We start from the raw sequence: 43,957 nt of genomic DNA, 5'->3' as shown, positions 1-43,957 counted from the left end.
ACAGGAGCAACCGGAGCCGATGGAGCAACAGGAGCAACGGGAGCCGACGGGGCAACAGGTGCAACGGGAGCCGACGGAGCCACAGGTGCGACCGGACCGACTGGAGCCACGGGCGCCGACGGCGCAGCGGGAACCGGCCTCACTTCGTTTGCCAGCCGGAGAAATACGGGAGGGACATCGGTCACCGCAGGGGGACTGGTTCCGTTCAACACGGCCGGCGTCCAATACGGCACGGCTATTACGTTCAGTCCGGCTGAGCCGACGACGACTTTTCTGATCAACGAACCGGGCTATTACCGGGTAAGTTTTCTCATCTATACGGGAACGCTCAGCCTGCTGTCTTCGGTGGCCGCAAGTTTCAGCGGGACGGCAGTGCCGCAGCCGAGTGCCACGGTATTTTCACTGGCATTGGCGGGAGGCGTATTGACAGGCGATCTGCTCTTCCAGGCGGTAACGACGGGAAGCCTTACGGTTTCCGTGTCCGGTTTGACGTTAACGCTCAGTGGTACGGGAACGAACGCCCAGATCACGGTAGAAAAATTGGATTAACCCGCGTTCGCTTTCTTTTCCAGGCTCTCTGTCTTGCGGCAGAGAGTTTTTTTTCAGCTCAAAAACCCTCGCAGGGAGAATTGGCTCGCCGCCTTTTCTCCCTCTGAGGGTTCTGTTTTTACAGATAGACTTAGGGGTTTATACGGATATCTTTTTACTTATATTCCCCGATCAAATAGTTGTAAAAAGGTTCGTCGACCCAAAACCGGTAAGACTCAACCTTGGTAGCCGGGCTGATTTTGCGGATGCCCTCCGCAATGGCTTCAGGCTTGTCGGCCAGGGAAAAGGTTTGGGCATAGTAGTGGCCCTTAGTGATTTTATTGTTGGCAATGACTTTGTAATCCGGCAGCTCGGTCCGAGAATAATACAGCGGCTGCCACCAAGAATGAGCAATAAGGCCGCTCTGGTCTTCACTGTTCTTCTTGGCGTATTTCAGGACGATTTCCTGGAACCGGTCTTTTTGCCCGGCTGTCGCGAACTCGAATGAAAGGTCATATTCCTTGGCATAGGCTATGTAGTTCCCGTTGTCGATCTTCACAACTTTGTAATCGTCGGTTTGAACGGGCTCGCCCCATTCTTTCAAATAAATAAAAGCAGAGGTTTTCGGCTCCAGTTGGACGCGGGCATCGATATTTTCACTGCGGAGCAGTCCGATTAGCTGAAGGGCGTGATCAATTTCGCTGTGTCCGTATGTAAGGGAGCGCTCTCTGTCAAAGTGAGGCGTATACCGGTCGTCTTTTACGTTGTAGCCGGTAATCAGATCGGCTTGCAGCGCTTTGTCCACGATGGTTTGCAGATCGGGCTGCTGGATCAGGTTTTGCACATTCCATGCGTCGCGTACCTTGCGGAGTATGTCGGGATCGGAGACCCGGCCCAGCTCATGCTTGTACAGGCCCTGCAGTTCCAGCACGCGTCCGAGCAAAATTTCCGCGTAAGAGACGGAGGCAGGCTCGTTACGCTGAAAAGCGTCATGCAGTCCGGCGGGCAGAAGCTCCGTATCCGCGGCTGCGGCAAGTTCCTGGGCGGCCTGCGGCGTCAACTGCGGGATTTCATCGTCCGCATGAAGCTTGGCGAGCGAACGTGCCGCTTTCTCGGCGGGATAGGTGTAGGCGAGTTCTTTTAAGCCGGCTGCTTTCACGGCCATGTACACGGCAGTGCTCTGGGTAAGGGGCTGATCGCCATCAAGCCGGTCTTGGGTGAGGATTCCTTTTTCGTACAATGCAAGAGCGGATTTGTAATAGGGACTGCTTTCCTTAATGTCCTGAAAAGGATTCGGTTTGTCTGACGGCTCCAGGTTAAGAACAGCGGCCAGAGCCTTAACAAAGTCGCCCTTTGTCGGTGAGGACGGCAATGTATAGCCGAACTGGTCTTTCAAGAACTGCCGGTATTCCTCGGATAAAAGGGTGGTTTGCTCCGCCGTCCGGAGAGCGGCAGCTGCCGGAACACTCGCTTCTTGTCCGTAAGCCGGGCCTGACCACACCGTTAGAAGCAGAGCGCCTGCGGCAAGGAGAGAGCCGAACCGGGTCGCGTTAAGCCGTATAGATGCGTTCATGGAATGAACCCCTTTCTTAAATTTATTTATTCCAATAAGAAAACTAGGAATTTATCAGGATAGTATCACCCTTTAAATAAGCTGTCAATACAAGGAAAGAACTTTGCCCGCTCCCGGCTTGACTTCGCCGTTTTCATTCGGGTAAGCTAAATTTATTAACGGCAGTCAAAAGTGAGGCGGTAATAACGTGAGCGAAGTAAAATCCGGATTGTTATACTCCAAAGAACACGAATGGGTCGAAGTGCTTTCCGATACGAAAATCCGTGTAGGCATGACCCCTTTTGCACAAGAGCAGCTTGGCGACATTGTATTCGTCGAACTGCCGAAAACGGGCGCTTCCGTCAAAGCCGACGACATGCTGGGCAGTGTGGAATCGGTCAAAACGGTCTCCGACCTGATTAGTCCCGTTATCGGAACGGTCGCCCGAATCAACGACACTCTGGAAGAATCTCCGGAGCTGGTGAATACGGACCCTTACGGCGCAGGCTGGGTGGCCGAAATCGACATTTCCGGCAAAGAAGCCTTGGACGGGCTTATGACCGCCGATCAGTATCAGGCTTATATCGTTTCGGAGCAGTAATCTTTTTGCCGCTCCGAGCTGCGGCACCTTGACGGAAATTTCCGGCAGGGTGCTTTTTTGCAAGACGAGTGAATTCACCTCTCAAAAAAAGACGTTCCCGGGTCGGAAGCGAACCGGGAACGTCTTTTTTTGCTGCTGCACGAGGTGTTTTCGCCGGGCGCTGTTGGAAGCACGCCACTGATCCGCATCTCCCGCGCTGCTCCTGCACGCGCCCTCCGCTTCCACGCACCGTCCCGGCCTCAACGCCGCCGTCCCGAGGCGATCGTCTTCTCGATGGCTCTTTTCATCGCGTGTCCGGCACGCGCCCATGTCCACCGGCTCATATCCCTGCGTCCCCGGAGTCCCTTCCGCCTGCACAGCTCGGGATGCTCGTAAGCGTGTCTCATCTGTTTTTTCAGAGAGCCGAGATCAGGCTCCGCCCAAAGCTGCCCCTTCTGGGCAAACAAGTGGCGGAAGGAGCGGGAGATCGCTTTCTTCATACCGGCTGCGGGCGGTTTCAGCTTATATGGGACGAGAAAGGAATTGGCCCTTGTCACAAAGTCCATGTGACCGCCCCAGCCTGTCGCGATGACCGGAGTTCCGCTGGCCAGCGATTCCAGGAACGGCAGGCCGACGCCTTCTCCGCGCGTGGGAAGTACGAACGCATCGCCTGCGGTATAGACTCCCCGCACCGTACGGGGGTTGGTCGAGCCGGTCAGGAGATGAAGGGGGGCCGTCTTGTGCCGGATTCCCAGCTTTTTTTTGTAGGCCGCGATGCGGCCGCGGATCCATGCGCCCGATTCTTTCGAGCTGAATCCGCTCGTTTTGATCAGCAGCGCCGCGCGGTCCCTGGCGGAAAATTCCTCCCAGAAAGCCCTGAGCAGGGTTTCGGGATTTTTGCGGTGCTGGAAGGTGAAGACGGAGACGAACAGGAAGGCGCCCTTTTTTGTCACGGCCAGCTTCTTGTTCCGGGGATTAAACGCGCGGGAATCCACTCCGTGCGGAACGATGTATACGGGGACGCGGACCCCGCTTCTTCTCATGGCGATTCTGTTCTGCACGGACGGCACGCAAACGGCGTCGAACCGGTTGATGTTCGGGAGCCAGTTCCGGGGGATTTTCGTCGTCTCCCAGACCGCATTCAAGATGAGATAGTCGTACTTTTTTCTCGCTTGCGCGATATTCAGAGTATGCGGCAGGCGATGGTAAACCAGCACTTTCGGCTTCTTCGGGGCCAGAGGCCTGCGGGCCAAGGCAAGCATGAGCCTTTTGGATGGGGTGGAGAGGGACGAACGCCTGCGCGCGGGAGTTACTTTGACATGAACGCCCAACCGGTGCAGCGCAAGCACATATTCACGGCCGGCAGTTCCGATTCCGTTGTCGCCCAGCACGGGCCCGTTCCATATGACTTGATAATGACTCACCGTTATCCATCCTTTTTCACAAATTGGCAAAAAATTTCTTTATATGTTCGCTCTTTCTATAGAGGAGCTCCGCTTCGCTGTCACACCTGAAAAACATTACTTTAGTTTACGGAAGCCGTTCAGGCTTTGAAACGGATAAGAAACTATTTTGCCCTATCACTTGAAGGCTCTTTCCCGATCTTTGAAAAATAGGGTCGGCTGCACAGCGGCCGCTAGAACAGACGCCTTTTCCATCCGGTACCCACTCTCATATATATAAAGGAGCGGTCTATGAAAGAAAGTCTATCCGGATCGGAAAGGTGGCCGAAAGCATGGCGGTTCGCGCGAGGTTTAACAAGTGGTCCAAATACAAGTTTATGAGAAATGCCGCCGGGCTTGTCCCTCATCTGCCTGCAACGAGTCCGATGTCGGAACGTTCCTTCGGGGAAATGTCGGAGCGGTACGGCCGGGTCGTTGTCAAACCCGTTGGCGGGATGCAGGGGCAGGGCATTTTCCATGTGTCGTGCCTGCCCGACGGCCGGTACGAAGTGCAGCATGAAAACCGCAGGATCAAGCTGGCGGGCAGGAGGAAGACTTACGCTTTTCTGAGTAAGCAAATCGGTTCTCAAAGCTATATCGTCCAGCAGAGTATCGACCGGGCGACGGTCGGAGAGAGGGCTTTCGATCTGCGTATTATCGTTCAGCGGAAAAAAAATTCGCGCCGCTGGATTGTTACCGGGCGCGTGGCGAAAGTCGTGGGCAGCGGCTATTTCGTTTCGAACACATCCAGAAAAGGCAAGCTCCTGCTTCTGGACGAAGCGCTCGGCCGATCTTCGCTTCACAGGCTGTCCCGGAAAGCGCTGCAGGAACGGATCGATGGGGTCGCTCTCGCATGCGCGAAGACGCTGACGGAACATTTTCCGAGGCAGGTCATCTACGGTATTGATATCGGGCTGGACAAGCGCGGAAATGTTTGGATTTTCGAAGGGAATTTGTATCCGTCCATGTCTCATTTCATGAAGCTCAAAGACAAAACGATGTACCGCCGCATCAAGGCTTACGGCGAAGGCCAGTAAAGAACGAGGAAAGGGGACGCGGGGCATGTTCAGAACGATGATGAAATCCAAGCTCCACCGGGCCACCGTTACGGAGGCCAATCTGAACTATGTAGGAAGCATCACGATCGACGAAGATCTGATGGAGCTTGCGGACCTTCTGCCCAATGAAAAGGTTCAGATCGTGAACATTAACAACGGATCTCGGATGGAGACGTATACGATAACGGGTCCCAGGGGATCGGGATGCGTCTGCCTGAACGGGGCGGCGGCAAGGCTTGTGCAGCCGGGCGATGTCGTCATCATTATTTCCTACGCTTTAATGAGCGAGGAAACGGCGGCGGACTACGCGCCCAAAGTGGTTATTTTGGAAGAAGGCAACAAAGTTGCGTACGATCGTTATGTGGAAAAACACTCCACCGTGCCGGACCCTTCCTGACAGGTCCTCTTGGCGGCGCAGTTGGAAAAGATCCCGAAAACCCTTCCGGAGCAGTCTGCCGGAAGGGTCTTCGGGGTTGCCGTTATAACCCTGCGGAGCGCTGGAGGCGCTGGGCGATTTTCATGAAATCTTCCATGGAGATGCCGGGCGCAGATTCTTCGGGAACTTCCTCCAAATCCTTGTTCAGCGTGGACATTTCGCCGAAACGTCCCCCGGGGAGTTCCTGAACGGCGGCAGCGGCATTGGCGTCGGCTTATCCGGCTTTGACAGCTCGATGGCCAGACGGTTAAAGCGTTTAATCCAGACAGTTTCCTCCAAACCGCGTGATATAGGTAACGTTACGGTTAGACATATGTGGAACGGCTTGGCTAATATGCTCCGTCCTAGGCTGGGCATTGACACCTTCTCAAGCGGGGTGCTAACGTCAAGATAATGAAGAGCGAGGAAGGAGATACCGCCATGCGCACCCGTTACGACGTGATCATTATCGGAGCCGGCTCGATGGGCTTGAGCGCCGGTTATCAGCTTGCATTAAGCGGCGTGCAGACGCTGCTCCTTGATGCGGGCAATCCCCCGCACGAGGAAGGCAGTCATCACGGGGAAACGAGGCTCATCCGCCATGCCTACGGCGGAGCCTCCGCGTACGTGCCCCTTGCGCTGCGCGCCCGGAGGCTGTGGGAAGAGCTGGAGCGCCTATCCGGCGAGACGCTGCTGCGGCCTACGGGCGTGCTGAACGTGAGCCGCGAAGAGACGGCCAACCACCGGAGCAAAATCGCCAACGCGCAGCGGTACGGCGTTCCGCTGGAAGAGCTCGATGCCGCCGAAATCCACCGGCGGTGGCCGGGCTTCTCCCTGCCGGAGGGCTGGAGCGGCCTCTACGAGCCGGACGGCGGGGTGCTGCTCAGCGAAACCTGCCTGCGCGTCTACCGGAGACTGGCGCTGGAAGCGGGCGCGGAGCTGCTGACGGATACGCCCGTCCGGTCCGTGCGGCTGGACGGCGGCGAAGCGTCCGTGACGACACCGGCCGGAACCTTCACGTCCGGCCGTCTGATCGTCACGGCTGGAGCCGCGGCCGCAGGCATCCTGCCAGGCGGGCTGCTTCCCGTGACGGCGGTCCGCAAAACAGTGGCTTGGTTCCGGGCCGAAGGCGGGCTGTACCGGTCCCCCGGCTTTCCGGGCTTTACGGTCCATACGGGGCTGGGGGAATATTACGGGTTCCCCGACTTCGACGGTTCGGGAGTCAAGGTAGGCCGGCACGATGAGGGGATTCCCCTGAGTCCCGGAGAGCCGAAGCATCCGTTCGGAAGAACGGCCGCGGACGAGGAGGAGCTTCGCGCCTTTATGGAAGCGTACCTCCCCCGCGCCTCGGGTGCGCTGCTGCAAGGCAAGGTCTGCCTGTACGAACGTACGCCGGACGAGGATTTTATCATCGGACGGCTGCCCGGGCATCCGCATGTGAGCGTTGCGGCGGGCTTTTCCGGACACGGGTTCAAATTCGCGAGTGTCGTGGGCGAAATTTTGCGGGATCTGACCGTCGATGGAAGGACTTCTCTGGATCTGACTCCTTTTTCGCCGGAGCGGTTCAATTGATTTTAACCAGTGAATTACCAGTTTTCCGTTTCGGAATCTCTCATCCGGGTAAGTAATAGACGTAGGCGGCAGTTAAACAAGACTTCCTAAGAAGCCTGCAAATTTACCGTTTGAGGAGTGGATCATCATGGCTGACAAAATGTCTCGAGAAGAAGCAGGACGCAAAGGCGGAGAAGAAACCGCACGCACGCACGACAAAGATTTCTACCAGGAAATCGGACGTAAAGGCGGCGAATCCCGCGGAAACGACAGCGGCAGAAGCGATGGCAAGATGAGCCGTGAAGAAGCGGGAAGAAAAGGCGGACGCAGTTAAGACGATGAACGTGATCTCGACATATAAAAGGACTTGCAGCCCCCGGTTGTAAGTCCTTTTGCTGTGCGATTAAGCCGGCTCGCGCCGGATTGTTCACGGAATCGTTACAAATAGGGCCCAGGTGAGCTATCCCTCTTTGGCAGGCATCCCGGTATAATAGGTTTGATTGATGGGAAAAGATGAAAGCAGCCGTAAAGGCATCAGGCCATGCGGTTTAGGGGGATTGAAGATACATGAACGCACATAAACAGGAAAATTCCGCCGGTCGTTCCGGTTTGAAATTAACATTCAGGCGCAGGGGTGTCGGCACGGCCGTTCTTCTGCTGGTGCTGACAGCGGCGCTTGCCGGCTGCGGTTCGGGAGGCGGCGGACATGAAGGGCACGGAGGTCAAGGCGCGGGCCAAGGGACGCTGGATACGCTGAATCCGATCGAGGCCAAAGTGAAGCTGCCGGCGGAACCGGTCAAACAAGGGACGGAAGCGGCGGTTGAAGTCACCGTCACCCAGGATGGCAAGCCGGTAGACGATGCGGACGAGGTTCTTTTCGAAGTATGGAAAGAAGGCGCCCCGGACGACAAGCATGAGAAGATTAAAGGAACCCACGGCAAGGACGGCTTGTATACCTTGAAAAAGAAATTTGACGAGCCGGGAACGTATCTGATTATTTCCCACGTCACGGCCAGAACGATGCACACGATGCCGCAGGTGAAGCTCCAGGTGGAATAGCCCGGCATCGGGTATCCTTATGATTCCCGATGTAAGCGGGCGGGTCCGGATGGAAAACATCCGGGCTTTTTTATCGATAAGTAGCCCGGCGTTGCCGTGCTAACCGGGCCGCGATATACTCAAGTCAGACAAGCCGCAGAGACTGAGGAGGATAAGTACGCCATGACATTCAAATGGGACGGTCATACGCACACGAAGTTTTGCTATCACGGAAATCCCGCCGAGGAACCGGCATACTTGGACCGGGCGGTGGAGCTCGGCTTCGAGCGCTATACCATCAGCGAGCACCCGCCGCTGCCGGATAAGTGGATCGACAATCCGCGGCTCATGGCGGAACTGGCCATGCCGATGGAGGAGCTGCCGGACTATTTGGCCTACGCCGAAGAGATGAAAGCGAGATATGCCGGCAGGATCGAAGTGACCGTGGGCCTCGAGATGGATTACCTGTACGGCAGGGAAGACTTCTCCGACGCGCTGCTGGATCAGTACGGAAGCCGGCTTGAGGACGTCGTCGTATCCGTCCATTATCTTCCCGGAGCGGGCGGCATGCGCTGCATCGACTTCTCCGCGGACGACTTCCGGGAGGGGTTGCTTGCCCATTACGGGAGTATGGACGCGGTAGCCGAAGAATACTACAACCACGTCGAGAAAGCGATCGAGTGGGCGGCCGGGCTACCTATGCGAAAGCGCCTCGGTCACGTGCAGCTGATCGAGAAGTTCCGCGAAGCGCTTCCGCCGATCAGCCCGGAACTGATCGAGCGCAGGCTGACCGCGCTGCTGCCCAAGCTCGAGGAGGCGGGCGTCGGCATCGACGTGAACGTCGCCGGTCTGCGGGTGCCGACCTGCGGGCAGACCTATGTGCCGCGATGGTTTCTTGCCGCCTGCGCGAACCGGGACATTCCGCTAATTTACGGCTCCGATACGCATAAGCCGGAGCACGTGGGAGCGGACTGGGCCTGGTTTGAGACCGCTTTCGGCGCGAGCCGCGCGGAAAGCTGAGAGAAGCGGCCCTGTGAAGCGGCGAACAGAGCGGCCGCTCGAAAGCCGCGTGAAGCACCGGAGGCTGTAAGGGAAGTTTGCCCTTACAGCCTCAAATCCGCGGCGGGAAGCCGCCGGAGCCGGAAAGCACCGCCAAGGGAGGCCGCGTCAATCGGGCCGTTTCCGGAGGCGGTGCTTTTTGCGCAGCGGGCGTCTTCTTCGCGCTGTAAGGACGCGGGGAGGAACACCCGCGTCCGCCGCTGACTCTTGTTCTACATCAATAGAACAAGAGTCAGCAGATCGAACAGGGCCAGCGTGAGGATCGTCTCGTTGCTCGGACCGGGATAGCCCGGAAAGCCCGGAAAGCCGGGAGCCGGGGGAAAGAATCCCCTTTCCTCGAATTCATCAGGCGGCTGGCCGTATGGACCTGTTCGGCCATATCCGTTAACATGGCCGGAAATATACCCCTGCCCGTATCCAGTGTCAGGGCCGTAGCCATACCCCTGGCCGCCGGATACTTTCAGCCAGACATAATTCGGGTCCACTCCGATAATCATCCCGTCATAAGTGCGGCCCGATTTGGTCTGTACCCGGACGTGACGGTTCATATACGATTTGCACAAACAATAAAAATCCTCTTTGTACATGGCTGGCATCCCTCCGTTTTCCGTTCTCTTCCCTTCAGCTTATGTGCGGACGCCCTGCCGGGCGTGGGCATCCGGCCTGTTTTGGGCGCTCCGCTCGCCGCGGGAGATACATCCGGAAGGCGAAAGCTCCATACTATGGAGCAGCAAGCCAAAGAGAGGAGGCGAAGTGCGGTCATGGCCGTGATCAAAACCAATTCCGAACAGACCGGGGCTGCTTGCCCGGTTTTTATAAAAGGCAGGAGTCGCCCTTGGGGGACTCCTGCCTTTTTTCTTGACAAGAAGAGGCACAGCCCCTAAAGTAGATGGAAATTTACAGGAGGGACGCCGAGATGAGAATATGTCAGGTCGACGAAGAAATCAGTCTGGAATTACTCGAGCTTAAGCATGCGGAAGCCTTGTTCCGCCTGACGGACGACAACCGGGAACAGCTCGGACAGTGGCTGTTCTGGGCAAACGACACGAAAGAAGTCGGCGATTCCGCCGCTTTTATCCAGTCTACATTGCACGCGTTCGCAGAAGGCAAATCGCTGGCCGCCGCCATCATGGTACGGGGAGAATTGGCCGGGGTCATTGATTATCACGCGCTGGTTCCCGCTCACGGAAGGGCCGAAATCGGGTATTGGCTCGGTAAGGCTCATCAGGGCCGGGGAATTATGACCCGTGCGTGCCGGGCGTTCATCGGATACGGGTGGTCCGATAAGAACCTCAACCGCATAGTCATTATGGCGGATATCGAGAACGCGGCAAGCCGGGCTGTTCCGCAGCGGCTCGGTTTTACGCTCGAAGGCGTAATGAGAGAATGGGAGGTTAAGGAGAGCGGCAAGCGCGACATGGCTCTCTATTCCATCCTCCGCAGGGAATGGACGGAAAATTGAATTTTTTGGATAAAAAGAAGAATCCGGGCGGTTCCCGTGATAAAATAAGAGTCGACCGGCGCTTTTGTGCCCGATGACTAGAACGGATCAGGAGGAGATTTTTATGTTATTGGAAGTGATCGCAACAACAGTCGGCGACGCAATCGCGGCCGAACAGGCTGGGGCGGACAGGCTGGAACTGGTGACCGGCATGAAAGAGGGCGGATTGACTCCGAGCGCGGGCCTTATCGAGGGCACGGTGCGGAGCGTGAAAATTCCTTCCGCCGTCATGGTGCGGCCTCACAGCAAATCGTTTGTTTACGACGCGGACGATGTGCGCGCTATGCGGAGAGATATCCGGCTTATCCGCGAAACCGGCGCCGCCGGTATCGTGATCGGTACGCTTACCCCGCAGAACGAGATCGACGTTCCGGTGCTGGAAGCGCTGCTGGAGGAAGCCGGCGGGCTGGAAGTGGTGTTTCACCGGGCGTTCGACGCCGTGCCGGATCAGATTGCGGCTTTCCGGCAGCTCTCCGGCTACAAGCAGATCACTCGCATTCTGACATCGGGCGGCAAGCCGAGCGCGCTGGATGCCGTAGACCGGATGAAGGAGCTGGTGGAGCTCAGCCGCGATTCTCATATCACGATATTGGCCGGCAGCGGACTGAATGCGGAATCGCTTGAATCTTTCGTAAAAGACACCGGCGTGACGGAAGTCCACTTCGGCGGCGCCGTCCGCGGTCCCAAAGGCGTGGAAGACGATATCGCCGCCGAGAAAATCCGGGAGATCCGCGACATACTGGCGCGTTGTTAGCGGACAGGCTCTCCGATACGGATGGGGGACGCCAGGCTGACGGGGCGGCTTCCCGGAAATGACATCGAACGACGACCCGGACGGCCTGACAGCAGGAGCTGCTGCGCGCTTTTCCGCGGCTCTTGAAGCGGCGCATACTAACAGGCCGGTTTTTCCTTCGCGGGAGAAACCGGCCTGTTTGCCGGGTGCGGCCGCCGGACTGTCCTTGAGTGTCAAACGCCGGGCACATGGGTTTGACTTTCCGTCATGGGGCCCCGCCAATCGGGCTCGGCATTTGCACGCCAGTTGGCCGAACTTTCTTCCGCCACCCGTAATACGGGTAAGCAAAAAAGGCTGTCCCACTGAAGTGAGGCAGCCTTTTTTTGCATATTCGATCATGGAGGGGTACGAACTGGGGTAAGCCGGGCAGCTGTTGCAGGAAGACCGAATCGTCGTCTTTATCCTGCTTTCCTATTTACGGCTGGATGTTTGTGTAAGCCGTAAGCAGACTGACCGTAAGGAGCAGCGCGCCAAAGGCGTACTTATATATTCTTGTCGGCACAGTGGACATGGAAGACTCTCCTCCTCTTTTTTATTCCTCTTCATTATACAATAAACAAAATGCTTCAGTTGTAAACATTCTGTAATGGTTTCTTTCACAATTGATCTTTATTTCATTTTTTTAAGGTCCGTCAAGGAATAAAACGTCCCGCGCCAGTAGACGCCGCCTTGTTTGAGCGCCAGTCCCACGGACCGGACAAGCACGTAGACAAGCACGGCTGCGCTCGCCGGAATGGCGAGGGTATCGAGGCCCGGTGAACCTGCCATCATCCGGATCTGCTTCCGGTAAAGGGCCGTCATGATAAGCACGCTGGCCAGATGGACGAGACTGCGCCAATCGCCGTAGAGCAGCATGCCGAGCCAAGGAAACGTAAACAGGAGGAGCTGGCCCGCTCCGGCCGCCGCCGCCAAAGAAACTTTGTAGCCGAAGCCGGAGAACAGATTTTTCTCCAGTCCCCGGACGGCCGCTCTCATGCTCGGATACCACTCGACCTGCAGCCTGCTCCGCCCCGATGCGAGGCGCTGGCGGAGACCGGCCAGCTTCACCCGCGCGCCGAGCTGGAGGTCGTCGTCCGGCCGGAGGGCGATCACTTCGTGCGTCCCGATCACTTCATAGGCCCGCCGGTGAATGAGATTGAACGCGCCGATGCCCATGCCGCCTTTCCGCTCCCCGTCCAGATTCGCGCGCCAAGGGCGCGTGAACAGGCTTAGCGAGAAGAGGAAGTGGCGGATGAAGCTGCGCAGCCAGAACGTGGGCGCCGTCATGTGGGGCGTGAGCGTCAGATGGTCCGCATGCTCGCTCAGCGCAAAGCCGACCGCTTCCCGGACCGTGTCCGGGTGAAAGCGGATATCGGCGTCGGTAAAGAGCAGCCACTGACCGCGGGCCTGCCGGTAGCCCTGGTAGAGGGCGTGGTTTTTGCCGAGCCATCCTCCCGGCAGGCGAGTCACGTGGATCACCCGCATAGGGATACGGATATCCCCGCGCTCCTCGGACCACCGTTTGAGCTCGTCCAGCGTGCGTCCGGTACCGTCCTGCGAGCGGTCGTTTACGACAATCAGCTCCAGCCGGGGATAGGTTTGCGCGAGCAGATGCCGCACCGTTTCGCGAATTGTCATTTCTTCCTCTTTGGCGGCGATAATCACCGAGACGAGCGGCGGGGGATCGGGCAGCGGACCGGAAGGGGGCAGTTCGCGGAACAGCCTTGCGCCCCGCAGGTGATCTGCCAGCATGGCCAGCCAGTAGACCAGGATAAGCAGAGCGAATAGTCCGGCTATGGACATGAGCGGCCTCCTTGTGGAACAATAATAGGGAACTAGGGGGGAAGAGAGCTGTCCGTGATTTTATAAACAGGCCTCTTCCTTGAAAAGTGGAAAATAACCGGTTGTACGCGGAAAGCACGACAGGAAAGCCGGCTTTTTCTTGCCGGTTGTCTGGCCGTTTTTGTCCGGGTGAGCACAGCACCGTGTATTTGCAGGTCCATCAGATCAGTACGTCTTGGAACCGGGACATAGCAGCTAGTCTTAACGATTTGTCAAAACAGCGTATCAAAGAAAGGAGGCCTTCGCATGGACCATTCCCGGAACGACGCGGAAGCCGCAAGCCTTGCCAACCCATCGGCTTCCAAAGCCTCCAAAGACGGCTACTGGAAAAAAGTATCCGGAAGACAGCTTCCCGCCTTCTTTTCGGAAATCCGGGAAGAAGCGGGCACCGCGCTTCCGTGCGTGTTCGTGTGCATCGGCACCGACCGCTCGACCGGAGACGCGCTCGGTCCGCTCGTCGGCTCCATGCTGGCCGAAGCCGGCTACAGCGTCATCGGCACCCTGGAGCATCCCTGCGATGCGAGCAATCTTGTGCAGCGCCTGGCGGAAATTCCGGCGGGAGCTCCGGTCGTCGGCATCGACGCGTGTCTGGGACAGCCATCTTCCGTCGGGCTGTACCAGGTGTCGAACCGGCCGATCTTCCCGGGCAAGTCGCTCGGCAAGAACCTTCCGCTCGTCGGCGACTACACCGTCGCCGCGATCGTGAACGCCGACGGCCCCCGGCAGTACGCCGTCTTGCAGACGACCTCGTTGAACCGGGTGATCGGCATGGCGAGGGAAATCGCCGCTGCCGTTCAAGCGGCGTTCCCCCCGGTCCGCGCATAGGCCGTCTGTTCGGCGGCGGATCGCTGCGCGAACTCCCGCACCCGCGAGGCGCGGCACACCGTGGCCCTGCCTAAGCGGCGGCTGTGCGGAACTTTGCGCGCCCGCCCGGTGTGCCCGGCGGAACGACAGCCGCTTCCCGGGAACCTGCAGTGTGGAGTCTCCGGCGCGAGACCGCTTAAGTATGCTTTTATTATACATTTGCTTCCGCTATGTTGCGAAGCCTGCGTCCCTGAGTCCGCCCGATGAAACACGCGGACAACCAGCCGCAGGCTTGTATGCTTTTGTAAACTTTTTAACCCGCACACACGAATAAAACAGGGAGATGAACCATACACATGAGAAACGGATTTGGCGGAGGACTGGGCGAACGAAACGGGGGAAGAATGCCCAAAGCGACCCTCAAAGAAGTATCCCTGCGCCGCATTTTGGGACTGTTCCGGCCTTACCGGGGTCAATTGACTGTAATCGTCCTGCTGGCTCTCGGAGGAGCCGTACTCGGCCTCGTTCCTCCGCTCGTTATGAAAGAAATCATTGACACCGCCATCCCGCAGCAGAGCTTCCGGCTCCTTGTCGTCTTCGCCGTTCTGCTTGTCGCTTTGCCGCTGCTCAGCGGCATGCTCGGAGTGGCGCAGAATCACTTGAACACCAAAGTCGCCCAGGGCGTCATGCGGGACCTGCGGATGACCCTTTTCCGCAATCTCCAGCGGCAGTCCATGTCCTTCTTTACCGCAGCCCGGGCCGGCGAAGTGGTCCAGAGGCTGACGGAAGACATCCAGGCGGTCCAGACTGTCGTCACCAGCCTCGTCGTGTCGTCGATTACCCAGATCGTCATCGTCATCACGACCGTCGGCATCCTCTTCGCCCTCGACTGGCACCTGGCCATCGTGGCGCTCATCATCCTGCCCGCCTTCATTTTGCCGGTACGCAAAGTCTCCGGCGTCCGCAAGCGCCTGCGCGGAGAAACGCAAAAAGTCCGCGCCGATATGTCGGCGCAGCTCGGTGAGATTTTCGGCGTCTCCGGCGCTATGCTCACCCGGATTTTCACGCGCGAGAAAGAGCAGGAAGAGCGGTTCGGCGGAATGAACCAGCAGGTTATGGATCTGGAGCTCCGTCTCAATCTGATCGGCCGCTGGTATATGATGTTTCTCGGGGTGCTGGGCCCGCTCGGCACCGCGGTCATATATATGTACGGAGGCTACTCCGTCATTCAGGGAAGTATGAGCATAGGCGGTATCGTGGCCTTCGCGGCCTATCTCGGACGGCTGTACAGTCCTGTCGGGACCCTGCTTAATCTGCATGTGGAGGTGGCGACCGCGCTAGGCGTCTTCCAGCGTATTTTCGATTATCAGGATATGAAGGCCGAAGTGGAGGAGGCGGAAGGGGCAGCCGAGCTCCCTCCGGTGCGCGGAAGCATAGCGGTGCGCGATGTTTCATTTGCCTACTCACCGGGTAATACGGTTCTATCCGATATTTCCTTCCACGCGGAAGCGGGTGAAGTTGTCGCACTGGTCGGTCCCAGCGGAGCGGGCAAATCGACCCTTATCAGTCTGATGGCAAGGCTCCATGATCCGACGGAGGGCACCGTAGAGATAGACGGATTCGATGTGAAAAAGGTTAGTCTGTCGTCGCTCCGCCGTCAGATTGCCTACGTTACGCAGGAATCGTTCCTCTTTCACGCGACCGTGCGGGAAAACCTGCTCTTCGCCAAAGAAGACGCTACGGAAGAAGATCTTGTCCATGCTTGCCGCCAAGCGTATATTTACGACTTTGTGCAGTCTCTGCCGCAGGGATTCGACACCATGGTCGGAGAACGCGGACACCGGCTTTCGGGCGGTGAAAGGCAGCGTCTGGCAATCGCCAGAGCCCTGCTCAAAAATCCGCGCATCCTGATTCTGGACGAAGCGACTTCCCACCTGGATTCGGAATCCGAAGCGTTCGTTCAGGCTGCCTTGGAGCAGCTGATGAAAGACCGGACGACGTTGGTCATTGCGCACCGCCTCTCGACGATTCTCCATGCGGACCGCATCCTGGTTCTGCAGAAAGGAAGGATCGTGGAGTCCGGCACCCACAAGGAAATGATGGAAGTTGACGGTCTCTACGCACGTCTGTACCGGACGCAGTTTCGCGGACAGACAAATGACACGATGGCCCCTTGAATCTAAACAAAGAACACCGATGGTTCCAATCGGATATTTCGGAGTACGGCGGGAGATGCGCACTGTAACGAATTCAAAGGAGGAATTTCCAATGAAGGAGTTCAGTAAGACGCTGGCAACGATGACGAGGCCCTTTTCATTTGTTCACAAGACGTTAAGCGAGTTTGGTTTCGTACGTCCTCGTACCCACGAAAACCAACTATATGTTACCACCTTTGCGGATTCCATTACGCAGCGTGTCTATACACTGGCCATACCCACCCGGCTTCTGGAGAACGGGCATACGGAAGTGTATCTCGGCCACACCCGTTTCGAAACGGAAGAGCTGCCGCCTTCCCGTGTCGTCGAAGCGGCCATTTGCCGGATGAAAGAGCTTGCCGATTATTTGAACCAGCCCAACAAACGCCCTCATACCGTCGAGACGGCAAGCAACGGGTACATGGCGACGGATTCTTACGATATCCGCAGGCTGGGCAACGAAATGAAAAAAATGAAAACCAACAGCGAGTTGAAGCAAACCGGACTGATTCCCGATCCCATTCAGTAGCTCTCATAGAAAGGGTCAGGAGGCCCCGCTGCGGCGCGGGTCTTTTCGGGTTCCGCTTTTTCTTTTTCCGGCGGCTTCGGCTCCGCTGTTCTCATATACGAACAAAAGGAGTGTTGACGATGACACCGATTCATCATATAAACTACCGGAACGACCATAATGAGGTGTACTGCTGCCTGAGAAATAAAGTCGTGGAGCTGGATGACCGGCAGAAGAACGATTTCTGCAGCGGCTGCCAGATGTTTGCAGGCTTTGCGGGAGGCAAAGGTGTGGAATGCGAGTGGGAGGACATGAGGGAAGTGCCGAACCCGATGCAGGTGCTCGACCCCATGAAGGAGTTTATCAGCAACCAGATCCGCAAGATCGAGCTGGACGATCCGACCGTTATGGCGCATGGAAATTAAACCCTATAAAGTGTGTATGCCGACAAGGTATATACACTTTTTTTATTTTTTTCGCCATAAATACCCAGTTCATTCCTTATAAATTTGTATGTTTATGCAACAATTATGCATGATTTACGTCTGAAAAGAAGTAAGTCACTTTCATCACATACAGAAGGGAAAGAACAGCATGAACAATGGAATGAAAAAAGGACTGGCCGTTCTGGCCGTATCCATGGCTATGACCACGGGGGCAGCATACGCTTCGCCGGCTGTCGTAACGAAAACGGACAACCTTGTCCCGATCAGCGCGGAAGTGTCGCAGTCCGTACAAGTGACCGTTAACAATCAGGTTCTGGATGCCGAAGGATATGTGAAAGCGGGAGCCAAGGAAGCGATGATTCCTCTTCGCGCCGTGGCCGAAGCGATCGGCATGGAACTGAAATGGAACCAGGAGGATTACTCCGTCGAACTGTCCAAAGACCGCATCTGGACGCTCGTAAAAACCGGTGAAGACCGTTATGTGCTGAACAAAATGTACAAGCCGCTCGGCACCGCTCCAGAGCTGGTAGACAGCAAGCTGTACGTGCCGGTTTCGTTTGCCAGCGAAATTCTTCATGGAACGGTAACGGCGCAGGGCAAGTCCGTTTCCATTTCTTTTGACGAAAAGAAGGAGAACGTGATGACAAAAGGCGTTGTAACGTCCATCCGCAATGCGGACGGCTATAAAGCCGTTCAAATTCAGGGCTTCGGTACGGCCGGACTCGTTCTCAACGTGGGCGACGACACTGTATTTGCCACTGACAAGGGAGACAAGCTTACGTTCGATCAGCTTGCGCTCGGTCAAATCGTCGAAGCGGAGCACTCCATGGTTATGACAATGAGTCTGCCGCCTCAAACGCCTACATACAAGATCACCGTGTCCGGTTACTCGGCGGATGCCGAGAAGCTGCTCGGAACCTCCGGTACCGTGGAAGAAGTGCGCACGGGCGATGACGGCAGCCAAAGCTTGACCATCAAAGGTCAAGGGCTCACCGAGCAGTCCCAGAGCGAAATAGTGCTGCGTCTTTCCGATGCGACGGAAGTCATCGATAAAGAAGGCGTCAAAGCCGACAAAAAAGCGCTCGTTAAAGGCGCGAAAGTCATCGGCTTCTACAACGGCGCCATGACGAAAAGCCTGCCTCCTATCGGCGGAGCGGTGAAGATCGTCGTTGACGTCGAGCCGGAAGCTGCTGCAGCCCAAGCGGAGTAAGAGAAGTTTGGCGGACTCCGGCTGCGCAAGGGCCGTTGAAACGGTCGGCCCATCGGCATTAAGAAAGGCAGTTCCCGTTCCAAAACGGGGGCTGCCTTTTTTATATTCAGGTATAATCTTTCTTTTTTTATTTATGAAAAGGAATTATTTTTTAAAAATAATTGAAAATATTTCCTGATTCTGGTATCTATAGGATAAGACTATCCTTCCAAGTTTACTGGGTTAACCGCTAACGCCGTTTAAAACTTAGCTTGTTTCATAAACTACGCAAGGGGGAGGCTCCGCTGATGACAATCGCGATCTATACAGATGACCCGGATATGGCCCACGTGCTTTCTTATTTTTTTAACGAAACGGTTTGTTCCGTTCACGCGAGATCTGAACTCGGCGGCCTCCCGGGACCGGGCAGCGGGCAGGCGATATTGGCTGTGGGCAGCCCGGATGAGAAAGACTGGTTCCGGCTTAAACGTTCCGTCAAACAGGGAACAACGACCTACTTGATGATCCGTGAACCTATGACCCCGCTGGAAACGGTCTATGCCAAAGAAATCGGCGTGAGAGAAATATTGATGGACCCCGTTGCCCGTCTTAAAAGCAAGGCCGCCGAAACGCCGGATAAGCTGATCTCTGTCCTGGTCTGCCCGGGACTGTACGAAGCGGCGGCCGGTTCCGAGCTGGTCTACATAGGGGAAGGGACCTACTTTCATCCGAAACAGTTCTGTATCAAATACGGCAGTACAAGGACCGAGCTTTCGGAGAAAGAGGCGGCGCTGCTTTCGTTCTTTGTGGAGAACGAAGGGATTGTCGTGACCAAGCACACCATTGCGGAAAAGCTCTGGGGCGGGTACATCCAGCCGGACGGAATCTGCAAGGTGATCGCCCGAATGAAGAACAAGCTGGGGCCCGCCCGTGAGTTGATTTCCTCCCGGCAGCTGGGCGGATTTATGTATGTCAAAGAGCGAGAGACAGCGGAGTACGCCGTTACCCGGCTCCTAAAATAAACCCCCTGTCCCGCTTGTGTACGGGATAGGGGGTGGTGTCGGCCGACGCCGGCTGTTCGCCTCGGATACGGCTATTATTTTAAATACGCGGATTTAATATAGTAGAACTCATAATCCGAAGCCGAGAAGTTGGCAAAGGATGCTTTAAGTCTGTCATTGGTGTGAGCGCTGAACTGCATCGTGACCGTATCGTTGGCTACCACGAACATAACGTGCGAGTAGTTTAAGGCGCTGATGAAGCCGCCTGCGGGAGTCGTCGCTTTGGTGGTCTTGTAGAAATAGCCTTTCGTATCCACCATATACTGCTTCAAACCGTTGGAGATGTTACGGCCCGTGTTCACCCAGGCGAGGCTTTCCGGTTTCCATGTGCTGTCCGTCGGGATGCCGCCGGCATAGATCGATTGAGAAACGTAGTTGGCGCAGTCGACACCGCCGTTTTCGGTATGTTTGGCATAGTTCGGGTTCCATTTGCTCGTGTCGTAGCCGGACGCGTTCGTTGTGTTCGAGGTCCATTTGTTGGCATAATCCCTCGCGGCAATCCTGTCGTAGGTGACGGCGGCAAGCGGCTGGACCAGCGAAGCTTCTGCCGGGCTCTTGACGAGGAAGTTTTTGTTGGTCGTTACGGCTTCCGTAACAAACTCTTCGCCGTTTTCGATCATGCTGGACTCATTGGAAGGAATAAAATAATCCGCGGGAATCCAGTCGACCAGTCCGTTAAGAAATTCCAGATTGGCGTTCTTGAGGTCCGGGCTGCCGTTCACGATAGGAGCCGTAATCCGGAACGAATCGTTCTGGTCCGTGGAAGTCCCGATATATTCCTGCAGATCTTTCATCCGGTCGTTGACGACCTGCTCCGCATCCGTGGAGCTTGCGTCTTTGCGCAGCTTCAAGACGTTAAGCTTGCTTTTCAATCCTTTCACGTAGGGCAGCTCATCGACCGATTTCGCTTTGAGCGTTTTATTCAAGGAAATGTTCACGCGGGCCGTCAACCGGTTGTCTTTAACCGAGTAATCCGAAGTGGATAATTGGATGGAGTTAATTGTGTAGTAGGGGTTATAAGCTTTCTTGACAAAATTTTCGACTTCCTTTTGAACGGCCTTCTGATAAAGGTCGTCTTTGACGCCTCCGGGGGACGTCTGGGCAAATGCCGAAGTCGTCGTAAAAGCGGAAATCAACAGCAGAGAAGTGACCATTTTTTTAAGCTTCATAAATAAATTCCCTCCTAAAATTAGTGGATTTAATGGCGGCATGTTCCGTCAGAAAAATAAAGCGCTTTCGGTTTTGTGCGTTTTGTATGTTCTGTACGTTCACCTCCGCTTCGGAAACCTCGGTAAATCCTTTACACTCTAAAAGATATACCGGGCGGAGTATCCGGGATATAGCCAGAACGGGGATACCGGACCGGCATTACGGGGACAAACCGGGGGCATACCGCGTACATGGCTCCGGTTTCCGGATAGAAAAAAAGGCAGCTCCCGCCCTCGAACGGGAACTGCCTTTGGATGAATCTGCGCCGCGCGGTGAACACAGCCGCAGGCTACTTGCTCTTGTCCGGATCTTCCGGCCGGTCGGGCTTACGGAGGGAATCCTCATCCGTAAGAGGGGTGCGGCCGGTTCCGGACTCGGAAGCGGGAGCCGCCTCGGAGCGGGAATGCTCGGGCTCCAGCGCCGGGTCAGCCCCGGAGCCGCCGTGAGTCCGGGCGTCTGCGGGGGCACCCGGGTCCGCCGAAGGCCCGGGAGCGGTGGCCGCGTCCTGCGCCGTCGCATCGGCCGCGGGGCCGTCGCTTCCGGCTGCCGTCAGCTCGGCCGCTCTCGCTTCGGCGGCACGCGCCTCCGCGGCCTGCTCTGCGGCTGCCGCTTTCTTTTTCTTGCCGCGGAGGAACCGCCACAAGGCAGCGAGGCCGGCGACAAGAATGACGCCGAACTTTTTCAGGAAGACGAGCAGCAGTCCGATCAGTCCGACCTTTTTGGCGACCGCAAGACCCGCGCCCCCGAGGATCAGGCCCGACAGACCGTACTCGGCCAGCTTGTCCGTTTTGGAGTTGTACTCTTCGTAACGTTCTCCGGCCTTCACCTGCAGCTTCGGCAGGATGGAGGAGGTCAGCACCTTACGGTCCGCAGCGAGATTTTTCGGGTCGGTCACGAGAACGACGGAAATCACGCCCTTCCGGGTAAGTACGTTGACGTTATAGTTGACGAATTTTTCGTTATTGGAATCGTGTCCCAGCAGGGACCAGGAAAGGCTATGTATGTCGTTGTCGTAAAAGGGCTTCACATCCCAGCCGTCGACGAACAGGCGGTTGGATACATCTCTTTTTTTATTCGATTCTTCCGTTCCGGTCTTGTAACTTTCAAGGAGCTCGTTCGCATCGATTTTGTCTTTCTCGTCATCTTTGACGTGACCGGTGTCCTCGTATTCGAAAATAACCGCCCAGTTTTGATTTTCATCCTTCGGGAAAACGGAACCGATTTCACGGTTATTCACGTGGGAATCGTTTTGCTGCTCAAACTTTTTGGTATCGGTATCATTCAGAAACACAAAATTTTTGTCCAGATCCAGCTCGGCGATTTGACCGAGTCCCACTTTTTTCGGACCTTCCACCCAGTTCAAGGTTTCTTCAGCCGAGGCCGGAGCCGTCCACAAAGAGACACAGAGGGCTGCGCCGGTTAGTAAGGTAATTAACTTCGGAAGCTTCAAAATTTTCTCTCCTTTGTTTTTAAATAGTTATTTATTAAATATCGCTTATTATATATCGTATTAATTATTTTACAAGACAAATAATGGTTATAATCTCTGTTTATTTGTTTCTCCGCTCTCAATGGTCTACACTATACATAAGGTTTCGTACTCTAATTAAGAAATGAGGATGTCCAAGATGTACATTGCCGTAAATACCATTGAAGTTCCCAATCCTCCGCAAATGGTCGAAATGTTCCGCAAGCAGGCGCCTAACATGAAAGAACTCCAAGGCTTTCTCGGATTGGAAGTCTGGACCGACGAACAGGCGATTAAAGTGATCACGAAGTGGGAAAATAAAGAAGCGTTCGAGGCGTATACCCAAAGCGAGGTTTTCAAACGTTCACACGGCGGCCATGGAGGCCAGGAGATGAAACCGAAAGCGCGTCTTTCGTATTTCGAAGGCGAGACGCTCATCTAGGGAAAGCTTCCGAAACTTTAACGTACATTCATTCGTTTATAGGATAACGGCCCCGCTTCGGGGCTGTTTATATTTGTAGAGGCGCCGTTTGCTTAATTCCGCGTTTAAAGGGATGAGAAATCGCCGATTGGTAAAATCTACGTGTGCTAACCCGTTTTTACGTTTTTAAATCAGGAGTGCTGCTTAATGAAAAAAACTGCCATAATAGCCGGCGCGTCGGGACTGGTAGGCAGAGAGTTGATCTCTGTCCTTATCGCCGATCCCGGTTACGAGAAAATTATCGTCTTGGTCCGCACGCGAATCGAGGGACGGGACAGTGAAAGCAAGTTTCATCAAATCGTGACGGATTGGAACCCGGAGCAGTTGGAGCAAGATTTACGCGGAGAATTGAAGCAGGCGGATGTGTTTTGCGCGCTGGGCACCACGATTAAGAAAGCCGGGACACAGGAACAGTTCCGCGAGGTCGATTATGAATACCCGATGATTCTGGGCAACCTGGCGAAGAAGTACGGGGCCCGCCAATTTCTTGTCGTTTCCGCCATGGGAGCGAAGCGGGATTCGAAATTTTTTTACAGCCGGGTCAAAGGAGATCTGGAACACGGTTTATCCAAATTGGGACTTCGTACATTGCGAATATTCAGACCTTCCCTCCTGCTGGGAGACAGAGAGGAATTCCGTTTCGGCGAGAAAGCGGGAGCCGTAGCCGCGAAAGCTTTCTCTTTCCTGATGGCGGGGGGTCTTCGTAAATATAGGCCGATACCGGCTCAGCGGGTCGCTGCGGGAATGGCGGAGGCCGCCAAGCAGAAACCGGAAAGTATCCGCATCTACGAATCGCATCAGATTTAACGCGAAAGAGCCTGACAGTTCACGATTGAACTGTCAGGCTCTGTTTGTTTGTTTGCTTGCATGCTGCACGTAAGGCCGTCGTCAGGACATGATCAGCGTCCATAACTGTTTGCCGATCAGCACCGTGGTCATGATCAGAAAAAGCGGCTTGACGAAGGAAGCTCCTTTGCGGATGGCAAAACGGGTTCCCACAAGCGCGCCTCCGATCATGGCGATCCCCATCGGAATCCCGTATGCGAGACTTACGGAATCCACCAGGAAGAAGGTGACCAGCGCACCGATATTGCTGGCGAAGTTAAGCACTTTCGAATTGGCGGATGCTCCCACGAAATCAAAACCGAGCAGCAGAAACAGGAAAATAAGGAACGAGCCCGTTCCGGGGCCGAAGAAGCCGTCGTAAAAGCCGATAACGAAAGCTCCGGCCGCCAGCCAGAACCTGCTCCGGGACGTAAGGCCGCTGAAGGTGGACGCCGCTCCCCAATTTTTTTTGAGCAAAGTGTAGACCGTCACGGCAATGAGCAGCACCACGACCAACGGTTTAAGAAACTCGGACGGTATCCGGTGTACCAGCAGCGCGCCGAGCATCGAACCGACCAGGGACAGCGGAAAAAGCGCCGCGGCCAGCCGAAAATGGATTTTTCCGGAAAGCAGGAACGAAGTCATGCTAGTCAGCGAGCACATCGTTCCCGCCAGCTTGTTGGTTCCGAGAACGAGCGCCGGCGGAAGGCCCGTAAACAGCAGGGCCGGAACAGTAATAAGACCGCCCCCGCCGACAACCGAATCCACGAAAGCGGCCAAAAACCCGGTCACAATCAGAAAAAGCAGCATTTCCCAGCTTAAAGCTTCCATTGCGTAAAGCCACCGTCCTCCAACCCGTGATTCCTTTTCCCAATTGTACATCGGAAGAAGGAAGGAGGACAGATGAAATTGCGAGACCGCTTATTTCGTTTTGGAACCGGAAGGTTTGCTTACTCCGCTGGTTGATCCGCGCAGTTTCAGAAGCTCCGATACCGTGACGAAATGATAACCCCGCTTAGACAGCTCCGGCAGAATTTTACGTATCGCATCGACCGTATTCATAGAGCCCAGGACATGATCGTGGAACAGGACAATATCACCCTCGCGGGCATTATTCAGCACCTTGTTCACGACCCGGTTCACACCGGGAGCTTTCCAGTCTTCCGTGTCCTGGTGCCAGGACCATAGAATAGGCAGACACCCTTCCGCCAGAGAGACATGAACGAGCCTTTCATGGTAATAGCCGCCCGGCGGGCGGAACAGGACGGGTGCCGTTCCGTTGATGGATTTGATCACCTTCTGCGTCGCCGCGATCTCGCTGCGGATGCTTTCCGTGGACCGGTTGTTGGTCAGAAAAGGGTGGCTGTACGTATGATTGCCGATCTCATGCCCCTCGGCCGTCTCTCGTTTGATCAGTTCGGGAAACCTCTCGGCTCTTTTTCCGACTACGAAAAACGTGGCTTTCGCCCCGTACTTTTTCAGCTCGTCCAAAATTTGCACCGTCTGTACCGGGTCCGGCCCGTCGTCGAACGTCAGTGCAATCACTTTGCCTGCGGACGGGACCTCCCAGACGATTTCTCCGCGCTGTTCGTAATAATCTCGATCCCGGGGTTTGGCGGCAGTGGCGTGCGGATCTTTCTCCGCCGGTATCGAAGCCGCTGAAGCGGTTGAACGGTGCGGCAGCCCGTTCACGGCTTCCGCTCGGGGGGCGGAAACGGTTAACCCGCTTGAGACGTGAGACCCGCCGGATGCGAGCGCGGGAGCGGGGGCCAGGGTGAAGAAGACGCAAATGGCGCAGGCCGCAGCCGTCCGCCGTAAGGGGAGGGCCTTGACAGACCCGGAAATCTTGATCATGCTGACTGATCCTCCTGTCGGTTTGCATATCGGATAAGGGTTAGCCTGCCCTTACATCTCCATTTCATCCGGCCTCCCGGAGGCTGTTCAGCAAAAAAAGCCGGTTCCGCAAGCGCGGTCCGGCGTTCATTCTTATCCCCCGTAAGCGCTGCGGAACGCTTTGGACAGCGTATCGGCGTTCACGTCCCACAGGACGGCTATCTCGGGAGCGACATGTTCCTCCCACCAGTCCGCCTGGACTTTGCGGTTATCCGAATGCTCCACGATGAACGCGATGTGCTGGGCTACTTTCCGGGTATATATCTTCTCCGCTTCCTCGATTTTTTCCGGGGAGATATACATTTTCAGCCGTTTGACGGTTCGGTAAAGCTCGCGGCTGCACGAACGGCGTATTCCCCTGGCGCTCGGAATTTGCGGCTTGTGCTTCTCGTTGGTTTTATTCTTCAACCGGATCGCCTCCTTACTCTGTTTCAGTGTATGCGGCTGACCTGCCGGAAGTGAGGAGGAAAGGAAGGGGAAAGAAGCCGGAAGAGCGAAGGGAAGACGGAATAAACGGAAAAATATTGGAGGTGACGGGGCCGGGAAACGATGCAAGAAACAATAAAAAAGGAAGCCTGAGGCTTCCTGTCAGTCGATGACATTGATATAGGCGATCATCGGGCCGCTGTGGGCGATATCCGTGTGAGTCATGCAGATGAGCCGGTAGGTTCCCGTTTTTTCCGCTTTGAAGTTGACGACCGTTTCTTTGCCTTTTTTTACTTCGCCTTTGATGTTCAGACCTTCGATAATAAAAGGATGGCTCGCTCCGTTGACTCCGTAAATGCTGAGCCGGATATTCTCGCCTTTGCGCACGACAATCGTGCCGGGGTCCCAGCGGTAAGCTTCGATTTCTTTGCCGTTATCCAGCTTCGTGGAAAATTCTCCGGTAACGAGCTGGATCGTCCGTTCCGAAGCCGTGGCCGGCTCCGCCGCCGTAGACAAGATTTGCGGATTCCGGAAAAACAGGACTGCCGCGAACGCTACGCAAAGAAACCCGAGAAACATGACGAAGTGATATTTTTTGAGTACAAAAGATTTGAACATGAACCTTCCCCCCAGACCAGTTTGTACACTATATGCACGGGCTTGTCAGCTCATGATGAAAATAACCGGACAAGTAAAAGTTGTCCGCGGGGTCCGTCAGTTTCATCCGTTTGGTTCGGCTTTTACGCTTCCTTCCGGATGAGCAGGGTTCTTTGCCGGTCCGAGCGGATAGGAGACATTTCTTTATCGGCTCCCCGCGAAAGGGCTTCATCGTCTCCTTTACACGGCCCGGCCGCATTGTTAAGTGGTTGACGGCCTTTCTCTATGGTAGAATAGGGGAGATTCTATTAGAAGAAAGCGCGGGAAGACCCGCGAATCGACAATCATGCTGGGGAAAGTAGGTTGGAGATGGGAGAGTTTATTCATTCGCTTTTGGTATTTTTTGAAGGCCTCGGGTACTGGGGGGTCATGCTCGGACTGATGATCGAGGTTATTCCGAGTGAAATCGTACTTTCGTATGCGGGCTATCTGGTAGCCAAAGGCGAGATCGGTTTTGCAGGCGCCGTCTTTTTCGGCACCGTGGGTGGCGTCATCGCCCAGATTTTCGTCTACTGGGTCGGCCGTTACGGCGGACGTCCTATTTTGGAAAGGTACGGCAAATACATATTCATCAATAAGCATCACATCGACGTTGCGGAGACCTGGTTCAACAAATACGGAACAGGCGTTATTTTTACGGCCCGTTTCATACCGGTCGTCCGGCATGCGATCTCGGTACCGGCGGGGCTTGCCAAAATGCCTCTGGGACTGTTTACGTTCTATACGACGTTGGCGGTTATTCCGTGGTCCATGCTGTTCGTCTATCTCGGGATGACCCTGAAAGACAATTGGGAGAGCATCGACGACATTGCAGGCAAATACACAGTTCCGATTCTAATCGCAGCTATCGGTCTTATGATCATTTATCTGGTAGCCAAAAAAATGCGGGCAAAGCGTAAATAACGCAGTTTGCCGCCAAAGAAGGGATGGATTTTATGAGCACCAACTTATCCGCCGTCATCGGCAAAGGCTTAACGCCGCAGCAGTTCATCGACAGCATGCAGCGCAACCAGGAAGCGTTTCTTGACTGGTACGGGAAGTTTCAGTGGGAGACAGAGGACGACCGGGAATTTTTCGAATCCCTGAACAACCGTGACGACCTGCGCTGCGTCATCATCGCGGCCGAGTGGTGCGGCGACGTCGTGCGTAACATCCCGGTCGTATTCAAGGCGCTGGAAAACAGCGGAATACCGGTAGAAGTCCTCATTATGGAAGAACATACCGATGTTATGGACCAGTTCCTGACTTTCGGCGGACGCTCCATTCCGGTCGTTATTATCACGGATACGGGCGGCCACGTGCTTGGCAAATGGGGTCCCCGTCCTGAACGGGTACAGGCTGTCATGAAAGCCTTCAAAGAAGGAAATCCGGACCGCGAAGCGCCCGATTACAACGATAAAATACAGGCGGTACGCGCGGAAATGCTCCGCCAGTACGGCGAAGGTGTCGGCTACCAGTCCGTCATCGTAAGCGAGCTCCGCGAGCTGCTTTCCACGTTCTGACAGGAGGGGTACGCATGATCCGCATCGAAACTTTTAAGCTCGGCCCCATGGAGACGAACGCTTACCTGCTGACCGACGAAAGCGGGCAGAAGGGCGTTGTCATCGACCCCGGCATGAAGCCGGGACCGCTGCTCAAGCGCATTAAGGACATGGAGATCGAAGCCATTCTGCTCACGCATGCTCATCTCGATCATATCGGAGGCGTGCAGGAGCTCCGGGAGCTGAAGAAGTGCCCGGTCTATCTTCACGATGCCGAGAGCGACTGGCTGGGTAGCCCTAAGCTGAACGGCTCCGCGCGCTGGCCGGACGTTACGGACCCGATTGTGGTCGAGCCGGCGGAGTACGCGCTTGACGAAGGACAGGTGCTCGAATTTTTCGGCACCAAGATCAAAGTGCTTCACACCCCGGGCCACTCGCCGGGCAGCGTCAGCCTTCTGTTCGACAACCACCTGATCGGCGGAGATGTGCTGTTCCGTCTGTCCGTGGGCCGTACGGACCTTCCCGGCGGCGATTGGAACACGCTGCTCGATTCCATTCACGGCAAGCTTTTTGAGCTTGGCGACGACGTGACGGTTTACCCGGGCCACGGCCCCAAGACGACGATCGGCTACGAAAAACAGAACAATCCTTATATTTAAGGGCAGTAAACCTTTACCGCCCCAAAAAGCCTCCGGAATGCAAGCCGGGCGAATTCCTTTTTTGCTGATAGCGCGTCCTTCGGGACATCCGCTGCAGCGGACGGGCATTCGCCGGTACAAGGCATCCGGAGGCTTTTTCGCATGAAAAACGCCTAATTTCAAGGGGCTGGGTATATACCGTGTTCCGCATGGGAAAGGACCCATAGACTGTTGGTGTAAGGCTGTAAGCCTACTTTCCGAATTCCGCACAAGGTAATTTAAAATACGGAACGGTAACATACAGGAGGGAATAACCCATGGAACATGTTAAAAAAACGTACACCGGTCCCGTCTACACGCCCAAACAGACGGGTCCCATGCCGCAAGCTGTAATACCTCAGCCCATGCCGATGCCGGCACCGATGCCCGTACAACCGACTCCGCTGCCTTATCCCGGTCCCTTGCCGTCGCCGGTCATTCAAATGCCGTCTATACCTATCGTAAATCAGGTGTATGTAGCGAACTATAAGCCGCATCATCCGCATCATCCACATCATCCGCATCATCATCCCGTCTGTCATCCGATCAAACCGATCGCGAAGAAATGCTGGTCCGACAATTCCGCCAATATCCTCGTCCTTTTCATTCTTCTCGTTATTATTTCGAGCGGTTTCGGTTTCGTTAAAAAGTGTTAGTTCGGAGGTTTTCTGCAAGGAACGCCTGATTAAGAACGATCCCTCAGAATCCGAATGCGATAGCATCCGGGTTCTTTTTTTTGGGCGGAATATCACCGGCCGAAGCGCCGGCTATGGAATATCGGACTAACTTGCGATAAAAAGCTTGCCTGTACGGTATAAATGTGATATTTTGGAAAAAGAAGACACGAAACGAATAGATTTGTTTGCGAAGAACGCAAACTTTCGGCAGAAGCCGCGAGTTTGCGTTTTTTAGTTTCGTTTTGTGAATTTCATAAACCTCATGGTTCAAAAAGCTCGCTCGAAGCGGTGTTTCGGGCAGTTCCCCGTTTTAACCTCGCCATTCGCTTCATTTCCTCGCTGCATAATGCGCTTCATCGGTTCGGTTTAAAGGCTGCATGAATTCATTTCTGCAGCCCCGGACCAGCCTCGCGTCATTCGTTTGGCCGCTCGAAATCTGTTTGCGCCTCCTCGCCGGAGCGGGGTATGATGACGGTATAAGAACCGTAAGAAGGGATGGATATTAATGAACAAAACGGATCATCCGTACGCGGAAAGGCAGCAGCGGCTGCAGAAGGCGATGCAGGCCGGCGGTATCGACGGCTTCCTGGTAAACCATCATGTGGACTTGTACTATTTTAACGGCTCCATGCAAAACGGGTATTTGTTCGTTCCCGCCGAGGGCAATCCGCTGTTCGTTGTGCGCCGCAGCATCACGAGAGCGCAGCAGGAGTCGCTCGCGGAGGTGGAGGAACTCGGCTCCCTCCGTACGCTCAAAGACCGGCTCGCGCAGCGCTATCCCGGCGTGTTCGCTTCGGGCAAAGAGCCCGTCATCGCCACGGAGTTCGACGTGCTCCCCGTTCAGCAGTTCCAGCGGCTGGAGGGGGCTTTTACCGGCGTGAAGTGGAAAGACGGCTCGCTGCTCGTCAAAGAGCTGCGGATGATCAAGTCCGCCGATGAAATCGCGCTCATCCGCAAGGCCGCGGGCGTTATCGACCGGACGCTGGAGAAGGCGCTCGCCGGTATCCGCGAAGGGATGCCCGAGTTCGAGCTGATGAGCCTCATCGAGCGGGAGAACCGCCTCCAGGGCCATCTCGGGCTCATGCGCATGCGCGCGTATAACTCCGAGCTCATTACGGGCTGCGTGGCGGCAGGGGCGGCTGCTGCCGAGCCGACTTATTTTGACGGCCCTGCAGGCGGCAGGGGGCTCAGCCCGGCAAGTCCTCAAAGTGCGGGCAGCCGGCCCATCGGCCGTAACGAGCCTATTCTTATCGATATCGGCTGCAACATCGAAGGCTATGTGATCGACCAGACGCGTACCGCGGTGATCGGCGCTTTGCCGGAAGAGCTGCGGCACGCTTACGAAATTTCGGAGAAAATTTTGAAGGAAGCCGAAGCGATGATGAAGCCGGGGACCGTTGCGGAGCATCTCTACCTGCAATCGCTGGACACGGCGTCTGCCGAAGGACTCGGCGGCCATTTTATGGGGTACGGCATGGATCAGGTTAAGTTTCTCGGACACGGAATTGGTCTGGAAATCGACGAGTTTCCGGTGTTGGCCAAAGGGTTTAAATACAAGCTTGAGCCCGGCATGGTCATCGCCGTGGAGCCGAAATTCACATTCCCCGGACAGGGTGTTGTCGGGATCGAGAATACATATGCCATTACGGAAACCGGATTCGAGAAGCTTACCGTATCCCGGGAGGGCGTTCTGGTTCTCTGACAATAGCTCGCGCCCGCAGCGGCGGTTCAACCGGAGGTCAATAAAAACTCCCCCAAACCGTCCGGAAAACAGGGAGACGTTTATGGACAGCGTACTCTTTTTTTAGTACGATGTTACTAATCCATGCTAGATTCGAAAGTAGAGTTTATGCTTTCCGCATCGCTTTAGGAGAATCGGAACAGGGCATCTCAGCCCGCTCTGCATGGGAAAGGGGGAATCCGGATGCTGTCTTTGGGAGCGCGCGTGATCATTGTGGAGGACCGGCTCGAACAGAATCTGCCGATCGGCGATTACGCCTACATCATCGCTTATGACCGCAACAACGACAACTTGTTCGACTACGTCATCCGAGTGCCGAAGCTGAACAAACATTTTTTCGTGCCCGCCTCAGATATCGAACTGGAAGAAGTCCTGCTTCGTCAGGAAGTCGACCGTTTGGAGAAGGAAGCCTTGATCGATTTCGCGCTGGCGACGCGCAACGAAGAACTGTTTAACCGAGTGATGAACGGCGAACCGGTTGAAATCGTTGCAGAGAAGAGCAAAGAAGTTCAAAGCGCCGAGGATTTCATCAAACAGGTGAACCTTCGGGCTTGGATATAGATGATCGTTTGAAGAGCTTCGGGGCTTGTTTCCCGTACAAAAGATTGCAAATAGAGCCTTTCCGTCTTAGGTGACCCGGGAGAGGCTCTTTTTGCGATCTGACTTTTGCATTCCCGCGATTACCGAAAAACCGCAAAATTCCGCTTATTTCTGCGTTTTCGGCCGGGAATCAATTGAGATCAAAAAATAACTAGGCTATAATAGGTAGAATGAATTTGGCGTGTACATACAAAGAGAGGTGCGAATCGTCTGTGAGCATTACTATTAAGGATGTCGAACACGTGGCCAAGCTGGCCCGCCTTGATCTTTCTGCCGAAGAGAAGGAACAGTTTACGGAACAGCTTAACGCTATTTTGAAATACGCCGAACAGCTTGGAAAGCTGGATACGGAACATGTGGAGCGGACGAGTCATGCGATGTCCGTCAAGAACGTGACGCGGGAGGATGAAGTCCGTCCGTCCCTGCCTTTGGACAAAGTGATGCTGAACGCTCCGGAAGAAGAAGACGGGCAGTTCAAAGTGCCCGCCGTTATGGAGTAATACGTACGTTTAACCAGACCTTGGAGTTTGCACGGTTGTCTGTTATTTGAAGGGAGGCACCTTACGTTGTCGCTATTTGAGTTGAGATTACAAGAATTACATACACAACTGCTGGATAAAAAAGTATCCGTCACGGAGCTGGTCGATCAGTCTTACCGGCGGATCGCCGAAGTGGACGGCAAAGTAAAAGCGTTCCTCAAGCTCGATGAAGAAAACGCCCGCCGCTCTGCGAAAGCGCTGGACGAGCAGATTGCCGCGGGAGAATCCCGGGGAATCCTGTTCGGTCTGCCTGCAGGCATCAAGGATAACATCGTGACCGAAGGCGTCACGACCACGTGCGCGAGCAAGTTCCTGTCGAACTACACGCCCGTGTACGACGCGACTGTGATGCGCAAACTGAAGGAAGCCCAGGCGCTTCCCGTCGGCAAGCTGAACATGGACGAGTTCGCCATGGGCGGCTCCAACGAGAACTCCGCGTTCCACGCGACACGCAACCCGTGGGATCTGGATCGCGTGCCCGGCGGCTCCAGCGGCGGCTCTGCGGCTTCCGTGGCTGCCGGCGAGGTGTATTTCTCGCTGGGCTCCGACACCGGCGGCTCTATCCGCCAGCCGGCCGCCTACTGCGGCGTGGTCGGCCTGAAGCCGACCTACGGGCTCGTGTCCCGGTTCGGACTTGTCGCGTTCGCCTCTTCGCTGGACCAGATCGGTCCGCTCACGAAGAACGTCGAAGACTCCGCTTACGTCCTGCAGTCGATTGCGGGCCACGATCCGCAGGACTCCACGTCGGCGAACGTGGAGATTCCCGATTACGTCTCCGCATTGACCGGCGACGTCAAAGGGCTCCGCATCGCGGTGCCAAAGGAATACCTGGGTGCCGGCGTCGATCCTCAGGTGAAGGAGAAGATCCAGGAAGCCCTCCGCGTGCTGGAAGGTCTGGGAGCGGTGGTCGAGGAAGTTTCCCTGCCGCATTCCGAGTATGCCGTTGCGGCATACTACCTGCTCGCTTCATCGGAAGCGTCCTCCAACCTCGCGCGTTACGACGGCGTCCGCTACGGCATACGTACGGACAACGCGAACAACCTGCTGGAAATGTACCATATGTCCAGAAGCGAAGGCTTCGGTCCGGAAGTGAAACGCCGGATCATGCTCGGGACTTACGCGCTCAGCTCCGGCTATTATGACGCCTATTATCTGAAGGCGCAGAAAGTCCGCACGCTGATCAAGCAGGATTTTGATCAAGTTTTCGCAAACTACGATGTCGTGATCGGCCCTACGGCTCCTACGACGGCGTTCCGTCTGGGAGAGCAGGTAGGCGACCCGCTTACGATGTATTTGAACGATATTTTGACCATCCCGGTCAACCTGGCAGGTATTCCGGCCATCAGCGTACCGTGTGGTCTGGCCTCTGGCCTGCCTGTAGGACTGCAGATTATCGGGAAGGCGCTGGACGAGTCCACCGTGCTGCGCGTAGCTCACGCTTTCGAGCAGAACACCGATCATCACAAGCAGCGTCCGCAGCTATAACGCGTAACAGGAGGGATCTTTTTGTCAGCGACTGAAACGAAATACGAAACCGTGATCGGGCTTGAAGTTCACGTTGAACTGCATACAAATTCCAAAATCTTCTGCGGCTGCTCCACCTCGTTCGGCGCGCCTCCGAACACGCATACGTGCCCGGTCTGTCTCGGGCATCCGGGCGTTCTGCCGGTACTTAACCGGCAGGCTGTCGAATATGCGATGAAAGCCGCCATGGCTTTGAACTGCGAGATCGCGGACGTGACGAAATTCGACCGCAAAAACTATTTCTATCCGGATTCGCCCAAGGCGTACCAGATCTCCCAGTTCGACAAGCCGATCGGCGAGAACGGCTGGATCGACATTGAAGTGGACGGGGAGACGAAACGTATCGGCATCACCCGGCTGCATCTGGAAGAAGATGCGGGTAAGCTGACTCACGTCGACGGCGGTTACGCTTCGCTGGTTGACTTCAACCGGGTCGGAACGCCTCTGGTCGAGATCGTGTCCGAGCCGGATCTCCGCTCTCCGGAAGAGGCGCGCGCGTATCTGGAGAAGCTTCGCGCCATCATGCTTTACTGCGACGTTTCGGACGTGAAGATGGAAGAAGGTTCTCTGCGCTGCGATGCCAACATCTCTATCCGTCCGGTAGGCCAGGAGAAATTCGGCACACGCGCGGAGCTTAAGAACATGAACTCCTTCCGCGGCGTACAGCGCGGTCTCGAATATGAAGAAATCCGCCAGGCGGAAGTCCTGAACGGCGGGGGCGAGGTCGTCCAGGAAACGCGCCGCTGGGACGAAGGCCAAGGCAAAACCATTTCCATGCGGGGCAAGGAAGAATCGCATGATTACCGCTATTTCCCGGATCCGGATCTCGTCAACCTGCATATCGATGCCGGCTGGAAAGAGCGCGTAAAATCGTCGATTCCGGAGCTTCCGGATGCCCGTAAAGCACGCTACGTAAGCCAGTACGGACTTCCGAGCTACGATGCCGAGGTGATTACCGCTTCCATGAAGATGGCCGATTTCTTCGAGGAAAGCCTGAAATATACGTCCGACGCGAAGGCCGTTTCCAACTGGATCATGGGTGATCTTCTCGGGTATCTCAATGCCGGCGGACTGGATTTCGGCGAGATCCGAATAACCGGTCAAGGACTCGGTGAAATGATCGGTTTGATCGAAAAAGGCACCATTTCCAACAAAATCGCCAAAACCGTTTTTAAAGAAATGATCGAAAGCGGCAAAGCGCCGCAGCAGATTGTCGAAGAGAAGGGCCTCGTTCAGATCAGTGACGAAGGCGCCATCAAATCCGTTGTCGAGCAGGTTGTGGCAGGCAATCCGCAATCCGTAGCCGATTATAAAGCGGGCAAAGAGAAGGCGGTCGGCTTCCTCGTCGGCCAGGTTATGAAGGAAACGAAGGGCAAAGCCAATCCCGGCTTGGTCAACAAGCTCATCGTGGAGACTTTGCAGGCGCAATAAGCCGAACAGCGAAACCATTTTAGGCACATCGAACGGCATGTCCATCAGGATATGCCGTTTTTTTACAACAGGTAGGGCGTAAACGGGCATGAGGAGATGAAAACGATGATGAGACAAATCCCCTTGGACGATGTTCAAGCCGTGCTGGAGCTGCTTGCTTTGCAGACAGCCGCTTATCTTGTAGAGGCCGGACTAATCGGGTACAAAGACATTCCGCCCCTGAGGGACAGCCCGTTAACCCTGCGGTGTTCCAAAGAGACGTTTACGGGGTATTATGTCAGTGACCGGGAGGAGGGGCGGGAAGAACTCGCGGGCGCAATCACTTGGGAAGAAAATGGAACAGAGCTGACGATTACGCGGATGATGGTTCACCCCCGTCATTTCCGCCAGGGAATCGCTTCCGCACTGATTCGTCATGCAATCGCGTCAAACCCGCAGGCAGGCAGATTTGTCGTGTCTACGGGAGAAGCCAATCTGCCCGCTGTCCGCCTCTATGAAAAGTTCGGTTTTCATCGTACGGGCAAACGCACGATCGCCCCTTCCGTCGCTTTGGTGACATTTGAGAAAATCCAAGGCATATAATCAGGGGGAAGCTGGGACACATCAGCACGAAAAGAAGAGGAGCGTGGGAACGAAGTTGAATGATCCTTGGGTAATCGGGCAGTTCGATTTAACGATTAGACTGATTTTGGCTTTGGTGCTTGGAGGATTGATCGGCTTCGAACGGGAGCTGAGCAACCAGGCGGCCGGATTCCGGACGCATATCCTGGTCTGTGTCGGTTCCGCTTTGATCATGCTGCTCTCCATCTATGGATTCAGCGCGTTTTCCAAAGAGCTGACCGTTCGTATGGACCCCTCCCGGCTTGCGGCGCAAGTTGTCAGCGGCATCGGTTTCCTTGGCGCCGGAACGATCATACGCAACGGCTTTTCCGTTTCCGGACTTACGACGGCAGCTTCGCTTTGGGTCGTTGCGGCAATCGGTCTCGCTGCGGGAGCCGGTTTTTATTACGCGGCCATCTTATCCACGATCATGGTTATTCTTTCTCTATGGATTTTAAATAAAATCGAGCACAAATATTTCGGCGCCAAGAAACGCCATCTGATCCGGGTTCATGCAATGGACCGGCCCGGCAATCTCGGCAAAATCTCCGACATTCTCGAAAAGAATAAAGTGGAGATACGCAAATTCGGTGTGAATGAAGAAGAAAGAGATGAGCGGCAGACGGTTATGATCTATCTGAATGTCATCATACCGGATTACCACCTGGTTCCTCTCTTGCTGGATGATATCCGTCATCTGGACGGCGTGGTGGGGGTAACCATGGAATAATTAGAAGCGTCAAGCGGGGCGAATTGGCCCTGCTTTTTCTTTTTTTTATCCGGTTTGAAGGGGGAATCTTTTTAGTATCGTCAAAAGATATGTAAATCAGATGTTAAGCGCGTTATAGTAAAGAGGGCACAAGAGAAAGGGCGGTGAAGCAATGGAGCACCTGACAGACGAACAGTTGGTGGAGCAGATCAACCGGGGGGAGGCGGAAGCTTACCGCGTATTGGTTGATCGGCACAAAAGCTACGTGTATACGCTGATTTACCGCATGGTGAACCATCGCGAAACCGCCGAAGACTTGTCCCAGGAAGTGTTTCTGAAGTTGTACCGCTCTTTATCCCATTTCAGAGGGGAGAGCAAATTCACGACTTGGTTGTACCGGATGACCGTTAACCTCGTTACGGATTACCGCCGTGCCCAGCGCAGGCGTCCTGTAGTTCCCTTGCTCGACAAGCTCAAGACCTGGTTGGCCGACCGCAGGACCGAGCCCGAACAGCAGGCGATCCGTCATGAAGAGAGCGACTCCGTCCACCGGTTGATCGCCGAAATGCCGGAGAAATACAAACTGGTGATGTATCTCTATCACTTCAAACAGTTGTCGTACCAGGAAATATCGGATGTGACCGATCTTCCCCTGAAGACGATCGAGACGCGCTTATACCGCGGCAAAGCCATGCTTAAAGAAAAATGGTTGGAGGTGTATCCAGATGCCCGAACGAACGCCCAAACGTCCCAGTCAGCCCCGGCTTCACGCGCTTCACAATAGCCCGGAACTTCCGCCCGCACTCCAAGCCGAACTAAACGGCATGAAGCTGCTCCAACCTTCCGCCAATTTCACCGACCGGGTGATGAAGGATGTTGCCGCGGGGAATACCGTGCCTGGATTTCGACCCTTAGCGCCGAAGAAACGAAGGCATTCGGAACTCGTCAATCTTTTTGTCGCCACAGCGGCTACTTATATATTTATCAACTCCGGTCTTTTGAAACTATTGAATTCGCATGTGGCCGAATGGTCCGAATTCGTCCAACATTTGTCCAACAGAATAGGATAACGTGCATGACGATCATGCAGCAAGGAGGTACGGAATGTCTCAACAATTTTCTTACACCCCAGGAGGCTCGCCCGAGATGGATGACTTGAAAGATCCGCACTTTTATGAGGAGCAGCAGCGGAATTATCCGCCCGGCCCCCCTTACGGCGTGCCGCCATATCCCCCGTATTTTCAACAGCCGCCCAAGAAGAAATGGCTGGCTATGCTCCTTTCCCTGATGATGCCGGGAACCGGCCAATTTTATGTGGGGATGATGCAGCGCGGATTGTTTATCATGATGCTCGTCATCATGGATATTTTCGCGATTGTGCTTTTCGCAACCCGGGATGAAGGAACGAACGTGGCCATGATCACGCTGTTTTCGCTCATTCTGCCGGTCATTTACTTCTACAACATATTTGAAGCCTTGCAGCTTACGGATATCGTAAACCGGCGCCGTTTTTACGGAGAATCCGAGGAATTGACCGATCCTCTGCAAAAGCTGGCTAAAGGCGGAAACTTGGGTATCTTGCTGATTGCGGCAGGCGGATTCCTTTTTCTGGCCAGCAGCAAACCGGTTTGGCTGGAATCTTTCTTTAAGCTGTTCGGTTCTTATTTCGGAGCCATCGTTCTGATTGTCGGCGGAATTGCTCTTTTTGTCTGGGAAACGAAAAGAAAACAATAGATCGGGTGATCGGATTGATTAAAGCGGGCAGATTTACGGCGGCGGTGCTGTTTGTCACAGTTGGCGTATCCATGCTTCTGGACCGGGCCGCAGGCACCCATATGTTGGGGCAACTGATAAGCTGGTGGCCCCTTTTGTTTGTGGCCGCAGGGCTGGAACTGATTTTGCTGCAATTCCTGTCCAATTCCCGGGAAACGGCTGTCAAACTGGATCCGGTGGCCATTTTCTTCTCGGTGGTTATCTGCGCCGTTGTCGCCGGTTCCCAGGGATTCAGCCAGGGGCTGCTGTCCGGGCTTAACCTCAAGGTCGGTGCATTGCAGAGCCGGAGCTTTGACAAGGAACCGGCGGAATTCATCCTGACTCCCGCGGTAACCCAAGTTCACGCAATCAACACGAACGGCCACATTGAGCTGGCTGCTGGAGACGGGGATGCCGTCCGGATACAGGCAACGGTCTGGGTGAATGACGACGATGAGCAAGAAGCCCGCAAAATCGCGGATGCTTCACATGTCGAGCAGAGCATTCAAGGGACTGAATTAACGCTTAAAGCGGTCGGGGAAGAATATACGAAGGCCTGGTTTGTCAAAAATAAAGCGAGAATAGACATTACCGTTACGCTGCCGCGTACAGCGTCTCTGGATTATCTGGCCGAAACGGAGAATGGCGCCGTTCACGCGGCGGGCCTCCGGACCCTAAACCTGTTTTCCGCTCATACGAGCAACGGTTCGGTGGAATTAACCGATATCCAGTGTCATGTAGAAGCGGTTACGGCAAACGGCAAAATCAGCGTCAGCTCCATCTCGGGAGCCGTCAAGGCGCAAACCGTCAACGGCGAGGTCGTTATCCGGGAAACCGGAGCGGGGGTTCATGCGGCCGCCTCCAATGGCAAAGTCACCCTTTCCTCGGTGAAGGGAGACGCGGTGGCGCGCACCGATAACGGGAGCGTTAAAATCAAAGATGTCTCCGGACGGATTCAAGCGGAGACCGAGAACGGATCGGTACGGCTCGAATCCGCCGAAATGGCCGGAGATTGGCAGGCCAGCACCAATAACGGCCGGATTACGATCCGCCTCCCCGGGGAAGCGGGCTTTAAGGTTCAAGGTTCCGCGAGGGTGCTTCATACGGGGCTCCCGGTCCGGCTGGAGGAGGAGAAACTGAGCGGTACCGTGGGAAGCGGTGAACATAACCTTGCGATCCGGACGGATGGCGAGATTTCCCTGGAAACCGTAAATTAAACGCATCACGCCTTCATCAGGCGTTGACAAGTGCAATTTCTCACACGTACAATAGAATAAAGGTTGTATCTGTGTCCATCGAGTACACAGTACTGCCCCTTACTAACAGGTGGTGAGAATCATGTCCGAACATTTGGAAGAAGCGCTTGCCAAACTTAAAACGACAGGTGTTCGCATGACTCCGCAGCGGTACGCGATTTTGACGTACTTGTTCGACTCCTTCAACCACCCTACGGCTGATGAGATTTACAAGGCGTTGGAATCCAAATTTCCGAATATGAGCGTGGCCACGGTTTACAACAACCTGAAAGTGTTCATAGACGCGGGGTTAGTACGGGAATTGACTTACGGGGACGATTCCAGCCGTTTCGATGCCGATCTGTCCGATCATTATCATGCCCGCTGCCAAAGCTGCGGCAAGATATCCGATTTTGATTACTCGCCCATCGTTGATGTTGAGCACGTTGCCGCTCAGCAAACCGGCTTTAGGGTAGGCGGACACCGGCTTGAAGTCGTCGGGCTTTGTCCGGACTGTGCAGGAAAGGCGACGCATTGATTCGTCGTTCTCAAACTTCCAAACACGTTATTACGCGAACGTATTAGCCGCTCTTCGTTATCGGGCGTGCCGATACGTTTTTCTTTTTTCTGAAAGGATGTGCAGAAGCTTTTGAAGCAGCCCTACATGCGTGGCTCGAAGCGCAAAAAGAGCCGGTTCCGTTCTTTTATACTCTTGCTTATCGTACTGGCGGCCATCGCTTACCTGGTCATGAACCGGCTGCCCAATAACAATCGTATAACGCCTTCTTACGCTAAACTGGACAAGCCGGTCTTCTATCAGGGAGAAGCTTACGAAAGCTCCGCCTTGGGGTCCAAAGAGGCCATGAAACTCCCCTTGGGACTCATAGCCGAGTGGATCGATCCGGCTGTCCGCAGCGAGGCTTCCGGCAATTCCGTTATTTTGACGACGGAACAGGCCGTAGTGCGGCTTCAGGCCGACAAAGCCACGGCGTCCCGGAATCTCAAAGAAATCCCCCTTGTATCGCCGATGACAAAGCAGGAAAAAGAGTTCTATGTACCCGTTTCCGTCCTTAAGGAGCTGTACGGTATACAACTCAGGGAGGATGAGGTAACCGGCGCCGTATCGCTTTTTAATCCCGGGGAGAAGATACGCTGGGGGACTTTTCGCGGAAAAGAAGGAGGCGAGCTGCGCAGCGGCAGCTCGATTCGTAATCCGATCACGGGCAGCTTGGGGGATGGCGAGCGTGTCATGATTTGGGGCGAACAGAACGGCTGGTACAAAGTTCAGCAGACCGGCGGACTTGCCGGTTTCGTTAAGGCCTCTCTTGTGACGGAAGAAAAAGGAGAGGCGATTCCCGAATTTCAGCCTCCCGCCGCGAAGCCGCGATGGAAACCCCAAGGCAAGCTCAATATGACATGGGAACATGTCGTTACGGCAACGCCCAAAACGGCCTCCATTCCTGAGATGCCCGGCCTCAATGTCGTGAGTCCTACCTGGTTTCATCTAGCTGACGAGAAGGGAACCATCAAGAATCAGGCCGACCCCGATTACATCAAATGGGCGCAAGGCCGCAATTACCAGATCTGGGCCCTTTTCGACAACTCTTTTGAACCGAAAATGACGGGCAAGGCGCTGGAAAGCTACGAAACCCGGCTGAACATGATCAACCAGCTTCTGTCCTTTGCTAAGCAGTATAATTTGCAGGGCATCAACATTGATTTTGAGAACATGAACAAATCGGACGGGCCTAATCTGGTCCAGTTCGTGAGAGAAATGGCTCCGCTGCTCCATGAGCGGGGATTGATTCTGTCAATCGATGTGACGGCAAAATCGGGCAGCGATGCCTGGAGCCGCGTATATGACCGGCCCGCTCTGGCCGCTGCCGTGGACTACATGATGCTCATGGCCTATGACGAGCACTGGGCATCAAGTCCGAAGTCGGGCTCAGTCGCGTCTCTCCCGTGGGTGGAGCGTTCTCTCAAGCAGATTCTGGATGAAGACAAAATACCGCCTTCCAAACTTGTGTTGGGCATTCCTTTTTATACGCGCATATGGACCGAAGAACAGAAGGATGACGGTACGAAAGTCAGCTCGAAGGCTGTATTTATGGAGAAACCCCGCAAGATCATACAGGAGAAAGGCCTGACTCCCGAGTTCCGTGAAGACACCGGGCAAAATTACGTCGAGTACAAAGAAGACGGAAAACTCAACCGGATCTGGCTGGAGGACGAAACGTCCGTCAAAGCCCGTCTGGATATTGTGAGTAAATACAAATTGGCGGGGATCGCTTCCTGGCGGCGCGGTTTTGAAGAACCGGCCATATGGAAGGTCATAGCCGATGCCCTGGAGTAGGGTTAGGCCGCACCGCCCGAAATCATTAAATTTCTACAAAAAAAGCTGTCATCCGTAATGGATGGCAGCTTTTTTACATTAATTTTTAGATGAGTCGATTGCGGACGGTGCAGAACCGGATTCCGGTTTGCGGATATTTCCTTCATCCGCGATTTCGGCTTCCGCGGGTGCCATCGAAGGGTCGACCGTCAAAATCGTTTTGCAGAACATGCAGCGGTCCGTTTTACCGATCATCTTCGTTCTTTTGCCGCACTCAGGGCAATCGAGCGCCACGGCGGAGGTTGACATCATGCCCGCCCAGAAGTAAATGGCCATACTTCCGAGCATGCTGATCATCCCGAGAATCAAGAAGATGACGGCAATAATTCGCCCGACGGCGCCCCAATCGAACACGACTCCGGCCAGGCCGATGATCATAATAAGCATGCCGCCCATGGTCAGCAGCAGACCCCATAAGCGGAATTCATTGATTTTACTTGATTTTAAAAGCAACGGTGTTCCCCTCTTTCTACAGGCATTTTCGGAATTAAAACACAATTCGTTCTCATGTAAGCAGGAAACGGCGGAGGAAAGTAGAATTACTTTTCTAACGAACGAATGATGGCTTCGGAGACCCTGCGAATACTCTTGCGAGGAGGTTATCTTAGCGTGTATTTCCCGGACTCCGTTACAGCGTGGTAATTCGTTTCGCTATCCGCAGCAGGTTGCTTTCATCACAGAAGGATGTGCGATCCTTCTGCTGGTTTACTACCAATCATCCGGACACTTACAACTCCATACATCATTATATAGAAGACAATCATCGTATACAAGGAAGATGGTTGAATTCGTCCGTACTTGAACAGGGCTGCTGCAGCGATTAGATCGAATATCGTTAACGGTCTTTTGAAAGGGGAGATCCAATTGGATCGTCAATTGTACTTGGAAGACTCTCGGGAGCGTACGCAATCTCTACCGGAAGAGCTGCGCGACCGGCAGCTGCTGTCGGAATTCTCGCTTTTTCTGAACAAGTATTTGAAGAGCAAATCCTACATACTCGAGGAACATCTGCTCGACGCTTACCAGAACGTGCTGGAAGCTTTGAAACACTGGGCGCGCATTGTCATCATCGAAGAGGGGGAAACTGTTCAGGAAGCGGTCTGGAATCAGGTCCGTCCAATAAACAGCGGCGTATATAAATTGTATGAAGAGCTGACCACGAGCAAGGAAACGCTGAAACAAAGAATCCAGCTTGTCCTTCTGGCATGCGAATTTTCGGTCATGTCCAAAATGGAGCGCTGCTGCAAGCCGCTCATCCAGCGTCTGGACTCGAGGCCGGAGCCGTGGAGTGCAGATGAACTTCTGGAGCAGCCCGAGATTAAAATTCTGGGCAACAATCTTCAGCAGCTTCTTAATAAACTCGTCAAAAAAACATTGGTCAAAGAAGTGGCTGTTCCAGCGGACGCGGAATGTTCACAGCTCTTGCTGCGGTATACGTTGTTCAAAAATTAACTTCAACCGAAACGGGTTGAGGAAGTCAGGCGGCCCTTAAAGGCTGTCTTTTTCTTTTTTGAAGCCTCAAAACTCTTGATAAATAAGGCGTTAGGATCAGTAATGTTTTTCCAATGCGCAAAAGGGTTGACTTCATAATAGGTTTCATGGTAAATTAATTTTCGCCCCTTCGGAAGGCAAGTTGCTAACAAAGGACAAGCCGCTAACAACGAACGGAGCGTTCGAAAAAAAGTGCTTGCATTACTAAGTCCAAATGTGGTATAGTAGTCAAGTCGCCGCCAAACGAGGTAAAGCGACAAAGTACGATAGAAACTTACAAATTGTCCTTTGAAAACTGAACAACGAGTGATTGAAGCGTCTCAAGCAATTGAGACATTAATGAGAAGAAATTCTCGTCAGCAACGAATTTTTGAGCTTAATCAGCTTGAGATAAACCGCTGGCCTTTGGCCGGCACAACTTTATCGGAGAGTTTGATCCTGGCTCAGGACGAACGCTGGCGGCGTGCCTAATACATGCAAGTCGAGCGGACTTGATGAGAAGCTTGCTTCTCTGAGAGTTAGCGGCGGACGGGTGAGTAACACGTAGGCAACCTGCCTGTAAGATCGGGATAACTACCGGAAACGGTAGCTAAGACCGGATAATCGGT

General features: G+C 54.7%; 46 protein-coding genes and 1 pseudogene. 35 read left to right on the top strand and 12 right to left on the bottom strand.

Annotated features, from left to right (window positions below; all coding sequences use genetic code 11):
- The coding region (locus tag HMPREF1207_RS29730; RefSeq protein WP_016423575.1) for a collagen-like protein at positions 1-549 on the top strand (549 nt) is incomplete at its 5' end.
- A gap of 154 nt (positions 550-703) precedes the next feature.
- Here the strand turns inward: HMPREF1207_RS29730 and HMPREF1207_RS08310 are convergent.
- Positions 704-2,101: a hypothetical protein gene (locus tag HMPREF1207_RS08310; protein ID WP_009673258.1), complete on the bottom strand. Its 1,398-nt coding sequence runs from the start codon at positions 2,099-2,101 to the stop codon at positions 704-706.
- A 187-nt stretch (positions 2,102-2,288) separates the two neighbouring features.
- Here HMPREF1207_RS08310 and gcvH point away from each other — a divergent pair, with 187 nt between their 5' ends.
- Positions 2,289-2,681, top strand: coding sequence for a glycine cleavage system protein GcvH (gene gcvH, locus HMPREF1207_RS08305; RefSeq protein WP_009673270.1), 393 nt, complete (start codon positions 2,289-2,291; stop codon positions 2,679-2,681).
- A gap of 239 nt (positions 2,682-2,920) precedes the next feature.
- Here the strand turns inward: gcvH and HMPREF1207_RS08300 are convergent, their stop codons facing one another.
- The gene (locus HMPREF1207_RS08300) at positions 2,921-4,084 is read right to left on the bottom strand and encodes a glycosyltransferase family 4 protein (RefSeq protein WP_009673282.1); all 1,164 of its coding nucleotides are present in this window, start codon (positions 4,082-4,084) and stop codon (positions 2,921-2,923) included.
- A gap of 311 nt (positions 4,085-4,395) precedes the next feature.
- Between HMPREF1207_RS08300 and HMPREF1207_RS08295 the strand changes: the two genes are divergently transcribed.
- Both HMPREF1207_RS08295 and panD read left to right on the top strand, forming a co-directional pair.
- Positions 4,396-5,139: a YheC/YheD family protein gene (locus HMPREF1207_RS08295; protein ID WP_009673264.1), complete on the top strand. Its 744-nt coding sequence runs from the start codon at positions 4,396-4,398 to the stop codon at positions 5,137-5,139.
- A gap of 25 nt (positions 5,140-5,164) precedes the next feature.
- Positions 5,165-5,557 (top strand): aspartate 1-decarboxylase, encoded by a 393-nt coding sequence (panD, locus tag HMPREF1207_RS08290; RefSeq protein ID WP_009673268.1) that lies wholly within the window; start codon positions 5,165-5,167, stop codon positions 5,555-5,557.
- Positions 5,558-5,729: 172 nt separating this feature from the next.
- Here panD and HMPREF1207_RS30740 read toward each other — a convergent pair.
- Positions 5,730-5,857, bottom strand: a pseudogene (locus tag HMPREF1207_RS30740) (manganese catalase family protein); the annotation flags it as partial.
- A gap of 159 nt (positions 5,858-6,016) precedes the next feature.
- Here HMPREF1207_RS30740 and solA point away from each other — a divergent pair.
- The 4 genes from solA (at position 6,017) to hisJ (ending at position 9,184) form a co-directional block, all read left to right on the top strand.
- A complete protein-coding gene (gene solA, locus HMPREF1207_RS08285; RefSeq protein WP_009673259.1) occupies positions 6,017-7,147 on the top strand; it encodes an N-methyl-L-tryptophan oxidase in 1,131 nt (376 codons plus the stop codon).
- A 127-nt stretch (positions 7,148-7,274) separates the two neighbouring features.
- Positions 7,275-7,460 (top strand): KGG domain-containing protein, encoded by a 186-nt coding sequence (locus tag HMPREF1207_RS08280; protein ID WP_009673287.1) that lies wholly within the window; start codon positions 7,275-7,277, stop codon positions 7,458-7,460.
- A gap of 233 nt (positions 7,461-7,693) precedes the next feature.
- Complete coding sequence (locus tag HMPREF1207_RS08275) at positions 7,694-8,185, top strand: FixH family protein (protein WP_009673276.1); 492 nt, start codon at positions 7,694-7,696, stop codon at positions 8,183-8,185.
- Between the two features lie 162 nt (positions 8,186-8,347).
- Positions 8,348-9,184 (top strand): histidinol-phosphatase HisJ, encoded by an 837-nt coding sequence (gene hisJ, locus HMPREF1207_RS08270; protein ID WP_009673263.1) that lies wholly within the window; start codon positions 8,348-8,350, stop codon positions 9,182-9,184.
- A 251-nt stretch (positions 9,185-9,435) separates the two neighbouring features.
- On the opposite strand, the gene HMPREF1207_RS08265 is transcribed toward hisJ, so the two are convergent.
- Positions 9,436-9,810, bottom strand: coding sequence for a hypothetical protein (locus HMPREF1207_RS08265; RefSeq protein WP_009673260.1), 375 nt, complete (start codon positions 9,808-9,810; stop codon positions 9,436-9,438).
- Positions 9,811-10,139: 329 nt separating this feature from the next.
- Here HMPREF1207_RS08265 and HMPREF1207_RS08260 point away from each other — a divergent pair, with 329 nt between their 5' ends.
- Positions 10,140-10,685 carry a GNAT family N-acetyltransferase gene (locus tag HMPREF1207_RS08260; RefSeq protein ID WP_009673277.1) on the top strand — a complete coding sequence of 182 codons (546 nt, stop codon included), beginning with the start codon at positions 10,140-10,142 and terminating at the stop codon, positions 10,683-10,685.
- A gap of 103 nt (positions 10,686-10,788) precedes the next feature.
- Positions 10,789-11,478: a copper homeostasis protein CutC gene (locus HMPREF1207_RS08255; protein WP_009673288.1), complete on the top strand. Its 690-nt coding sequence runs from the start codon at positions 10,789-10,791 to the stop codon at positions 11,476-11,478.
- A 648-nt stretch (positions 11,479-12,126) separates the two neighbouring features.
- Here the strand turns inward: HMPREF1207_RS08255 and HMPREF1207_RS08250 are convergent.
- Positions 12,127-13,299 (bottom strand): glycosyltransferase, encoded by a 1,173-nt coding sequence (locus HMPREF1207_RS08250; RefSeq protein ID WP_009673284.1) that lies wholly within the window; start codon positions 13,297-13,299, stop codon positions 12,127-12,129.
- Positions 13,300-13,584: 285 nt separating this feature from the next.
- Here HMPREF1207_RS08250 and yyaC point away from each other — a divergent pair, with 285 nt between their 5' ends.
- From yyaC to HMPREF1207_RS08220, 6 genes are all read left to right on the top strand, one after another.
- Positions 13,585-14,163, top strand: a complete 579-nt coding sequence (gene yyaC, locus HMPREF1207_RS08245) for a spore protease YyaC (protein ID WP_009673291.1) — start codon at positions 13,585-13,587, stop codon at positions 14,161-14,163.
- A gap of 335 nt (positions 14,164-14,498) precedes the next feature.
- Positions 14,499-16,319, top strand: coding sequence for an ABC transporter ATP-binding protein (locus tag HMPREF1207_RS08240; protein ID WP_009673280.1), 1,821 nt, complete (start codon positions 14,499-14,501; stop codon positions 16,317-16,319).
- 91 nt (positions 16,320-16,410) lie between these two features.
- Positions 16,411-16,866 (top strand): hypothetical protein, encoded by a 456-nt coding sequence (locus HMPREF1207_RS08235; protein WP_009673267.1) that lies wholly within the window; start codon positions 16,411-16,413, stop codon positions 16,864-16,866.
- Between the two features lie 119 nt (positions 16,867-16,985).
- The gene (locus HMPREF1207_RS08230; RefSeq protein WP_009673272.1) at positions 16,986-17,270 is read left to right on the top strand and encodes a hypothetical protein; all 285 of its coding nucleotides are present in this window, start codon (positions 16,986-16,988) and stop codon (positions 17,268-17,270) included.
- A 169-nt stretch (positions 17,271-17,439) separates the two neighbouring features.
- Entirely contained in the window at positions 17,440-18,501 is a 1,062-nt protein-coding gene (locus HMPREF1207_RS08225) for a copper amine oxidase N-terminal domain-containing protein (RefSeq protein ID WP_009673281.1), read from the top strand.
- A 287-nt stretch (positions 18,502-18,788) separates the two neighbouring features.
- Positions 18,789-19,502, top strand: a complete 714-nt coding sequence (locus tag HMPREF1207_RS08220) for a winged helix-turn-helix domain-containing protein (RefSeq protein ID WP_009673290.1) — start codon at positions 18,789-18,791, stop codon at positions 19,500-19,502.
- 74 nt (positions 19,503-19,576) lie between these two features.
- Here the strand turns inward: HMPREF1207_RS08220 and HMPREF1207_RS08215 are convergent, their stop codons facing one another.
- Complete coding sequence (locus HMPREF1207_RS08215) at positions 19,577-20,710, bottom strand: amidase domain-containing protein (RefSeq protein WP_009673256.1); 1,134 nt, start codon at positions 20,708-20,710, stop codon at positions 19,577-19,579.
- 329 nt (positions 20,711-21,039) lie between these two features.
- Complete coding sequence (locus tag HMPREF1207_RS08210) at positions 21,040-22,200, bottom strand: DUF2167 domain-containing protein (RefSeq protein ID WP_016423573.1); 1,161 nt, start codon at positions 22,198-22,200, stop codon at positions 21,040-21,042.
- A gap of 178 nt (positions 22,201-22,378) precedes the next feature.
- Here HMPREF1207_RS08210 and HMPREF1207_RS08205 point away from each other — a divergent pair, with 178 nt between their 5' ends.
- Positions 22,379-22,660, top strand: coding sequence for an antibiotic biosynthesis monooxygenase family protein (locus tag HMPREF1207_RS08205; protein ID WP_009673274.1), 282 nt, complete (start codon positions 22,379-22,381; stop codon positions 22,658-22,660).
- 186 nt (positions 22,661-22,846) lie between these two features.
- Positions 22,847-23,506: an NAD(P)H-binding protein gene (locus HMPREF1207_RS08200; RefSeq protein WP_009673262.1), complete on the top strand. Its 660-nt coding sequence runs from the start codon at positions 22,847-22,849 to the stop codon at positions 23,504-23,506.
- A gap of 81 nt (positions 23,507-23,587) precedes the next feature.
- Here HMPREF1207_RS08200 and HMPREF1207_RS08195 read toward each other — a convergent pair whose 3' ends face one another.
- The 4 genes from HMPREF1207_RS08195 to HMPREF1207_RS08180 form a co-directional block, all read right to left on the bottom strand.
- On the bottom strand, positions 23,588-24,355 hold the full coding sequence (locus HMPREF1207_RS08195; RefSeq protein ID WP_009673261.1) for a TSUP family transporter: 768 nt from the start codon (positions 24,353-24,355) through the stop codon (positions 23,588-23,590).
- A 90-nt stretch (positions 24,356-24,445) separates the two neighbouring features.
- Positions 24,446-25,378 (bottom strand): polysaccharide deacetylase family protein, encoded by a 933-nt coding sequence (locus HMPREF1207_RS08190; protein ID WP_009673278.1) that lies wholly within the window; start codon positions 25,376-25,378, stop codon positions 24,446-24,448.
- 132 nt (positions 25,379-25,510) lie between these two features.
- A complete protein-coding gene (locus HMPREF1207_RS08185; RefSeq protein ID WP_009673285.1) occupies positions 25,511-25,825 on the bottom strand; it encodes a hypothetical protein in 315 nt (104 codons plus the stop codon).
- A gap of 180 nt (positions 25,826-26,005) precedes the next feature.
- Positions 26,006-26,461, bottom strand: coding sequence for a cupredoxin domain-containing protein (locus HMPREF1207_RS08180; RefSeq protein WP_009673286.1), 456 nt, complete (start codon positions 26,459-26,461; stop codon positions 26,006-26,008).
- 348 nt (positions 26,462-26,809) lie between these two features.
- Here HMPREF1207_RS08180 and HMPREF1207_RS08175 point away from each other — a divergent pair, with 348 nt between their 5' ends.
- From HMPREF1207_RS08175 to HMPREF1207_RS08100, 16 genes are all read left to right on the top strand, one after another.
- Positions 26,810-27,403: a DedA family protein gene (locus HMPREF1207_RS08175; RefSeq protein ID WP_016423572.1), complete on the top strand. Its 594-nt coding sequence runs from the start codon at positions 26,810-26,812 to the stop codon at positions 27,401-27,403.
- A gap of 32 nt (positions 27,404-27,435) precedes the next feature.
- Entirely contained in the window at positions 27,436-28,002 is a 567-nt protein-coding gene (locus HMPREF1207_RS08170) for a thioredoxin family protein (RefSeq protein ID WP_009671385.1), read from the top strand.
- Positions 28,003-28,016: 14 nt separating this feature from the next.
- Positions 28,017-28,640, top strand: a complete 624-nt coding sequence (locus tag HMPREF1207_RS08165) for an MBL fold metallo-hydrolase (RefSeq protein WP_009671390.1) — start codon at positions 28,017-28,019, stop codon at positions 28,638-28,640.
- Between the two features lie 296 nt (positions 28,641-28,936).
- Complete coding sequence (locus HMPREF1207_RS08160) at positions 28,937-29,314, top strand: hypothetical protein (RefSeq protein ID WP_009671388.1); 378 nt, start codon at positions 28,937-28,939, stop codon at positions 29,312-29,314.
- A gap of 526 nt (positions 29,315-29,840) precedes the next feature.
- Complete coding sequence (locus tag HMPREF1207_RS08155; RefSeq protein ID WP_009671383.1) at positions 29,841-31,037, top strand: M24 family metallopeptidase; 1,197 nt, start codon at positions 29,841-29,843, stop codon at positions 31,035-31,037.
- A gap of 222 nt (positions 31,038-31,259) precedes the next feature.
- Positions 31,260-31,637, top strand: a complete 378-nt coding sequence (locus HMPREF1207_RS08150; protein WP_009671386.1) for a hypothetical protein — start codon at positions 31,260-31,262, stop codon at positions 31,635-31,637.
- A 251-nt stretch (positions 31,638-31,888) separates the two neighbouring features.
- A complete protein-coding gene (gene gatC / locus HMPREF1207_RS08145) occupies positions 31,889-32,176 on the top strand; it encodes an Asp-tRNA(Asn)/Glu-tRNA(Gln) amidotransferase subunit GatC (protein ID WP_016423571.1) in 288 nt (95 codons plus the stop codon).
- Between the two features lie 66 nt (positions 32,177-32,242).
- Positions 32,243-33,700: an Asp-tRNA(Asn)/Glu-tRNA(Gln) amidotransferase subunit GatA gene (gene gatA / locus HMPREF1207_RS08140; protein ID WP_009671389.1), complete on the top strand. Its 1,458-nt coding sequence runs from the start codon at positions 32,243-32,245 to the stop codon at positions 33,698-33,700.
- 21 nt (positions 33,701-33,721) lie between these two features.
- The gene (gatB, locus tag HMPREF1207_RS08135; RefSeq protein ID WP_009671381.1) at positions 33,722-35,170 is read left to right on the top strand and encodes an Asp-tRNA(Asn)/Glu-tRNA(Gln) amidotransferase subunit GatB; all 1,449 of its coding nucleotides are present in this window, start codon (positions 33,722-33,724) and stop codon (positions 35,168-35,170) included.
- A 105-nt stretch (positions 35,171-35,275) separates the two neighbouring features.
- Positions 35,276-35,752, top strand: a complete 477-nt coding sequence (locus tag HMPREF1207_RS08130) for a GNAT family N-acetyltransferase (RefSeq protein ID WP_009671392.1) — start codon at positions 35,276-35,278, stop codon at positions 35,750-35,752.
- 55 nt (positions 35,753-35,807) lie between these two features.
- On the top strand, positions 35,808-36,500 hold the full coding sequence (locus tag HMPREF1207_RS08125) for an MgtC/SapB family protein (protein WP_009671399.1): 693 nt from the start codon (positions 35,808-35,810) through the stop codon (positions 36,498-36,500).
- Positions 36,501-36,651: 151 nt separating this feature from the next.
- On the top strand, positions 36,652-37,263 hold the full coding sequence (locus HMPREF1207_RS08120) for an RNA polymerase sigma factor (RefSeq protein WP_009671396.1): 612 nt from the start codon (positions 36,652-36,654) through the stop codon (positions 37,261-37,263).
- 320 nt (positions 37,264-37,583) lie between these two features.
- Positions 37,584-38,213, top strand: a complete 630-nt coding sequence (locus HMPREF1207_RS08115; protein ID WP_016423569.1) for a hypothetical protein — start codon at positions 37,584-37,586, stop codon at positions 38,211-38,213.
- A 5-nt stretch (positions 38,214-38,218) separates the two neighbouring features.
- Positions 38,219-39,448 carry a DUF4097 family beta strand repeat-containing protein gene (locus HMPREF1207_RS08110; protein WP_009671397.1) on the top strand — a complete coding sequence of 410 codons (1,230 nt, stop codon included), beginning with the start codon at positions 38,219-38,221 and terminating at the stop codon, positions 39,446-39,448.
- Between the two features lie 121 nt (positions 39,449-39,569).
- The gene (locus HMPREF1207_RS08105) at positions 39,570-40,004 is read left to right on the top strand and encodes a Fur family transcriptional regulator (RefSeq protein ID WP_009671384.1); all 435 of its coding nucleotides are present in this window, start codon (positions 39,570-39,572) and stop codon (positions 40,002-40,004) included.
- Positions 40,005-40,130: 126 nt separating this feature from the next.
- Positions 40,131-41,819 carry a glycosyl hydrolase family 18 protein gene (locus tag HMPREF1207_RS08100; protein ID WP_016423568.1) on the top strand — a complete coding sequence of 563 codons (1,689 nt, stop codon included), beginning with the start codon at positions 40,131-40,133 and terminating at the stop codon, positions 41,817-41,819.
- A gap of 78 nt (positions 41,820-41,897) precedes the next feature.
- On the opposite strand, the gene HMPREF1207_RS08095 is transcribed toward HMPREF1207_RS08100, so the two are convergent.
- Positions 41,898-42,311, bottom strand: coding sequence for a DUF2614 family zinc ribbon-containing protein (locus HMPREF1207_RS08095; protein ID WP_009671387.1), 414 nt, complete (start codon positions 42,309-42,311; stop codon positions 41,898-41,900).
- 411 nt (positions 42,312-42,722) lie between these two features.
- On the opposite strand from HMPREF1207_RS08095, the gene HMPREF1207_RS08090 reads away from it, so the two are divergent.
- Positions 42,723-43,310, top strand: coding sequence for a hypothetical protein (locus tag HMPREF1207_RS08090; protein ID WP_009671395.1), 588 nt, complete (start codon positions 42,723-42,725; stop codon positions 43,308-43,310).
- Positions 43,311-43,957 lie beyond the last annotated feature (647 nt).

The sequence above is a fragment of the Paenibacillus sp. HGH0039 genome (genome assembly GCF_000411255.1).
Classification (GTDB): Bacteria; Bacillota; Bacilli; order Paenibacillales; family NBRC-103111; genus Paenibacillus_F.
This window is presented reverse-complemented; position numbering and strand designations above follow the sequence as displayed.

What these genes read in the sequence shown, in the direction of transcription:
- HMPREF1207_RS08130 (WP_009671392.1), top strand. Translation starts at nt 35,276, where the DNA reads ATGATGAGACAAATCCCCTTGGACGATGTTCAAGCCGTGCTGGAGCTG.
- HMPREF1207_RS08260 (WP_009673277.1), top strand. Translation starts at nt 10,140, where the DNA reads ATGAGAATATGTCAGGTCGACGAAGAAATCAGTCTGGAATTACTCGAG.
- HMPREF1207_RS08155 (WP_009671383.1), top strand. Translation starts at nt 29,841, where the DNA reads ATGAACAAAACGGATCATCCGTACGCGGAAAGGCAGCAGCGGCTGCAG.
- HMPREF1207_RS08215 (WP_009673256.1), bottom strand. Translation starts at nt 20,710, where the DNA reads ATGAAGCTTAAAAAAATGGTCACTTCTCTGCTGTTGATTTCCGCTTTT.
- HMPREF1207_RS08115 (WP_016423569.1), top strand. Translation starts at nt 37,584, where the DNA reads ATGTCTCAACAATTTTCTTACACCCCAGGAGGCTCGCCCGAGATGGAT.
- HMPREF1207_RS08295 (WP_009673264.1), top strand. Translation starts at nt 4,396, where the DNA reads ATGGCGGTTCGCGCGAGGTTTAACAAGTGGTCCAAATACAAGTTTATG.
- HMPREF1207_RS08250 (WP_009673284.1), bottom strand. Translation starts at nt 13,299, where the DNA reads ATGTCCATAGCCGGACTATTCGCTCTGCTTATCCTGGTCTACTGGCTG.
- HMPREF1207_RS08275 (WP_009673276.1), top strand. Translation starts at nt 7,694, where the DNA reads ATGAACGCACATAAACAGGAAAATTCCGCCGGTCGTTCCGGTTTGAAA.
- HMPREF1207_RS08190 (WP_009673278.1), bottom strand. Translation starts at nt 25,378, where the DNA reads ATGATCAAGATTTCCGGGTCTGTCAAGGCCCTCCCCTTACGGCGGACG.
- HMPREF1207_RS08225 (WP_009673281.1), top strand. Translation starts at nt 17,440, where the DNA reads ATGAACAATGGAATGAAAAAAGGACTGGCCGTTCTGGCCGTATCCATG.
- HMPREF1207_RS08310 (WP_009673258.1), bottom strand. Translation starts at nt 2,101, where the DNA reads ATGAACGCATCTATACGGCTTAACGCGACCCGGTTCGGCTCTCTCCTT.
- HMPREF1207_RS08175 (WP_016423572.1), top strand. Translation starts at nt 26,810, where the DNA reads ATGGGAGAGTTTATTCATTCGCTTTTGGTATTTTTTGAAGGCCTCGGG.
- HMPREF1207_RS08280 (WP_009673287.1), top strand. Translation starts at nt 7,275, where the DNA reads ATGGCTGACAAAATGTCTCGAGAAGAAGCAGGACGCAAAGGCGGAGAA.
- HMPREF1207_RS08100 (WP_016423568.1), top strand. Translation starts at nt 40,131, where the DNA reads ATGCGTGGCTCGAAGCGCAAAAAGAGCCGGTTCCGTTCTTTTATACTC.
- panD (WP_009673268.1), top strand. Translation starts at nt 5,165, where the DNA reads ATGTTCAGAACGATGATGAAATCCAAGCTCCACCGGGCCACCGTTACG.
- HMPREF1207_RS08235 (WP_009673267.1), top strand. Translation starts at nt 16,411, where the DNA reads ATGAAGGAGTTCAGTAAGACGCTGGCAACGATGACGAGGCCCTTTTCA.
- HMPREF1207_RS08120 (WP_009671396.1), top strand. Translation starts at nt 36,652, where the DNA reads ATGGAGCACCTGACAGACGAACAGTTGGTGGAGCAGATCAACCGGGGG.
- HMPREF1207_RS08220 (WP_009673290.1), top strand. Translation starts at nt 18,789, where the DNA reads ATGACAATCGCGATCTATACAGATGACCCGGATATGGCCCACGTGCTT.
- HMPREF1207_RS08265 (WP_009673260.1), bottom strand. Translation starts at nt 9,810, where the DNA reads ATGTACAAAGAGGATTTTTATTGTTTGTGCAAATCGTATATGAACCGT.
- HMPREF1207_RS08255 (WP_009673288.1), top strand. Translation starts at nt 10,789, where the DNA reads ATGTTATTGGAAGTGATCGCAACAACAGTCGGCGACGCAATCGCGGCC.
- hisJ (WP_009673263.1), top strand. Translation starts at nt 8,348, where the DNA reads ATGACATTCAAATGGGACGGTCATACGCACACGAAGTTTTGCTATCAC.
- HMPREF1207_RS08200 (WP_009673262.1), top strand. Translation starts at nt 22,847, where the DNA reads ATGAAAAAAACTGCCATAATAGCCGGCGCGTCGGGACTGGTAGGCAGA.
- HMPREF1207_RS08180 (WP_009673286.1), bottom strand. Translation starts at nt 26,461, where the DNA reads ATGTTCAAATCTTTTGTACTCAAAAAATATCACTTCGTCATGTTTCTC.
- HMPREF1207_RS08240 (WP_009673280.1), top strand. Translation starts at nt 14,499, where the DNA reads ATGAGAAACGGATTTGGCGGAGGACTGGGCGAACGAAACGGGGGAAGA.
- HMPREF1207_RS08230 (WP_009673272.1), top strand. Translation starts at nt 16,986, where the DNA reads ATGACACCGATTCATCATATAAACTACCGGAACGACCATAATGAGGTG.
- HMPREF1207_RS08195 (WP_009673261.1), bottom strand. Translation starts at nt 24,355, where the DNA reads ATGGAAGCTTTAAGCTGGGAAATGCTGCTTTTTCTGATTGTGACCGGG.
- HMPREF1207_RS08150 (WP_009671386.1), top strand. Translation starts at nt 31,260, where the DNA reads ATGCTGTCTTTGGGAGCGCGCGTGATCATTGTGGAGGACCGGCTCGAA.
- HMPREF1207_RS08165 (WP_009671390.1), top strand. Translation starts at nt 28,017, where the DNA reads ATGATCCGCATCGAAACTTTTAAGCTCGGCCCCATGGAGACGAACGCT.
- HMPREF1207_RS08160 (WP_009671388.1), top strand. Translation starts at nt 28,937, where the DNA reads ATGGAACATGTTAAAAAAACGTACACCGGTCCCGTCTACACGCCCAAA.
- solA (WP_009673259.1), top strand. Translation starts at nt 6,017, where the DNA reads ATGCGCACCCGTTACGACGTGATCATTATCGGAGCCGGCTCGATGGGC.
- HMPREF1207_RS08105 (WP_009671384.1), top strand. Translation starts at nt 39,570, where the DNA reads ATGTCCGAACATTTGGAAGAAGCGCTTGCCAAACTTAAAACGACAGGT.
- HMPREF1207_RS08205 (WP_009673274.1), top strand. Translation starts at nt 22,379, where the DNA reads ATGTACATTGCCGTAAATACCATTGAAGTTCCCAATCCTCCGCAAATG.
- HMPREF1207_RS08170 (WP_009671385.1), top strand. Translation starts at nt 27,436, where the DNA reads ATGAGCACCAACTTATCCGCCGTCATCGGCAAAGGCTTAACGCCGCAG.
- yyaC (WP_009673291.1), top strand. Translation starts at nt 13,585, where the DNA reads ATGGACCATTCCCGGAACGACGCGGAAGCCGCAAGCCTTGCCAACCCA.